General features: G+C 43.3%; 37 protein-coding genes, 3 tRNA genes, 2 pseudogenes and 1 other annotated feature. Of the genes and pseudogenes, 18 read left to right on the top strand and 24 right to left on the bottom strand.

The window, feature by feature from the left end; translation table 11 throughout:
• The 5 genes from A3CS_RS1000000112540 to A3CS_RS0109360 form a co-directional block, all read right to left on the bottom strand.
• A partial coding sequence (locus A3CS_RS1000000112540; RefSeq protein ID WP_211205775.1) for a VirB3 family type IV secretion system protein occupies nucleotides 1-71 on the bottom strand: 71 nt, incomplete at its 3' end.
• Between the two features lie 72 nt (nucleotides 72-143).
• Nucleotides 144-446, bottom strand: coding sequence for a TrbC/VirB2 family protein (locus tag A3CS_RS0109375; protein WP_005558885.1), 303 nt, complete (start codon nucleotides 444-446; stop codon nucleotides 144-146).
• Between the two features lie 14 nt (nucleotides 447-460).
• Entirely contained in the window at nucleotides 461-1162 is a 702-nt protein-coding gene (locus A3CS_RS0109370; RefSeq protein ID WP_005568303.1) for a lytic transglycosylase domain-containing protein, read from the bottom strand.
• Nucleotides 1163-1768: 606 nt separating this feature from the next.
• Nucleotides 1769-1842 (bottom strand) — tRNA-Cys (locus A3CS_RS0109365).
• Between the two features lie 8 nt (nucleotides 1843-1850).
• Nucleotides 1851-1926, bottom strand: a tRNA-Gly gene (locus A3CS_RS0109360).
• Between the two features lie 236 nt (nucleotides 1927-2162).
• Between A3CS_RS0109360 and A3CS_RS0109355 the strand changes: the two genes are divergently transcribed.
• From A3CS_RS0109355 to trxA, 3 genes are all read left to right on the top strand, one after another.
• Nucleotides 2163-3272: a methionine biosynthesis PLP-dependent protein gene (locus A3CS_RS0109355; RefSeq protein WP_005568301.1), complete on the top strand. Its 1110-nt coding sequence runs from the start codon at nucleotides 2163-2165 to the stop codon at nucleotides 3270-3272.
• Between the two features lie 23 nt (nucleotides 3273-3295).
• Nucleotides 3296-4291, top strand: coding sequence for a 2-hydroxyacid dehydrogenase (locus A3CS_RS0109350; protein WP_005545502.1), 996 nt, complete (start codon nucleotides 3296-3298; stop codon nucleotides 4289-4291).
• A 99-nt stretch (nucleotides 4292-4390) separates the two neighbouring features.
• Complete coding sequence (gene trxA, locus A3CS_RS0109345; protein WP_005550389.1) at nucleotides 4391-4714, top strand: thioredoxin; 324 nt, start codon at nucleotides 4391-4393, stop codon at nucleotides 4712-4714.
• A 198-nt stretch (nucleotides 4715-4912) separates the two neighbouring features.
• Here trxA and rluC read toward each other — a convergent pair whose 3' ends face one another.
• The gene (gene rluC / locus A3CS_RS0109340) at nucleotides 4913-5872 is read right to left on the bottom strand and encodes a 23S rRNA pseudouridine(955/2504/2580) synthase RluC (RefSeq protein ID WP_005568299.1); all 960 of its coding nucleotides are present in this window, start codon (nucleotides 5870-5872) and stop codon (nucleotides 4913-4915) included.
• 465 nt (nucleotides 5873-6337) lie between these two features.
• On the opposite strand from rluC, the gene rne reads away from it, so the two are divergent.
• Both rne and A3CS_RS0109330 read left to right on the top strand, forming a co-directional pair.
• Nucleotides 6338-9229: a ribonuclease E gene (gene rne / locus A3CS_RS0109335; RefSeq protein ID WP_005588348.1), complete on the top strand. Its 2892-nt coding sequence runs from the start codon at nucleotides 6338-6340 to the stop codon at nucleotides 9227-9229.
• Nucleotides 9230-9280: 51 nt separating this feature from the next.
• Nucleotides 9281-9370 (top strand) — tRNA-Ser (locus A3CS_RS0109330).
• 256 nt (nucleotides 9371-9626) lie between these two features.
• Here A3CS_RS0109330 and A3CS_RS0109325 read toward each other — a convergent pair.
• Nucleotides 9627-10016, bottom strand: a complete 390-nt coding sequence (locus A3CS_RS0109325; protein WP_005539808.1) for a DoxX family protein — start codon at nucleotides 10014-10016, stop codon at nucleotides 9627-9629.
• A gap of 79 nt (nucleotides 10017-10095) precedes the next feature.
• Entirely contained in the window at nucleotides 10096-11865 is a 1770-nt protein-coding gene (locus A3CS_RS0109315; protein ID WP_173540813.1) for a protein-disulfide reductase DsbD, read from the bottom strand.
• Nucleotides 11866-12028: 163 nt separating this feature from the next.
• On the opposite strand from A3CS_RS0109315, the gene A3CS_RS0109310 reads away from it, so the two are divergent.
• From A3CS_RS0109310 to arcA, 4 genes and pseudogenes are all read left to right on the top strand, one after another.
• Nucleotides 12029-12598: an LOG family protein gene (locus A3CS_RS0109310; protein ID WP_005539814.1), complete on the top strand. Its 570-nt coding sequence runs from the start codon at nucleotides 12029-12031 to the stop codon at nucleotides 12596-12598.
• Between the two features lie 211 nt (nucleotides 12599-12809).
• The gene (locus A3CS_RS0109305; RefSeq protein WP_005539816.1) at nucleotides 12810-13076 is read left to right on the top strand and encodes a type B 50S ribosomal protein L31; all 267 of its coding nucleotides are present in this window, start codon (nucleotides 12810-12812) and stop codon (nucleotides 13074-13076) included.
• A gap of 9 nt (nucleotides 13077-13085) precedes the next feature.
• Nucleotides 13086-13225, top strand: a pseudogene (ykgO, locus tag A3CS_RS01000000111105) (type B 50S ribosomal protein L36).
• Between the two features lie 261 nt (nucleotides 13226-13486).
• Nucleotides 13487-14194, top strand: a complete 708-nt coding sequence (gene arcA / locus A3CS_RS0109295; protein WP_005539822.1) for a two-component system response regulator ArcA — start codon at nucleotides 13487-13489, stop codon at nucleotides 14192-14194.
• 106 nt (nucleotides 14195-14300) lie between these two features.
• Here arcA and oppF read toward each other — a convergent pair whose 3' ends face one another.
• The 5 genes and pseudogenes from oppF to A3CS_RS01000000111100 all read right to left on the bottom strand — a co-directional run bounded on the left by oppF (nucleotide 14301) and on the right by A3CS_RS01000000111100 (nucleotide 19881).
• A complete protein-coding gene (gene oppF, locus A3CS_RS0109290) occupies nucleotides 14301-15299 on the bottom strand; it encodes a murein tripeptide/oligopeptide ABC transporter ATP binding protein OppF (protein WP_019518435.1) in 999 nt (332 codons plus the stop codon).
• Nucleotides 15296-16279, bottom strand: a complete 984-nt coding sequence (gene oppD, locus A3CS_RS0109285; protein WP_019518434.1) for an ABC transporter ATP-binding protein — start codon at nucleotides 16277-16279, stop codon at nucleotides 15296-15298. The genes oppF and oppD overlap by 4 nt, the downstream gene beginning before the upstream one ends.
• Nucleotides 16280-16288: 9 nt before the next feature.
• A complete protein-coding gene (gene oppC, locus A3CS_RS0109280) occupies nucleotides 16289-17227 on the bottom strand; it encodes an oligopeptide ABC transporter permease OppC (protein WP_019518433.1) in 939 nt (312 codons plus the stop codon).
• Nucleotides 17228-17236: 9 nt separating this feature from the next.
• Nucleotides 17237-18157, bottom strand: coding sequence for an oligopeptide ABC transporter permease OppB (gene oppB, locus A3CS_RS0109275; RefSeq protein ID WP_005539833.1), 921 nt, complete (start codon nucleotides 18155-18157; stop codon nucleotides 17237-17239).
• 100 nt (nucleotides 18158-18257) lie between these two features.
• Nucleotides 18258-19881, bottom strand: a pseudogene (locus A3CS_RS01000000111100) (ABC transporter substrate-binding protein).
• Nucleotides 19882-20248: 367 nt separating this feature from the next.
• Here A3CS_RS01000000111100 and smpB point away from each other — a divergent pair.
• Nucleotides 20249-20731 carry an SsrA-binding protein SmpB gene (gene smpB / locus A3CS_RS0109265; RefSeq protein WP_019518432.1) on the top strand — a complete coding sequence of 161 codons (483 nt, stop codon included), beginning with the start codon at nucleotides 20249-20251 and terminating at the stop codon, nucleotides 20729-20731.
• A gap of 67 nt (nucleotides 20732-20798) precedes the next feature.
• On the opposite strand, the gene cgtA is transcribed toward smpB, so the two are convergent.
• The 5 genes from cgtA to rplU all read right to left on the bottom strand — a co-directional run bounded on the left by cgtA (nucleotide 20799) and on the right by rplU (nucleotide 24599).
• Nucleotides 20799-21974: an Obg family GTPase CgtA gene (gene cgtA, locus A3CS_RS0109260; RefSeq protein ID WP_005539847.1), complete on the bottom strand. Its 1176-nt coding sequence runs from the start codon at nucleotides 21972-21974 to the stop codon at nucleotides 20799-20801.
• Between the two features lie 36 nt (nucleotides 21975-22010).
• Complete coding sequence (locus tag A3CS_RS0109255) at nucleotides 22011-22928, bottom strand: DMT family transporter (protein WP_005539848.1); 918 nt, start codon at nucleotides 22926-22928, stop codon at nucleotides 22011-22013.
• Nucleotides 22929-23005: 77 nt separating this feature from the next.
• On the bottom strand, nucleotides 23006-23938 hold the full coding sequence (locus tag A3CS_RS0109250; protein WP_005574535.1) for a DMT family transporter: 933 nt from the start codon (nucleotides 23936-23938) through the stop codon (nucleotides 23006-23008).
• A 71-nt stretch (nucleotides 23939-24009) separates the two neighbouring features.
• Nucleotides 24010-24267: a 50S ribosomal protein L27 gene (rpmA, locus tag A3CS_RS0109245; RefSeq protein WP_005539872.1), complete on the bottom strand. Its 258-nt coding sequence runs from the start codon at nucleotides 24265-24267 to the stop codon at nucleotides 24010-24012.
• 20 nt (nucleotides 24268-24287) lie between these two features.
• On the bottom strand, nucleotides 24288-24599 hold the full coding sequence (gene rplU / locus A3CS_RS0109240; protein WP_005539876.1) for a 50S ribosomal protein L21: 312 nt from the start codon (nucleotides 24597-24599) through the stop codon (nucleotides 24288-24290).
• Nucleotides 24600-24864: 265 nt separating this feature from the next.
• Between rplU and ispB the strand changes: the two genes are divergently transcribed.
• The 3 genes from ispB to yecR all read left to right on the top strand — a co-directional run bounded on the left by ispB (nucleotide 24865) and on the right by yecR (nucleotide 27066).
• On the top strand, nucleotides 24865-25836 hold the full coding sequence (gene ispB / locus A3CS_RS0109235) for an octaprenyl diphosphate synthase (RefSeq protein WP_026161195.1): 972 nt from the start codon (nucleotides 24865-24867) through the stop codon (nucleotides 25834-25836).
• Between the two features lies 1 nt (nucleotide 25837).
• Nucleotides 25838-26569 carry an epoxyqueuosine reductase QueH gene (locus tag A3CS_RS0109230; protein ID WP_019518430.1) on the top strand — a complete coding sequence of 244 codons (732 nt, stop codon included), beginning with the start codon at nucleotides 25838-25840 and terminating at the stop codon, nucleotides 26567-26569.
• A gap of 188 nt (nucleotides 26570-26757) precedes the next feature.
• Nucleotides 26758-27066 carry a YecR family lipoprotein gene (yecR, locus tag A3CS_RS0109225; protein ID WP_019518429.1) on the top strand — a complete coding sequence of 103 codons (309 nt, stop codon included), beginning with the start codon at nucleotides 26758-26760 and terminating at the stop codon, nucleotides 27064-27066.
• Between the two features lie 216 nt (nucleotides 27067-27282).
• On the opposite strand, the gene A3CS_RS1000000111710 is transcribed toward yecR, so the two are convergent.
• Nucleotides 27283-27414: a 2-octaprenyl-3-methyl-6-methoxy-1,4-benzoquinol hydroxylase gene (locus A3CS_RS1000000111710; RefSeq protein ID WP_005545534.1), complete on the bottom strand. Its 132-nt coding sequence runs from the start codon at nucleotides 27412-27414 to the stop codon at nucleotides 27283-27285.
• Nucleotides 27415-27769: 355 nt separating this feature from the next.
• Here A3CS_RS1000000111710 and miaB point away from each other — a divergent pair, with 355 nt between their 5' ends.
• On the top strand, nucleotides 27770-29194 hold the full coding sequence (miaB, locus tag A3CS_RS0109215) for a tRNA (N6-isopentenyl adenosine(37)-C2)-methylthiotransferase MiaB (protein WP_005564463.1): 1425 nt from the start codon (nucleotides 27770-27772) through the stop codon (nucleotides 29192-29194).
• Between the two features lie 56 nt (nucleotides 29195-29250).
• Here miaB and priC read toward each other — a convergent pair whose 3' ends face one another.
• From priC to A3CS_RS0109190, 5 genes are all read right to left on the bottom strand, one after another.
• Complete coding sequence (gene priC, locus A3CS_RS0109210) at nucleotides 29251-29817, bottom strand: primosomal replication protein PriC (protein ID WP_005539886.1); 567 nt, start codon at nucleotides 29815-29817, stop codon at nucleotides 29251-29253.
• Between the two features lie 63 nt (nucleotides 29818-29880).
• Complete coding sequence (locus A3CS_RS0109205; protein WP_005539888.1) at nucleotides 29881-31233, bottom strand: Na+/H+ antiporter family protein; 1353 nt, start codon at nucleotides 31231-31233, stop codon at nucleotides 29881-29883.
• A gap of 97 nt (nucleotides 31234-31330) precedes the next feature.
• Nucleotides 31331-31460, bottom strand: a sequence feature (His leader region).
• A gap of 124 nt (nucleotides 31461-31584) precedes the next feature.
• Entirely contained in the window at nucleotides 31585-32238 is a 654-nt protein-coding gene (gene rnt / locus A3CS_RS0109200; protein ID WP_005539889.1) for a ribonuclease T, read from the bottom strand.
• 86 nt (nucleotides 32239-32324) lie between these two features.
• Nucleotides 32325-32732, bottom strand: a complete 408-nt coding sequence (gene gloA / locus A3CS_RS0109195) for a lactoylglutathione lyase (protein WP_005588340.1) — start codon at nucleotides 32730-32732, stop codon at nucleotides 32325-32327.
• A 158-nt stretch (nucleotides 32733-32890) separates the two neighbouring features.
• Nucleotides 32891-34843 (bottom strand): TonB-dependent receptor domain-containing protein, encoded by a 1953-nt coding sequence (locus A3CS_RS0109190; protein WP_005545539.1) that lies wholly within the window; start codon nucleotides 34841-34843, stop codon nucleotides 32891-32893.
• Between the two features lie 400 nt (nucleotides 34844-35243).
• Here A3CS_RS0109190 and pgtP point away from each other — a divergent pair, with 400 nt between their 5' ends.
• The 4 genes from pgtP to A3CS_RS0109170 all read left to right on the top strand — a co-directional run bounded on the left by pgtP (nucleotide 35244) and on the right by A3CS_RS0109170 (nucleotide 40262).
• The gene (pgtP, locus tag A3CS_RS0109185) at nucleotides 35244-36575 is read left to right on the top strand and encodes a phosphoglycerate transporter protein PgtP (protein ID WP_005539895.1); all 1332 of its coding nucleotides are present in this window, start codon (nucleotides 35244-35246) and stop codon (nucleotides 36573-36575) included.
• Between the two features lie 142 nt (nucleotides 36576-36717).
• Nucleotides 36718-39285, top strand: a complete 2568-nt coding sequence (locus A3CS_RS0109180; protein WP_019518427.1) for a GDYXXLXY domain-containing protein — start codon at nucleotides 36718-36720, stop codon at nucleotides 39283-39285.
• 130 nt (nucleotides 39286-39415) lie between these two features.
• A complete protein-coding gene (locus A3CS_RS01000000111095; protein WP_019518426.1) occupies nucleotides 39416-39745 on the top strand; it encodes a hypothetical protein in 330 nt (109 codons plus the stop codon).
• A 184-nt stretch (nucleotides 39746-39929) separates the two neighbouring features.
• The gene (locus tag A3CS_RS0109170; protein WP_005541790.1) at nucleotides 39930-40262 is read left to right on the top strand and encodes a helix-turn-helix domain-containing protein; all 333 of its coding nucleotides are present in this window, start codon (nucleotides 39930-39932) and stop codon (nucleotides 40260-40262) included.
• Nucleotides 40263-40372: the final 110 nt, after the last annotated feature.

The raw sequence follows: 40372 nt of genomic DNA, 5'->3' as shown, positions 1-40372 counted from the left end.
AAAGGGGTAAGCGGAACGCCTAAGAACATAGCGGGACGAGTGAGCGCTTTGAATAATGGGTCTCTATTCATTTTAAAATCTATGCAAGTGGTTAAAGGTGCAGATACGCTGCACCATTCGTGGTAGTGGGTATAATGAATGTGTTAGCCAACTAATAATTTTGCAATTTCCGCTGCAGCCCCAATAATGATACCACCCACAAGGATAGGCGCAACTTCGCGGAAAGTTTGCCCCTGAAAGAGAACTTTATAACCGGCAACAATTACCGCAATTGTAACAACCCCAATCTGAATATAAGTTAGTGAATTTAAAATGTTATCAACAAGGGTATTTACCTTCTGCAACCCCGCTGCTTGAGATGAATTTGTAGCGGCTAACACCATAGCACCAACTACCGCCGTTTTTCCGGCATTTAACTTGCCTTTTACTTTTGATAAAAAGTTCATTAGATTTTCTCCAATTAGAATTTAAAAGTTTTTGAAACGCTTTCACGTATTACTTGTTGAGATTCATTACTTACAGTTTCGGGTTTAGGTCTGTTTTTAATCAATCTTCCTGATTGATTAAAAATAGTATTTGTTGAAAATACCGTTACAGGTTGCCGCTGCTTATCAGCCTTTTTCTTTTGCGCTTTGAATTTTGGTTCCCGTACCTTGGCAAGTGCTTGGGGTATTTCGGATTTAATGCTTGGCACGATGATTTCTTCCTTGTCTTTGACGTTTCCTATTACCCTTTCAACGTAAGAGGTAGCCAGACCGTTTTTACCCTCCCGTACAAAGCCATAAGAGAAATTCCCTGCGTAATAACAACTCAACGCCTCTGCAACCGATTTATTTGGTGATTTGGCATAGCATGCAGACAGAATTTTTTCACTCACTTTGATATTAGTGCAACTATCTAATAGTTGTTTACCTGTTACACCATATTTTGCAAAATTCCCTTTGTTCACTTGTCCCAATCCAACCGAATAATTTATTTTTTTAGCTTCAAGTTCATCTATGACTAATTCTGCTTCTTGGAGTGTTTTAGGCTGTTGAGCAAGAGGAATATCATTTACTACTGCGATAGCATAAGGATTATATGAGCTTTCTGTTTGAATTAATGCGTGAAGTGTTTCAATGTGAACTATTGTTGAGCAAGCTAATAAAATTTCAGGGACCATTAAATGGCAACCTTTTGTTATTACAAGTTAGGACGGTATTTAGAGATAATGCCATCAATAAGGCAATATAAAGATCAATTATCTAACAGGACGATCTTTTGTTTTAATGCTAACAATCATATTAGAATACTGACCGGGATCTTTTAAAACCGGTTTAAGGATACTGCGTTTAAACTCTCTAAACTAAAATCAGAATATGAAGAACTTTCTCCATCATTATTAAGTAAACTTTTTCAATTTGAATAAATAGGGTTGAACATATTCAATAAATACTAAGTCTAACGATTGATCCATATTAGTTTAAATTAGATTTCTCGCTACATTATTTAAATTTGTCTAAGCAAGGAGTTCAAGAATTTCTATAAACCTAGTATAACCCTTATATATGAAATTTTCACTGTTTTATATTCTATAGCCATTCCATTTTTAAAGTTTAAGAAGATTTAAACAAGCAAAACTATATAAATTAACTTTGTTTATTACTCCGTCAGTTTATGGCGATTGACTGTGAGTTCATTTGCTTTATAAACATTAAATCTTTTCAATTCCTTATACCCACGACTCCACCACTCGAGCTGAGTGACTGGCTAGCTGCGTAGGGAGTTATGGAGGCGTGTCCCGGAGTCGAACCGAGCTACATGGATTTGCAATCCAGTGCATAACCGCTTTGCTAACACGCCGTTAGTTTTGGAGCGGGAAACGAGGCTCGAACTCGCGACCCCAACCTTGGCAAGGTTGTGCTCTACCAACTGAGCTATTCCCGCGTTTGTCTTTAGTGCGGTGCATTTTACTGACTTATCTAAAACTGTCAACAAACAATTAAAAAAACGATGAGTTTGTCGAAAAAATACAAAAGGTTAAAAAATTCCGAGGTTAAATTTTAGCTTGTGTAATCAATTCGTTATAAAATTTCCTTTTATCAAGGGGGAGTTTATGCCAGAATGAAGCACATTTTTTATAAAAAGTGCGGTATAAAAATATGTTGTTTCGCGGAGGATTTATGACACAAAAATATGCGATTGATACCCTATTAGCCCAAGCCGGCAATCGCACCGACGAGCGCACCGGCGCCGTTTCCACCCCAATTTTCCTTTCTACCGCTTACGGGCACCATGGCATTGGTGAAAGTACCGGTTTTGATTATACCCGAACCAAAAATCCTACTCGCGCTGTGTTAGAAGAGACTATCGCCCAATTAGAAAAGGGCGAGCGCGGTTTTGCCTGCTCTTCCGGCATGGCGGCAATTCAATTATTGATGTCATTATTTACGTCACCCGATGAGTGGATTGTATCCAGTGATGTTTATGGTGGAACTTATCGTTTATTGGATTTTTGTTACAAAAACACCAACGGCGTCAAACCGGTTTATGTGAATACCGCTTCTGTTCAGGCGATTGAAGGGGCGATTACGTCGAACACCAAAGCAGTTTTTATTGAAACTCCCTCCAATCCGTTAATGGAAGAATGCGATGTGGATGCCATTGCCAAGGTGGCGAAAAAGCACAATTTATTACTTATTGTCGATAATACGTTCCTCACGCCGGTGTTATTCCGCCCGATGGAACATGGGGCTGATATTGTGATTCATAGCGGGACCAAATATATTGCCGGGCATAATGACGTTTTAGTCGGTTTGATTGTTGCTAAAGGGCAAGAACTGTGTGATCGCCTGTTTTACATCCAAAACGGTGCGGGCCCGGTGTTATCGCCGTTTGACTCCTGGTTAACCATTCGCGGTATGAAAACTTTGGCATTGCGTATGCAGCGTCATGAAGAAAATGCCAAAGCCATCGCCGAATTTTTGCGTCAACAACCGCAAGTGAAAGATGTGTTGTATCCTAATAAAGGCGGTATGTTATCTTTCCGCCTGCAGGATGAAAGTTGGGTTAATACGTTCTTGAAGGCGATTAAATTGATTACGTTCGCCGAAAGCCTTGGCGGTACCGAAAGTTTCATTACTTACCCGGCAACTCAAACCCACATGGATATTCCGGAAGCAGAGCGCATTGCGCGCGGTATCACCAATAATCTGCTGCGTTTCTCTGTCGGTTTGGAAAATGTGGAAGACATCAAAGCGGATCTGGTACAGGCGTTTGCACAGCTTAAATAAATTTAATATATTTGGAGGGTAAAATGAAAGTTGCAGTATATAGCACCAAAAGTTATGACCGAAAATATTTAGAGTTAATTGATGCTAAATACGGCTTGGATTTGGAATTTTACGATTTCATGCTCAGTGAGCGCACGGCAAAAATGGCGGAACATTGTGAAGCCGTATGTATTTTCGTGAATGATGACGGAAGCAGAAAAGTGTTGGAAAAACTCGCCGCACTTGGAGTAAAAATTATTGCCTTGCGTTGCGCCGGTTTTAATAATGTAGATTTAAAAGCCGCCCAAGAACTCGGTTTGACGGTCGTTCGTGTGCCGGCATATTCACCGGAAGCGGTGGCAGAACATACGGTCGGCTTAATGATGACGTTAAACCGTCGTATTCATCGCGCTTACCAACGCACCCGTGAAGCTAACTTCTCCTTAGAAGGGCTGATCGGTTTCAATATGTATGGTCGCACCGTCGGTGTTATCGGCACAGGTAAAATAGGTGTTGCGGTCATGCGTATTCTAAAAGGCTTCGGTATGCACATTTTAGCCTTTGACCCATTCAAAAATCCGACAGCGGAAGAGTTAGGCGCAGAATATGTCAGCCTGGATGAGATTTATCGACGTTCTCATGTTATTACCTTGCATTGCCCGGCAACACCGGAAAACTATCATTTGCTGAATCGCGAAGCCTTTGCCAAAATGAAAGACGGCGTGATGATCATCAACACCAGTCGTGGTACGCTGATTGATACTAAAGCGGCAATTGATGCGTTGAAACAGCGTAAAATCGGTGCTTTAGGTATGGATGTATATGAAAACGAAAGGGATTTATTCTTTGAGGATAAATCCAATGAAGTGATTCTGGATGACGTATTCCGTCGTTTATCTTCCTGTCACAATGTGTTATTAACAGGCCATCAGGCATTTCTAACAGAAGAGGCGCTAACCAGCATTGCCGATGTTACCCTGTCTAATATTTATGCTATTGGGAAAGGCAAACCTTGCGATAATGTAGTTTTGTCTTCTTAGCTTTTAACAATTAAAATAATTTGTGTTATTCGCATAGCGCTATGCTATTATGCGCAGGAAATTAAACACTAGTACACAAAAGTAACAAAAGGAAAAAAAATGAGCGAAGTATTACATTCCAGCGATGCAACATTCGTTGCAGACGTTTTAAATTCAGAGGTCCCTGTATTATTAGACTTTTGGGCTACATGGTGCGGACCGTGCAAAATGATTGCCCCGATCCTTGATGATTTGGCGGTGGAATTTGATGGTAAAGTGAAAATTGTGAAAATCAATATTGACGATAACCAGGCCACCCCTGCACAGTTCGGCGTGCGTAGTGTCCCGACACTATTATTATTTAAAGATGGCAAACCGGTAGCAACCCAAGTCGGCGCCTTACCGAAAAATCAATTGGCCGCATTTATCAACCAAAATATCTGATTTTAGTCAGAATAAAAACGCCGAGTATATTGTGCTCGGCGTTTTTTGTTCCACCGCATTAAAAGTGCGGTTAGTTTTTCCGGCGTTTTTAAAACGCTTGGGCAGTTATTCATAAATCACAGAAGTGATTGATTCACTCTTCGGCATCATTGTCAGAACCTATGTTCAAAAAACATTGTTTTTTGTGACCGCACTTTTTTACTTCATCTCACGCAAACGCTTCAGAATGCCTTTCATTTTTTCCTCTAATGGCGCGGTTAAACGTAACGTTTCGCCACTGTGCGGATGTTCAAAACGAATGGTGTAGGCGTGTAAAAATAAGCGATTTAATCCTAATTCCACCATGTGTTGATCAAATTCTTTATCACCGTATTTGCTATCGAATGCGATAGGGTGACCGGCATATTGGGTATGCACCCGAATTTGGTGAGTGCGTCCGGTGACAGGTGAGGCTTTGATTAGCGTGGCATTGGTATAGCGTTCTTCCACAGAAAAACGGGTTTCTGAGGGTTTGCCTTGTTCACTCACTTTCACAATCCGCTCACCACCGGCAAGTTCATTTTTCAGCAATGGCGCTTGTACCACTTTGCAGTGCGATTGCCACTGTCCGCGCACGAGTGCCAAATAATCTTTTTGCACGGTTTTTTCGCGCAGCTGTTCGTGCAGATTGCGTAAAGCAGAACGTTTTTTTGCTACCAATAAAATGCCCGACGTATCGCGATCTAAACGATGAACCAGTTCTAAAAAACGAGCTGCCGGACGCAGTGCACGCAAAGCTTCAATGACGCCGAAATCTAACCCGCTGCCGCCATGTACGGCAATTCCGGACGGCTTGTTGAGCACCAATAAATAATTGTCTTCAAAGATGATGTGTTGTTCCAGTTGGGCAACTTTGGTGAGCTTATTGGAAATCGTATCCTGTGCTTTTTCTGCTACGCGAACGGGCGGAATGCGCACCACATCATCCGCCAGTAGCTTATATTCCGGTTTGCTTCTGGCTTTATTTACCCGTACTTCGCCCTTGCGCACAATACGATAAATCAGGCTTTTCGGCACACCTTTTAAACGTGCCAGTAAGAAATTATCCAGTCGTTGACCGGCTTCATCGTCGCTAACAGTTAAAAATTGTACACTTGGGTTGATGGTTTTTTCACTCATATTTGTCTATTTATTGCCACGGTTACAAAATTCGGCACGCATCATAGCATATCGCGCCATGGGTTTGAATGTGGCGGAGAATATTCGTCGAATTATGATAACCACCTTGCTAAAAATCCCTATTCGGGCGATAATAACGAGCATTTTTAAGTTGCAAAAAACGCTTAAAAATAAATACGTTATCATTGACGGGATATAATGCAGCATTCGGCATAAGACATTGATAGGTCAATGATTTTTTAGCGTCAAAATGAACGTCGGCTTGCAGGCCATTTTTTCTAACAGGTTTTGTTTTATTAAAATTTCGACATTCGATTGATTTTAATAGGTAGTCAATGCACCCAGCAGATGACGGTCGGGAAGACGGACATTCTGCGACAGACACGAGGTCGATTACTAAGCAAAGTGCGGTCCATTTTGATGGAGTTTTTTAGGGTTCGCCCTTTTTTATAAAAGAGAAAACGAATGAAAAGAATGTTAATCAATGCGACTCAAAAAGAAGAGTTGCGCGTTGCGTTAGTCGATGGGCAACGCTTATTCGACCTGGACATTGAGAGTCTGGGGCATGAACAGAAAAAAGCCAATATTTACAAGGGAAAAATTACTCGGGTTGAGCCGAGTTTGGAAGCCGCTTTTGTGGATTACGGTGCAGAACGTCACGGTTTTTTACCGTTGAAAGAAATTGCACGTGAATATTTTCCGTCGGGTTATGTATATCAAGGCCGCCCGAATATTCGCGATATTATCTCGGAAGGGCAGGAAGTCATTGTTCAGGTCAACAAAGAAGAGCGCGGTAATAAAGGTGCGGCGCTGACCACCTTTGTTTCTTTAGCAGGAAGTTATTTGGTAATTATGCCGAATAACCCGCGTGCCGGCGGGATTTCACGTCGTATTGAAGGCGATGAGCGTTTGGAGTTAAAAGATGCGTTGAGTTCTTTGGATGTGCCTGAAGGCGTGGGCTTAATCGTACGCACCGCGGGCGTGGGAAAATCCCCGGAAGAATTGCAATGGGACTTGAAAGTGCTGTTGCATCATTGGGAAGCCATTAAACAAGCGTCTCAAAGCCGCCCGGCGCCTTTTTTAATTCATCAGGAAAGTGATGTTATCGTGCGTGCCATTCGCGATTATTTGCGTCGCGATATTGGTGAAATCCTGATTGATAGCCTGCAAGTTTATGAAAAAGCCAAGGCGCACATTAAATTGGTTCGTCCGGATTTCATTAATCGAGTGAAATTATACCAAGGTGAAGTGCCGTTATTCAGCCATTATCAAATTGAGTCGCAAATCGAATCGGCATTCCAACGTGAAGTGCGGTTGCCTTCCGGCGGTTCTATTGTTATTGATGTGACCGAAGCCTTAACAGCCATTGATATTAACTCCGCCCGTTCCACCCGTGGTGGCGACATTGAAGAAACCGCGTTAAACACCAACCTTGAAGCTGCCGATGAAATCGCCCGTCAATTGCGTTTGCGCGACTTGGGCGGTTTAATCGTGATTGACTTTATTGATATGACGCCAGTTCGTCATCAGCGTGAAGTGGAAAATCGGGTTCGTGATGCGGTGCGCCAGGATCGGGCGCGTATTCAAATTAGCCGAATTTCCCGTTTCGGGTTGTTGGAAATGTCCCGTCAGCGTTTGAGTCCGTCATTAGGCGAATCCTCTCACCACGTTTGCCCGCGCTGCCAAGGCACCGGCAAAATCCGTGATAACGAGTCACTTTCCCTTTCCATTCTGCGTTTATTGGAAGAAGAAGCGTTAAAAGAAAATACCAAACAGGTTCACACCATCGTTCCGGTACAAATCGCGTCTTACTTACTCAATGAAAAACGGAAAGCCATTCATAGCATCGAAAAACGCCACACTGTGGATATTCTCGTGGTGCCGAATGAAGCTATGGAAACACCGCACTTTAGTGTGTTCCGTGTGCGTGATGGGGAAGAGGTTAATGAATTAAGTTATAACTTAGCCAGATTACATCAGGGGCAAGATGAGATCTTTGTGGCTGAAGAATCCCTGATTTCCCGTAACATTGACACCACACCTGCGGAAACGCCGGTGGTGGAAAGTGCGGCGGTTTCTTTATCCATTCCAATGCCGGCACCGGAACCTGTTGAGCGTAAAGAACAAAGCGGTCCGTCTTTGTTGAGCCGTTTATTGGCGGCGTTAAAAGGCTTATTTGCTTCCGAACCGAAACAGGAAGAGCAAAATAAGAAAACGCGTAATAACAATAGAAACAGTAACAATAATCGCAATCGTCGTAACCAGGAACGTCGTAATAGTCGCCGTAACCGTAATGACAATGCGGAAAATGTGGTTGAAGAGCAAACTGCAGAAAAGGCTGAGAGAGTTGAAAGCAGAAATCGCAATCAAGAGCGTAATGCCAAACGTAATCGCAAACCTGAAGTAATTGAAGAGGTGATTAACTCTGAGGCTTCCACACCGGTTAGCGAAGAAAGGGTAGAACCGACACAACGTCGTCAACGTCGTGATTTGCGCAAAAAAGTGCGTCTTAATGAAGAGGAAATGAATGAGGTTCCGCCTTCTAAATCGACAGTAGCACAATTTGCAGAAAACACCGTTGTTGAGCCAAAAGCGGAAGAAGAGATTGTAGTAACGGACGTGATTGATCTTGATGATAATGCTGAAGCCGATAAAGGGCGCGATAATTCACGTCAACGTCGTTTGCCACGTCATTTGCGCGTCAATAATCAGCGCCGTCGTCGCAATACGCAAGAAAAATCGCCGATGCCATTATTTGCGGCAGTGGCTTCACCGGAATTAGCGAGCGGTAAAGTGTGGATCGACATGGGGCAGTCCGTTCAATCAAAAGAAAATAGCTTCTTATCTGTTGATGAACTTCTTGAGCAACAAAATCAATCTGATGCAGGCGAACCGGAGCAAAGTATCACTGTCACTATGCCGGCGTTGGATATGATTGTTGAAAAAAGTAAAAATGATGTTCAGCCATTAACGGAATTTATTATCCAACCGGCAAATGATTCCGTTAAGAAAAAAGTACAAGCATCGTTACAACGCTTAAATAACAATGTGGTATCCGCTCCAATGGAAGCGACAGCTGAAGTGATTGTAACGATGGATGTCTCTGATAATGTGAAATTCATGGATGAAACTGACCGCACTTATGTTTTTAACGGGCGTCTAGGGACATTCTCGGCAGTAACCCACACTAAAGCAGAAGCGACTTTGGCGAAGCCTTCCGATACACCGATTACGACTTATCCGGTGCAAGAATGGCAGGAATCCCGTTATTATTTCTACGGTAAAGGCGCGGCAGGGCACCACACCGCAATCAGCCATATTTATACCGAACCGACTAAAGCGGAAGCGGTGAAATAATCGCTTGACTTGGTGTAGCAAAGTTCGTATTATTCACCTCGCTCAAACCTCGGAGGAATGGTCGAGCGGTTGAAGGCACCGGTCTTGAAAACCGGCGAGGGTTTACACCCTCCCTGGGTTCGAATCCCAGTTCCTCCGCCATATTCATAAAAGGCGCTAAGTGAATAACTTAGCGTCTTTTGCTTTTATCATTTCCTTCTTTTTCTAGCGCGGTATGCCATTTAATTTATGCATGTAAATCACGTGTTGGCGAGTCTGCGTTTATCCGATTCTTGTATCCCTTGTATCATTTTTAAAACAACTTGAATATCTACCGCACTTTATTTTATTTAGCTGAGTTCCGGCAATAAAAAAGGATTAGGGGTTGCCTAATCCTTTCGCCGAAATATTGTAGAGGTTATTTTTTACCGATTTTATTATCTAATGCAAATGCACCGGCGCCTGTGAAAACAAAGTATAAGAAAATGAAGCAGTATAAAAATGCCGGTTCACCGTCTTTCAAGAGTGGGTATGGGGAAGCATGGAACATGAAATAAGCTATCGCCATTTGACCGCTGAGTAAGAACGCAGATACGCGGGTAAACAAACCTAAAATCAGTAGGATACCGAAAACCAGTTCAATCACACCACCAACACCCATTAAGGATGCCAGTTGAACGGAACCGTTGCCGCCGGTCACGGAAATTGGGAATTCCCAAAATTTTGCTGTAGCATGTAATACGAATGCATAACCTGAAGTAATGCGTAATAAGCCTAAAAAGTAATTGCTGTATTTGTTTAAAAACATTTTTTCTTCCTTAAATAAAATAATGAAAATTGAAGGCGCGTATGCTAACAGTAAATTTAAAAGAAAAAAACAATATTGGTTAATTATTTAACGCTTTTGCTGCTTGTAATGTTTGTAAAAATGCTTCTCCTTCCATAAAACCGGTAATGCGGTGCGATGAAATTTCTTTTCCCTGCGGGTTAAAAAGCATCAACGTCGGCAAGCCGGTTATTGACAATTGCTTCATTAAAGTGCGGTTGTTTTCGCTGTTGTTTGTCATGTCGATTCTTAACAGCAAAACGTCTTTTAAAGCGTCTTGCACTTGTGGTTCCGCAAAGGTTTTATGTTCAAATTCTTTACAAGCGACGCACCAATCCGCGTAAAGATCCAATAGCGCCAGTGGTTTCGGGTTCTTCGTTAATACCAGTTGTAACTCCTCGTAGCTTTGCACGGATTGAAATTCAAGGGAATTCTTGACCGCACTATGGGTTCTTGCATGGTCGGTATTATTTTGCCACAGCCAATTTTGGAGCGGCTGGGCTAGTGTGATGGCGGCAATCAGAAAAAGAATACGGAACAGTAAGCCAATACCGTTGGTGTGCATTTGAGTGGCGAGCCAAATAAAGAAGCTGACGCCAAGCAGCGCCCATAAACGCGGTTCCCAGTCCAACGGAAGAACGCGGGAAAGTAGAAAGACCGGTAAGGCAAGCATCACAAAGCCGAAGGCAGTTTTTACATTCTCCATCCAGGCACCGGATTTCGGCAGAATTTTGTTACCGAAGACAGTAATCAGAATTAATGGTAAGCCCATGCCAAGTGCCAATAAATAAAGGGTTAATGCGCCGATAACAAGGTCTCCTGATTGCGCTACATAAAGCAGTGCGCCGGAAAGTGGTGCGGATGTGCAGGGGGAAGCGACCAAACCTGCGATGGCGCCCATGGCAAATACACCGAAAAACGCGCCACGTTTTTGTTGTTGGCTTAATTGAGTGAGCTTGGTTTGTAAAGATGGAGGCAACTGCAAAGTAAACACACCGAACATAGAAAGTGCCAGCAAGGTAAACACTACCGATAAGCCGATTAACACATAGGGGCTTTGCAACGCCACTTGGAACGGTAAACCGATAAGCACGACCAATAAGCCCAGGAGCGTATAGGTTAGCGCCATGCCTTGCACATACATGAAACTCAGCGTAAAGGCGCGCCAGGTATGGCTATGTTCCGTTCTGTTGCCGATGACAATCGCCGATAACAGCGGCAGCATCGGCAACACACAAGGAGTGAATGCTAAACCGATGCCCAGTACAAAAAACCACAACATGGCATATTTGCTTTGGAATAAACTATCGGCAAGCTGATTTTGTTGAGATGAAAAAACACTTGGATTTCTGACCGCACTTTTAGTTTCTTCTTGAGCTACTAGTGAAGTTTCTACAGCATTGTGTGGCAGTTCGCCAAGCATAAATTGTTTAGTTTTCGGCGGATAACAAAAGCCGGGAGTACAACCTTGATAAGTGACTTCCAGAATATCTTGCGGTTTGCTATTTGGCAATGACAGGCGTAAAGGAAGTTGGTGCTTGAAGATTTGTACCGTGCCAAAATACGGATCTTCGTATTGTTCTGCCCGGCTTAAAAATTGCGGTTGGCTTTCAATCGGCTGTCCATTGAGGGCAAATTCCAGTTTGTCCTGATAGAGATAATAATTTTCGACGATTTGCCAATTAAGTGAAATGTCGTTGCCATATTGTTCTGCCTGAAGTTGAAACGCTTGATCGACCGGTAAAAATTTTGGCTTTTGGTTAAACAGATCCACGGCTTGCACATTGAATGTCACGAAAAAGCAGAGGATAATGAGGAGAAATCTTTTCATAAAACGGTTGTTATCTTCCATAAAATGTTGCTCATTCTAGCATTAGCAAAAATAAATTGCTGCAAAATATCATGCTTTGGAGGTTGTTATACCTATTGTTGCGATTTATTCCATATGGAATTCGGCGTAAAATTTATCAATGCAAAATAACTGAGGCAATCAAATGAACATTGTGGTTTATTGTGGCGCGGCACTCGGCAATTTGCCGAGCTATCGCCAAGTGACTATTCAATTAGGCGAATGGATTACGCAACATCGACATACGTTAGTTTATGGCGGCGGAAAGGCGGGATTGATGGGCGTGTTGGCGGATACGGTACTTTCCAACGGCGGTACCGTTATCGGTGTGATCCCTGAATTTTTACAGGCGCGGGAATTGGTACACCAAGGTTGTACCGAAATTATCATTGTGGATTCCATGTCGGAGCGAAAAGCCAAAATGCTGGCATTAGCCGATGCTTGTATTGCTTTGCCGGGTGGGCCGGGCACGCTGGAAGAAATCAGCGAAGTCTATTCTTGGGCGCGAATCGGTAAAAATCCTCATCCTTGTATTCTATTTAACCAAGATGGTTTTTATGAACCGCTGAGAAGTCAATATCAAAGCATGGTCACTGCCGGTTTCTTGACGCAAAGTCATTTTGATAAGTTATTATTTAGTACAAATATTTTTGAAATAGAACGTTTTATTCTTGATTATCAAGTGCCTGAGATTCGTACTTATGAAGATGTGTAAAAAGTGCGGTCAAAAATAAAGTTGTTTTTCTATGAGAACTAACTCGGTGGATTTTTCGTACATTACATGATTTTTCTTATTACCCCAATCTAAGTTGTTACTTTTTTCGGCATCTTATTTTTTATTTTAAAATAAGTTTGCTTCTATGGATTTTTTTGTGTAAGATGGCGCGCATTATTATTTTTCACTAAAAAATAAGGATTGCAGAAAAATGAAAAAAGGTATTCATCCGGAAAATTATCGCACCGTTCTTTTTTATGACTCCAATGCCAAACAAGGCTTTTTGATTCGTTCCTGCGCCAGAACCACCAACACTATGAAATGGGAAGATGGAAAAGAATATCCGGTCTTTATGTGTGATACATCTTCAGCTTCACATCCGTTTTACACCGGTAAAACCAGACAGGTTGTCAACGAAGGGCGCGCCAGTGATTTCGCCAACCGTTACGGCAAATTCAGTGCATTTAAATCAAAATAAGGAATCCTCATGCAAGTATTATCTTCATTAAAAAGTGCCAAGACCCGCCATCCGGGTTGTAAAGTCGTGCGTCGTCATGGTGTGTTTATGTGATTTGTAAAGAAAATCCACGTTTTAAAGCGCGTCAGGGTGGCAAGAAAAAACGTTAAAAGAGAGTTTCTGTTTTTGTGTGTAACTTTGAGCCTTGCGCTCAATTATCCTCCGATGATGCATTGCATCGGAGGATTTTTTATTTTGGCAACAAGAGATTGAAGTATGAAATTTTATGACTTAGATCATAAAATTAAATTCTAATATGCCGAATTATGTATTTTTTTATTGTTACAATAATGTTGCAACTATAAAATAGAGCTTGTTTAAAATATAACAGCCTCATGGAAAAACTATAACGACAAAATAAGGATTTGCCAATGCAAACACCACGAATTTTAATCGTTGAAGATGAAACGATCACCAGAAACACGCTAAAAAGTATTTTTGAGGCGGAAGGATATGAAGTATTTGAAGCGTCGGACGGTACGCAAATGCACCAAGTGCTGGATACCGAAGATATTCATTTAGTGATTATGGATATTAATTTGCCGGGCAAAAACGGCTTAATGCTTGCCCGTGAATTGCGTGAAAATGCGGACATTGCACTGATGTTTTTAACCGGTCGAGATAACGAAGTGGATAAAATTCTAGGCTTGGAAATTGGTGCCGATGATTACATCACCAAACCTTTCAACCCGCGTGAATTAACGATTCGCGCCAGAAACCTGTTGCAGCGTACCATGCAGGAGAATCAACGCACGCACCATGTGGAACAATATAAATTTAACGGCTGGACACTGGATTTAAACAGTCGCACGTTGGTTACGCCGGAAGGCGAGGAGCGCAAATTGCCGCGTAGTGAGTTCCGCGCCATGTTACATTTCTGCGAGAATCCGGGCAAAATTCAAACCCGTGAAGAATTATTGAAGAAAATGACCGGACGCGAGCTCAAACCGCAGGATCGTACGGTGGATGTGACCATTCGTCGAATTCGTAAACATTTTGAAGATCATCACGAGACACCGGAAATCATCGCCACCATTCACGGCGAAGGTTATCGCTTCTGTGGTGACTTGGAATCCTAAAGAAAAATAAAAGAGAAATCAGCGCATTATGCGCTGATTTTTTATCCGGAAAGCAGAAAAGTGCGGTCATAAAACACAATGTTTTTTATGACCGCACTTTTTGTTGTTAAGAAACCTTTAAGCAGGCGACAAAATGGCTGTTGTTGTCGCTGTTGAACACCGGTTTCTGTTGTGCGCAACTGTCATCGGCAAGCAGGCAACGGGTGCGGAAAACACAGCCGGAAGGTGGATTAATCGGTGACGGCAGATAGCCTTCCAACAGCTGGATAGATTTATTACGCTCCAGTTTCGGATCAGGAATCGGCACGGCGGACATCAGGGCTTTGGTGTAAGGGTGTTTTGTGTGTTTGTACACTTCATCATCGGTGCCAAGCTCCATGGCATTTCCCAGATACATAACCAATACGCGATCGGAAATGTGTTTCACCACCGCCAGATCGTGCGCAATAAAAATGAGAGACAAGTCCATTTCTTTTTGCAGCGATTTTAGCAAATTCACCACTTGCGCCTGAATGGAAACGTCCAAGGCGGAAACCGGTTCATCGCAAATAATCATTTTCGGTTCGATAATTAATGCACGGGCAATACCGATACGTTGACATTGTCCGCCGGAAAATTCATGCGGATAACGGTTAATCAGGTTCGGTAGCAAACCCACTTTTAACATCATCGCTTGCACTTTTTCTTTGACTTGTGCTTTACTCAAGTGCGGTTGATAAATTTTCAACGGTTCGGCAATAATTTCACCGATATTCATGCGAGGATTGAGAGATGCCAGCGGATCCTGAAAAATCATTTGAATATCTTTGCGGGTATCGTGCCCTTGTTTTGCCGATTGTTTGCGCAAATCTTTGCCAAGCCATAGAATTTGCCCCTCAGAAGCTTCCACCAAGCCGATAATGGCGCGTGCCAGCGTGGATTTACCACAACCGGATTCGCCCACCACGCCGAGGGTTTCACCGGCGTAGAGTTTAAAGGACACGTCTTTTACTGCTTTCAAGGTTTGCGGTTTGGCAAAGAACAGGGATTTGTCGTTCTTAATTTTGAAGCTCACGCCGAGGTGGTTCACTTCCAGTAATAATTTTCTTTCTACTTGTTCATTCATAGGGCAAATTCCTCCGCAGGTAGCCAACAGTTTCTGATCCGTCCGTCATGAAGTGCGGTCAGTTTTGGCGGCGTTTTTTGGCATTGCTCGGAAGCGAATCGGCAACGCGGTGAAAACGGGCAACCTTGCGGTAAATGCAGCAGATTCGGCGGATTACCGGGAATGGTGACCAAATATTCTTCATCCATATCCAGGCGTGGGATAGCGTCCATTAAACCGATAGAATAAGGATGAGTCGGATGATAGAAAATCTGTTCCGCATTGCCGTATTCCATGGTGCGACCGGCATACATCACCAGCACATGATCACAAATGCCCGCCACCACGCCGAGATCGTGGGTGATCATAATAATCGCCGTATTGAACTCGTGTTTCAGCTCGTTTAACAAAGTCATGATTTGCGCTTGCACGGTCACGTCCAGCGCGGTGGTCGGTTCGTCGGCAATTAACAGCTTCGGACGACATAACAGTGCCATAGCGATCATCACCCGTTGGCGCATACCGCCGGAGAATTCGTGTGGATACATCCCCATGCGTTTCTTGGCTTCCGGCATTTTTACCGCATCCAACATTTTCACCGATTCGTTAAATGCCGTCTGTTTGTCGTAGCCTTTGTGCAATATTAACACTTCCATGAGTTGCTCGCCGATTTTCATATAAGGATTCAGCGACGTCATGGGATCCTGGAAAATCATAGAAATTTGTTCCGCGCGGATTTTGTTCAGTTTCTCTATTGGCAGATTGACCAATTGGACTTCATCAAATAATGCCGATCCCGAAACTTCGCCGTTGGGTGCGAGCAACCCCATGAGGGCAAAAGCGGTTTGCGATTTGCCGGAACCGGATTCGCCCACGATGCCAAGAGTGTGTCCGGCATCTAAAGTGAAATTTAAATCGTTGACAGCGGTCACAATGCCGTCCGGGGTTTTAAAACCGACATGCAAATTTTGCACATCCAATAAGTGCGTTGAGTTTGTCATTATCAGCTCCTAGCGGTCTTTCGGATCGAGTGCATCGCGCAACCCGTCACCGATAAAGTTAAAGCAAAAAAGGGTTAAACAGAGGAAGAACGCCGGGAAAGTCAGCAACCAAGGGGACACTTCCATTTGTGCGGCGCCGTCGCTTAATAATGCGCCCCAGCTGCTCATGGGTTCTTGCGTACCCAAGCCTAAAAAGCTCAGAAAGGATTCAAACAAAATGAAGCTCGGTACTTCAAGAGAGGCATAAACTGCCACTAACCCCAACACATTCGGAATGATGTGTTTAAAAATGATTTGACGACGAGGCACGCCGCACACAATCGCCGCTTCTACAAATTCTTTGTTTTTCAGGCTGAGGGTCTGTCCGCGCACGATACGCGCCAAGCCGAGCCAGGCAATGGCACCGATAGCTACAAAAATCAGGAAAATATTTTGTCCGAATAAGGTCACCAATAAGATGACGAAAAACATGAACGGAAAAGAGCTTAAAATTTCCAGAAGGCGCATCATCACCATGTCGATTTTGCCGCCGAAATAACCGGAAATGGCGCCGTAAATCGTGCCGATTAACACGGAAATCAGCGCGCCTGCAATGCCCACCATTAAGGAAATTCGCCCGCCGATGGCGGTACGCACCAAAAGATCGCGGCCGGAGGAATCCGTACCGAAGAAATGGTAGCCTTCCAGCGTCGGCGCCACGCCCATCATGTTCCAGTCGGTGTCTTCATAAGTAAAAGGGAAAGCGAGGGACGCAAAAGTAATGAAAAGCACGATAACACCCAACATGATTAAACTGACCACCGCCGCTTTATTGCGGAAGAAACGCCGTTTGGCGTCTTGCCACAGGCTGCGCCCTTCCAGTTGCATTTCATCCATGCGTTCCGCAAGTTGTTCAACAAATTCGGTATTTTTTTGATTTATTGGTTTTACACCATCATTTTTCGTCATGTTACTTCCTTAATAACGAATTTTCGGATCAATCACGGCGTATAAAATATCCACTACGGCGTTAAAAACGATAGTCAGTGTGCCGACCAAAATCGTGAGGCTCAATACAAGGGAATAATCGCGGTTAAGCGCGCCGTTAACGAAAAGTTTGCCCATGCCCGGTAAGCCGAATACGGTTTCGATCACCATGGAACCGGTAATAATGCCCACAAATGCCGGCCCTAAATAGGTAATCACCGGCAACAGGGCGGGGCGCAGCGCGTGCTTTAAGATAATGCGAGAGGTGGACAAGCCTTTTGCCTTGGCGGTACGAATAAAATTGGAGTGCAACACTTCAATCATAGAACCGCGCATAATCCGCGCAATGCCCGCCACATATCCGATGGTTAAGGATGCCACCGGCAACAGAATGTAACTCAAAGCCCCCTCATTCCAACCGCCTGCCGGCAGCCAGCCCAGAGTTATCGCAAACAACAGCACCAGTAAAGGTGCAAAAACAAAACTCGGCATGATCACGCCCACCATGGAACAGCTCATCAGAATGTAATCCCATCTGCTGTTTTGGTTCAGGGCGGCGAGCGTGCCGGCGGCAACACCCAGGGTTACAGCAAAGAAAAAGGCAATGGTGCCGAGTTTCAGAGAAACGGGCAAGGCGGAAGCAATCAGATTATTTACGGACTGATCTTTATATTTAAAAGACGGACCAAAATCCCCCTTGACCAAGTTCTTTAAATATAAAAAATACTGTGTATGCAGCGGTTCGTTTAGGTGATATTTGGCTTCAATGTTCGCCATCACTTCAGGCGGATAAGCGCGTTCCGAGGTAAACGGGCTGCCCGGCGCCAAGCGCATAAGGAAAAAAGAAAACGTAATCAGAACAAATAATGTAGGTATCGCTTCCAACACGCGTTTTAAGATGAACTTAAACATGAAATTGTCCCCAACGTATTTATAAAATACGGACCTAAAAGCAAAAATAAGAATAAAGTGCGGTCAAAAAATCCATCGAATTTTCCGACCGCACTTTTGATTAATGTTTAATAATATAAAGGTTGCGTAACAAAACGTTATCTTGCGGATCTTTGCCGCTGTAGCCTTTCACATAAGGTTTCACCAAACGCGGATTCACATAGTTATATACCGGAATCACGGCGAAATCATTTGCCAGAATTTCTTCGGCTTTGGCATAGGCTTGCGCACGACCTTTCTCATCGGTAGCAAGATAAGAATCGGCAATGGCTTTGTCGTATTCTACATTCTTGTACTTGGCGGTGTTGTTACTGGAATTGGATAAGAAATAGTTCCCGAACGTGCTGGCCTGGTTGTAGTCTGCATTCCAGCCGGCGCGCGCGACGTCATAACGCTGTCCGCGACGGTTGTCGATATAGGTTTTCCATTCTTGATTTTCCAGCTTGACATCCACCAAACCTTTTGTATTGGCTTTCCACATGGAGGCGGCGGCGATCGCCACTTTTTTGTGGTTCTCATTGGTGTTGTAAAGAATCGTGAATTTCAGCGGATTCGCTTTGCTGAATCCGGCTTCTTCCAACAGTTTAATGGCTTCCTCATTGCGTTGAGCCATCGGTTCTTTGCTGTAAGCCGGTTGTTGAATCAGCTCGCCTTCATTAATGTACGGCGGGGTAAACACATAGGTTGGTGTTTGACCTTGTCCCAGCACTTTATCGGTAATCACATTACGATCTAAGGCTAAATTTAATGCTTTTCTCACGCGAATGTCGTTAAATGGTGCCTTCGTATGATTGATTTCATATAAATAGGTTGAAAGGGTTCTGGCAGTAAATACTTCATCCGGAACATCTTTTTTCAGTTTGGCGAATTGCTCCGGCGGAAGGGCGTGTGGTGATGTCCAAATCTCCTGCACGATAACGTGCCACGTCGGTGCTGGAATTCTCAATGGCTAAGAAGGTGGCGTTGTTAATTTGCGTTTCTTTGTCATTCCAATATTGCGGGTTGCGCTCAAATTCAATTTTTTCGTTGATGACGTGATTTTTTAATTTATAGGCACCGTTACCGACGATATTGTCTTTTTTCACCCAATCGTCACCGAATTTTTCCACGATTTTTTGCGGCAACGGTAACAAGGATTGGTGGGTCGTCAAACCCACCGCATAAGGCACCGGGTTTGTGGTGTGAACGACAAAAGTGTAATTGTCTTTTGCTTCCACGCCAAGTTCTTCCGGTTTTTTCTTGCCGTCAATAATGTCTTGTGCGTTTTCAACTTGAAGATAATCCAGGAAACTGGCGTAAGGTGAGGCGGTTGCCGGTGTTACTAAACGACGCCAGGCGAAGACGAAATCATTTGCCGTAATAGGTTCACCGTTTGACCATTTGGCATCTTTGCGCAGGTGGAATGTCCAGGTTTTGTAATCGGGCGTGTTTTCCCAGCTTTCTGCCACACCCGTAATCAAATTGCCGTCGGAATCAGTAGTCACCAAACCCTCAAATAATTGATAAGCGACTTCTGCTTCTGGGATCCCGTCGGTTTTGTGCGGGTCAAAACTTTGTGGCTCGGAACCGTTGTTGATCACGATATTCTGTGTTTCTGCGAGCTGTGTTCCTTCAGGTACTTTGGCGGCATAAACGCTGCAAGATAAGGCAAGCGCAATGGTTGAGACAAGTAATTTTTGTTGCATTTGAATCTCCTTGTTATGAGCAATGAATTATCGTAAGAGTCAGAAAAATGATCTATCGCAAAATAGTTATTTTGTAAAGATCAATTCACAAAAAAGAACGATTTATTTACTCTTCTATAAAAAAGGAAAAAATAAAGGCGAAAAATTATGTTTTATTTAAAAATTTCGCCTCTAAATAAGGACCGATTTCCTGTGTAATGTGTTTGAGCTCCCTTGGCTTTCCAGTAATGCAAGAAAATTACGTATTTCATCATGTAACCCGTTTTACCAATAATCGGCGCTATGTTATAGCAATCCGGCGGGTTTTGCTATCTTTGTGCGGATTCGGTAGAATGAGCGCTAATTTATTTTTCATTTCCAACAGATTATGACCAAGAAAAAAGTAAAACCCGGTTCTAACACGATTGCGCTGAATAAACGCGCCAGACACGATTACTTTATTGAAGATGAAATTGAAGCCGGTCTTGAATTACAAGGCTGGGAAGTGAAATCCATGCGTGCCGGCAAAGTCAATTTGAGTGACAGCTATGTGATTTTTAAAAACGGTGAAGCTTTCTTATTCGGCGCAACCATTCAGCCTCTAAGCGTGGCATCAACGCACATTGTGTGCGACCCGCCCCGCACCCGCAAATTATTGCTTAAACAGCGTGAACTGGATTCCTTATTCGGCAAAGCCAACCGCGACGGATTTACCCTGATTGCCCTTTCCCTCTCTTGGAAAGGCGCGTGGGCGAAAGTCAAAATTGGCTTGGCAAAAGGGAAAAAACAACAGGACAAGCGGGAAGACATTAAAGAACGTGAATGGAAAGTGGTAAAAGAGCGTATTATGAAAAACGCGCGAAAAGGGTAACGGATAACAAAAAGTGCGGTTATTTTAAAAAACGTTTTTCAAAACGACCGCACTTTTTCACTTCAGATTAAGGCTTATAGATAATTTCCACGCCTTCTTCATCGTCTTCCGACCAGTCATCCCAGTCATTATCCTCTTCATCATCAACATCGGCATTTTCCAATTGCTCCTGATGATAATCTTCCCATTTGAATTTGACTTCTTCATTTTCTACCGGCGTTTTTTCTGTTTTGCGCGGGTGGGCTTCCAGGAAGTCCATAATATCGCGGCACAGTTGCGGGGCGTTTTTACCGGTGGCGGCGGAAATTAAATAATAACCTTCCTCCCGGCCCAGACGTTCGGTGATCTCTTTCGCTCGCGCATGGGCTTCTTCATCACTGAGCGTATCGATTTTGTTGAACACCAGCCAGCGCGGTTTTTCCGCCAAGGACTCGCTGTATTGGAACAATTCCGATTCGATAATCGCCACGTTATCCGCCGGGTTGGAATCATCAATTGGGTTGATATCCACCAAATGAATCAACACGCGGCAACGTTCCAAGTGTTTCAGGAAGCGGATACCCAAGCCTGCTCCTTCCGATGCGCCTTCAATTAAGCCAGGAATGTCGGCGATCACAAAACTGCGATTGTCATCTACTTTCACCACGCCTAAACTTGGTACCAAGGTGGTAAACGGATAATCGGCGACTTTCGGTTTGGCGGCGGAAACAGCGCGGATAAAGGTGGATTTGCCGGCATTCGGTAAACCGAGCATTCCCACATCGGCGAGGAGCATTAATTCTAACAAGAGATCACGTTTTTCCCCTGCCGTACCCATGGTTTTTTGGCGCGGTGCGCGGTTGACTGAAGATTTAAAACGGGTATTGCCCAAGCCGTGATAGCCGCCTTTCGCCACCAATAATTTCATACCATTTTTGGTTAAATCACCGATGACTTCCTGCGTATCGTTGTCGATGGCGCGGGTGCCCACCGGCACGTGTAAGGTAATATCTTTGCCGCGATGGCCGGTGCAGTTTGCACTGAGCCCGTTTTCCCCGCGTTCGGCGGCGAAACGTTTTTCAAAGCGGTAGTCAATGAGGGTGTTGAGGTTTTCATCGGCGATTAAATAAACATCACCGCCGTCACCGCCGTCACCGCCGTCGGGACCGCCTTTTGGGATATATTTTTCACGACGGAAACTGGCACAACCGTTGCCGCCGTCACCGGCTTCAACGTGAATCAAAGCTTCATCAATAAATTTCATTCAAGTTCTCCAAAACACTTAAAATAGGTACCGCACTTACCGGTTAGCAGGAAATAGCTTATGTCCTATGGCGGATAAAATTGCTCCGCATACTACAATAAACGTACCAATATAGCTAATGGTATTTAATTTCAGTGCGGAGAAATTCGTCGGGGAAATATAGTGCGCCATATGAGCAAATAGAATAGTAAACAAGGGAACCAACGTAATTACCACGCTGACTTTGGATACTTCCCAGCGGTTTAGGGCTTCCGCGTAAGCGCCGTAACCGAATAGAGTGTTTAAGCAGCAATAAATGAAGCAGCCTAGCGCCAGTGGGGTTAATCCCTGAACTTGTGAAAATTCGGCGAAGGGCGTAAAGACGATGGCGCAGCCGAAATAAATCATTAATAAAATTTGTTGGGCGCTGAATTTTCGTAACATTAATTTTTGCGCCATACCGTAGGCCACCCATACCAGCGCAGCACTCACGCTGATAAGCACGCCGGTAGTGTAGGTGTTTAATCCGTTGAAAACCTCTAATTTATCGTTGAAAAAGAGTCCCAAACCGATAAGCAATAAGACCAAGCCGATTTTTTGATGCAAGCCTAATTTTTCCTTAAAAATCACTACGCCGCAAATGAGCATGCCGAAGGAGGATAAATGAATAAAAATTTGTGCAACGGAGGGTTCAATATAATTTAATGAACTGTTAAATAAGAAGAAATTGCCAGCCAAGCCAAGTATGCCAATGATTGCCAGTAACCAGAAATAACCCAGTTTGGATAAATCGGGCAGCGTTTTTTTATAGCCGAGTAATAACAAAAGGGCGCAACCGGCAACAACGAAACGATACCATACGATGGTTTGCACGTTCATTGCCGTAACCACCTGTTTCAGCGCGATGGGTAAAGAGCCCCACGCCATCGCGGTAATGAGTGCAAAAAGAAAACCAAGTAGTGGTTGTTGTTTCATTTATCTTCCTTACATTTGTAGCGAGCTTAAAAGTGCGGTCATTTTTACCAATGTTTTTTGGCCTGTCAAAGAGAAACTTAACAATTTTTACGATGAAAAATCGCGGGAAGTTTGTGTCCCAACACGGAGAGCAATGAACCTGAAACGACGGCAATCGCACCAAGGTAGCTGATCCAATTGAGTTCCTGATCAACGAATAATTGTGGATAAACGGCAATTAAAATTTCTGTGAAAATAATCGTGAAAATTGGAATCTGCGTCATGATGGCGCTGACTTTTGAAACATCCCAGCGATTTAGCGCTTCGCCGTAAGTGCCGTAAGCAATAATGGTATTAAGGCAACAAAAAATCAAGCAGCCCAGCTGAAAGGAATTTAACGCGCTCACCTGCTGAATATTGGCAAAGGGCGTAAAAATGATCGTGCAGCCGACATAAATTATGAGCAAAATTTGTTGCGAACTGAAACGGCTCAACATCAGCTTTTGCGCCATGCCATAGGCAACCCAGCAGGAGCTGGCGCATAGGGCAATAACAATGCCTTTAAAATAATCATTGAGCTGTAAGAAATCACTAAAGCGTTGGTTGAAAAATAAGACCAAGCCGAGAATTAAAATAACCAAACCGATTTTTTGATGGAGCCCGATGTGTTCTTTAAACACAAACACACCGACAAATAGCATGATAAACGAGGATAACGGACTGAGCACTTGGCTGCTGGTCAGTGGAATATAGTTCAGCGCCAGATTAAATAAGAAGAAATTTGCCGATAGCCCAAGAATGCCCAGCATAATCAAAAGGAGATAACGCTGACGAAGTGCGGTGGGTTTTGGCAGCGTTTTACGTAATCCCAATAAAATAAATAAACCGATCGCCGATGTGATAAAGCGATACCACACAATGGTTTGGGCATCCATGACTGCGACGATCTGTTGCAAGGCGATAGGCAACGCACCCCACATACAGACGGCGGTTAACGCGAGTAAAAAACCGGCTAAAGGTTGTTGTTGCATGATTCCACCTAAATTTCACCTATAAAAAAGCCCTGCATGAAAGCAGGGCATTTTATTCTGTTTTGGTAAAATTACTCAGTAACGATACTTACGTATTTACGGCTTTTTTCGCCTTTTACTTCAAATTTTACTTTACCATCGGCTGTCGCGAATAAGGTGTGGTCACGTCCCATTCCAACGTTGTTGCCCGCGTGGAACTTAGTACCACGTTGGCGAACGATGATACTACCTGCTAATACAGACTCACCACCGAAACGTTTAACACCAAGACGTTTAGCTTCAGAATCACGACCGTTACGAGTTGAACCACCAGCTTTTTTAGTTGCCATCTACTTGATCTCCTCTGAAATTATGCTTGAATCCCAGTGATTTTCACTTCTGTGAACCACTGACGATGACCTTGTTGTTTACGGCTGTGTTTGCGACGACGGAACTTAACGATTTTAATTTTCTCGCCACGACCTTGTGCAACTACTTCAGCCACTACTTTCGCGCCGGCAACGACCGGTGCACCGATTTTAACATCTTCACCATTAGCAACCATCAACACCGAATCAAACTCAACTGTTGCGCCGGCTGCAAGTTCAAGTTTTTCCAAACGAACCACTTGACCTTCGCTTACTCGGTGTTGTTTACCGCCACTTTGGAAAACTGCGTACATAAATACTCCGCTATAATTGTGCTCTAATGTTGTTTCATTTCGCACATAAAATTCATATAAATAGGGCGTGAATTCTACGGAAAAATTTAGGGGATAGCAAGAATTTATTTACGAGAAAATAAAAAATTTCGCAATTTCGGCAGTTTGATTTCAGAAAGCCTGAAAAATCAGGTAAAATCCACCGCACTTTAGTTTTTAGTTTCCTCCGAACCTGATTTAATCAGTTTTAATCAGTCGAATTGACAGAATGAATACAACAAATTTAATGGATATGAAGGCAATCCAGGCGTTAAGCCATGGGGATATGCAAAAAGTAAACGAATCAATTTTAGCCCAACTGAACTCCGATGTGGCGTTAATTAATCAGTTGGGTTTCTACATTGTGCAAGGTGGCGGCAAGCGTATTCGTCCGCTTATCGCTGTGTTGGCGGCTCGTGCATTGGGTTTCGATGGGCAGCAAGCCATCACCTGTGCGACTTTTGTCGAGTTTATTCATACCGCGTCTTTATTACACGACGATGTCGTCGATGAATCGGATATGCGTCGCGGGCGTGCCACGGCGAATGCGGAATTCGGTAATGCGGCAAGCGTGTTGGTGGGTGATTTCATTTATACCCGCGCGTTCCAATTGGTTGCGCAGCTGGAGTCTTTGAAAATTTTACGCATTATGGCGGATGCCACTAATGTGTTGGCGGAAGGAGAAGTGCAACAATTAATGAACGTAAATGATCCGCAAACCAGCGAAGAAAATTATATGCGGGTGATTTACAGTAAAACCGCTCGTTTATTTGAGGTGGCGGCGCAGGCAGCGGCAATTATTGCCGGCGCGGATGACACGCAGGAAAAAGCATTACAGAATTACGGTCGTTATCTCGGCACCGCATTTCAATTGGTGGATGACGTTCTGGATTACAGCGCCAACGCAAACGCCTTAGGGAAAAATGTTGGTGATGATTTAGCCGAAGGAAAACCAACCCTTCCTTTGTTACACGCCATGCACCACGGCAATGCGCAGCAAGCCGCCTTAATCCGCAAAGCCATTGAGCAAGGAGGAAGACGTGATGCCATTGATGACGTATTAGCCATTATGGCGGAACACAACTCTTTAGATTACGCCATGAACTGCGCCAAACAAGAAGCGCAAAAAGCCGTTGATGCCATTCAATGTTTGCCGGAAAGCGAATATAAACTGGCGTTGATTTCCTTGGCATATTTATCCGTAGATAGAACCTATTAGGATGACAGAACAACATAACCCCAAAAGTGCGGTTAATTTTCAAAACAAAATTCGCAAGCAAAAACCGCGCAAAGATCCCAATGCCCCTTTTATTCGTGAAAAGCTGGAATTACCTGATGGGCATAATAAACTGCTGTTGCATTCCTGCTGTGCGCCTTGCTCGGGCGAGGTGATGGAAGCGATTTTGGCGTCCGGTATCGAATTTACCATTTATTTTTACAATCCGAATATCCACCCGTTAAAAGAATATTTAATTCGTAAAGAAGAGAATATTCGTTTTGCGCAGAAATTCGGCATTCCGTTTATTGACGCGGATTATGATCGTCAGGAATGGTTTGATCGCGCCAAAGGCATGGAATGGGAGCCGGAGCGCGGCATTCGTTGCACCATGTGTTTTGGTATGCGCTTTGAAAAAGCCGCCGAATATGCGCATGAACATGGTTTTCCGGTTTTTACCAGCTGCCTTGGTATTTCCCGCTGGAAAGATATGGATCAAATTAACGGCTGCGGGCATCGCGCAGCGGAAAAATATGATGACGTGATTTATTGGGATTACAACTGGCGCAAAGAAGGCGGCTCGCAACGCATGATCGAAATCAGCAAACGCGAGCGTTTTTATCAGCAGGAATATTGCGGTTGCGTCTATTCTTTACGCGACAGCAATAAATGGCGTGAACAAACCGGTCGCCAAAAAATCGAAATCGGCAAGCTTTACTATTCGCCGAATCAATAGGACTAAATAATGGAGCAAGGTTACTGAAAATACCGTGCTACGTAATTGGGGTCTAACTAGTGTGCATTTTCTAGTCTTACTAACTGCAAATCCCGAATTAATTTTCGGGATTTGTGATCTGTCTCAATTATTCTTTAACTTTTTTTGAATATAATCCGCTCGCCAATTTTATTATGGAGATTAATTATATGAAAAAATTATTATTTGTTGGGCTTGTTAGTTTTATATTAACCGGATGCACTATTCATAAAGAACTGGTTGCCACTGGTGGTAGTAAGGCAGATGGTACTATCGAGTTATCTTATACTTATGGCGGAATGCAGGTACCAGTAATTAATGAAGAACAAGGATTGCAATTAGCAAAAAAACGTTGTGAGTCTTGGGGATATAAAAACGCAGAGAAATTCGGCGGACATAAACAAGTTTGTTCTATGTATGGTGGTCTCGGATGTACCGAGTTTACAGTTACAATTCAGTATCAGTGTTTAGATAAATAATCTTGAATTTCATTGATATCCTATATAGTGCTTTTTTAAAACCTAAAGGCTACTAGTTAAGTAAAATGAAACGATAAATGACCGCACTTTGAGCTTCAGAGTGCGGTTCTTTATTGGAATGATTAGTTTATATCGTATATAACTTAAACATTGAGCATGTAAATTAAAAGATTTTATATTGGCAATAATCGAATATTTAGATTTATCAACGGCAGATTATAATCCCAAGGCGTAACGCAAGGCTTGTTTTTTCAACAACGGGGTTTTATCTGCCGCTACTAATGCGATATTTCGTAGCATTTTCAATGGCAAAATCTTTTCCTTAAACGCCTTATAAAACAGATCCATGCCCGATTGCATGAGTAAATTATCGGTTTTTCGTTTTTGTTGATAACGCTACAACACCCGATCATCGGCAATATTTTCCTACTGCCGAAGTACAGAGCGTATGATCTCAATTAAGACTTTCACATCTTTAAAACCGAAGGCGAGGCCGCACCAATCACGCCTCCGCTGACAACAATAATATCTTTTAAAATTCCCGTCACTTTTTCATTTCTCTGACGATATTGAGTGGTATTTATTTTATCTTCCAATAGGTAAAATTCTGAAGAAAATCTGCTTTTTAACTAGCCAGAAAAAGTGCAAGTCTGTAGAATAGCCAGTCAATTTTTATGAACCATTAGAGTAAATTTTAGCCAATATGACGCAAAAACTACATATTAAAACCTGGGGCTGCCAGATGAATGAATACGATTCATCAAAAATGGCGGATTTATTACACAGTACGCATGGTTTGGAACTCACCGAAGTGCCGGAAGAAGCGGATGTTTTGCTATTGAATACCTGTTCCATTCGCGAAAAAGCACAGGAAAAAGTGTTCCATCAATTAGGTCGCTGGAAAGAATTAAAAAAGAGCAATCCGAATTTATTGATTGGCGTGGGCGGTTGTGTAGCATCGCAGGAAGGTGAACATATTCGCACCCGTGCCCCTTATGTGGATATTATTTTCGGGCCGCAAACCCTGCACCGTTTACCGGAAATGATTAACCAAATTCGCGGTGGCAAAAGTGCTGTGGTGGATATTAGTTTCCCGGAAATCGAAAAATTCGACCGGTTGCCGGAACCGCGCGCAGAAGGCCCGACTGCCTTTGTTTCTATCATGGAAGGCTGTAATAAATACTGTACTTACTGCGTGGTGCCTTATACCCGTGGCGAGGAAGTTAGCCGTCCGGTGGATGATATTTTATTTGAAATTGCCCAGTTGGCGGAGCAAGGCGTGCGCGAAGTGAATTTGCTCGGCCAGAACGTGAACGCCTATCGTGGTCCGACATTTGATGGCGATATTTGCACCTTCGCCGAATTGTTGCGTTTGGTAGCGGCCATTGACGGTATCGATCGTTTGCGTTTTACCACCAGCCATCCTATTGAATTCACCGATGATATTATCGATGTGTATCGTGATACGCCAGAATTGGTGAGTTTCCTGCATTTGCCGGTGCAATCCGGTTCCGATCATGTGTTGAACATGATGAAACGCGGACATACAGCGATTGAATATAAGTCTATTATTCGTAAGCTCAAAGCGGTGCGCCCGCATATTCAAGTCAGTTCTGACTTTATCGTGGGCTTCCCGGGCGAAACCAACGAAGATTTCGAGCAAACCATGAATTTGATTGCGCAAGTGAATTTCGATATGAGCTTCAGCTTCATTTATTCCGCACGTCCCGGCACGCCGGCGGCGGATTATCCTGACGATGTCAGCGAAGAAGAGAAAAAACAACGCCTTTATTTGTTGCAACAACGCATTAATAACCAAGCGGCGCAGTTCAGCCGCGCCATGTTGGGATCCGAGCAACGCGTGTTGGTGGAAGGTCCGTCGAAAAAAGACATTATGGAATTGACGGGACGTACGGAAACCAACCGCATCGTGAATTTCCAAGGCACACCGGATATGATCGGCAAGTTCGTAGATATTAAAATCACTGACGTGTTTACCAACTCCCTACGTGGTGAAGTGGTGCGCACCGAAGATCAAATGGGCTTGCGTGTGTTGCAATCGCCGCAAATGGTGATTAACCGCACCCGTAAGGAAGATGAACTTGGCGTAGGGCGCTATGTTGGTTAAGTCGCTTTCATCAGAAGCAAAAAACCTCGCTATTTTCGCGAGGTTTTTTATTACGCCTATTTTTGCTTTTCGACAAAAACCAAATATTCTTCCAGCACGTCAATCGCTTCCAAACAACGGGCACGGCGCTGTTCTAATTGCTCCAGCATTTGTTTATTAACAAGTCGACCTTCACGCTGTGCTTTTTCCAACGTATCCTGTTCAACCTGAATTTTTTCATTGAACGATGCCAGATAGTCATAATATTTCGCTAACCGTTCACGGGGCGGCAAACTGTGTACGGGATGACGGCGTTTACCGGTGGGTTTAGGTTCTTCCTTGGTTTTGCGCGGAAAGGGTTGGTCGTTTTGCTGTTGTCGGGTTAAGGCATCGGAAAGTGCGGTGCATTGCGCCGACAGTTTTTGCGTGTAAAACTGCAACGCTTCAAGATTGCTGGGATCCGCCTGCTCAAGACGCGCAAAGGTTTGTTCGATTTGCTGAAAATAAAATGCTACTTTTTGCCGGTTTTCCGTAAATAAATTTGCCGAAAATTTGGCATACACCGTTCCTTCCTTTTGCGCGTCATAACGCGCGAAGAAATGCTGAAGGCTTTGTTTAAGGCGTTGGATGGAAATACTGTTCATAGGCATGTTAATGGTAAAGGTGTGGTCGAAAATTTAACTGTTTTTCCCACCGCACTTTTTAGCTTACAGATACACCGCGGCAATCCAGCCGAAGATAATTAACGGAATGTTGTAGTGAATAAAGGTCGGCACCACGGAATCCCAAATGTGGTCGTGTTTGCCGTCCATATTCAAACCGGAAGTCGGCCCCAACGTCGAGTCGGATGCCGGTGAACCTGAATCGCCCAGCGCAGCCGCTACGCCGACAATAGACACGGTGGCAAGCGGCGAGAAGCCGAAAGATAAACACAACGGCACATAAATGGAAGTAATAATCGGTACGGTAGAGAAAGAAGAACCGATACCCATGGTGATGAGCAAACCCACGAGCAACATCAGGAATGCGGCGGCGCCTTTGCTTTGAATCACACTGGTGCTTAACACGTCTATTAGCTCTTTCACGCCGGTTGTGGTGTTAATGACGTTGGCGAAACCGGAGGCGGCGATCATCACAAAGCCGATCATCGCCATTAAACGCAAGCCTTGTTGGAAAATATCGTTGCTTTCTTTGAGTTTAAAAATGCCAAATACGGCGAAGATAATTAAACCGACCAAGCCGCCGATGATGGTGGAACTGGTGACTAATTGCACTGTGAAGGTGGCGACGATGGCGATTAAACTTGCCACAATTTGTTTCGGTTTGATGTTGGCAATGTGTTGTTCAATGTCTTGGGTTGTCGGCTCGGTGCTCATCACCACGTATTCGCGCGGTTTGCGATAAGTGATAAACACGGCGGTTAACAACCCCAAAACCATGCCGATCACGGGAATGGTCATTGCCAGTGACACTTCGCCCACGCTGGTTTGTAAGCCTAATGAATTGCCTACGGTGTTGATATTTTTCACCAGAATGCTTTCGATAAAGATTTTTCCGAAACCCACCGGCAATAACATATAGGTGGCGGTTAAACCGAAGGTCAGCACACAAGCCACCGCACGGCGGTCAATTTTCAATTTGTTGAAAATGGCGAGCATCGGCGGAATGACGATAGGAATAAAGGCAATGTGTACCGGCAGCAGGTTTTGGGAAGAAATAGCGAACAGCGTTAGGATACCGAGCATGGCATATTTGAACATGGCAAGGCTGTTTGCGGTTGGCACTTTATTCATGCGGGTGATGATTTTGTAGGCAAGTAAATCGGTAATGCCGGATTTGGAGATGGCAATAGCAAAAGCGCCGAGCATCGCATAGTTCATAGCAACTTCCGCACCGCCGCCAAGTCCGCCGGTAAAGGCTTCGATGGTTTTAGTCAAGCCTAAATCACCGACTAAACCGGCAGTTAAGGCGGAAATCACCAATGCGATGACCACGTTAATGCGGAGCAAACTAAGTGCCAGCAATACGATGATCGAAATGACAACAGGGTTGGTTAACATTTGTTTATCCTTATGAGTTAAGTTGTTGATAATTTACTAGAAAAATAAAATTTGTCTAATGAAATCACGATTTTGGGTTTTCGGTTCATTGGGCTGAAAAGAAAACCCCTCGAAAGTTAACTTCCGAGGGGTTGTGATAAACCATGAATTATTCGCACCTTGCTCGGAAGTGATCTTCCAAGCACACCACATACCTGAAAGATTATTCAGTTACATGATGGTGATGATGGTTGCGAATAACGTTCATTTTGTTTCTCCTGTGTGAGTTGCTTTTTAAACTACTGGAAAAGTTTTTTCATCGCAAGTGGTTTTTTAAAAAATGTGAAAGTGCGGTCTAAATTTTCGATGTTCTTAATCATTCGCTACAAGATGCGGAAACCCACCCAATTGCTTCAAATGATTCACCATATAACAAAACAATTCGGCAGTGCGTTCCGTGTCATATAACGCTGAATGTGCCTGCTGGCTGTCAAAAGGGATTTTTGCTGCTTGGCAGGCTTTCACCAACACGGTTTGCCCGAACATAAAACCGCTCAAGGTTGCCGTGTCAAAGGTGGAAAAGGGGTGGAATGGGTTGCGTTTAGCATTCATACGTTGTGCCGCCGCCATGAGAAACCCCTGATCGAACGCCGCATTATGCGCCACGATAATGGATCGCTGGCAATCCGCATCTTTTTGCGCTTTACGTACCATCTTGAACATTTCGCTGATGGCGATATTTTCGCTCACCGCACCACGCAACGGGTTATCAATATCAATGCCGTTAAATTTAAGGGATTCGGGATCGATATTCGCCCCTTCAAAAGCTTGAATGTGAAAATGGCATTTTTGATCCGGCAGCAAATTGCCGTTTTCATCCATTTTGAGGGTAATTGCTGCCAACTCCAACAACGCATCGGTTTTGGCGTTTAACCCGGCGGTTTCCACGTCGATTACCACCGGCAAATAACCTCGGAATCGATGTTTTAATATATTGTAATTAATGGTTTCTTGGGTTTCTGACATAGTTCATCCTAAAAATAAAACGTGGATAATCGTTCATAATCCACGTTAAAAAACGTTTGAATTTTCTACCGCACTTTTGGTGCGAACTAGTTGCCTAATCCGGCTTGTGCGTTTTTGTTTTCGATAAATTCGATTTTATAACCGTCCGGATCTTCCACAAAGGCAATCACTGTTTTGCCGCCTTTTACCGGGCCGGGCTCACGGGTGACATTGCCACCGGCTTTGCGCACCGCTTCGCAGGTGGCGTAAATATCGTCCGTGCCGATGGCGATATGCCCGTAAGCGGTGCCGAGTTCGTATTTATCCACGCCCCAGTTGTAAGTCAGTTCCAACACGGAGGTTTTCTCTTCATCGTCGTAACCTAAAAATGCCAGAGAATATTTGTATTCGGGATTTTCGCCGGTGCGCAATAAACGCATACCCAACACATCTTGATAAAATCGAATGGAACGTTGTAAATCGCCGACGCGTAACATGGTGTGTAAAATTCGCATGGTATTCTCCCTCACATAACTAAAAACTGCGCCAATTATGCCACAGAATGAGGGCATTTGTTTGGAGAAAATAAAAAGGACTAAGCAGCTTAGGCTTAATCCTTTTTGAATATGACGCATCATAGAAACACGGTGAAAACCCACCGCACTTTTATGGCTTAGAAGGTGTAATTGACATTTAAGCGAACATCGCGACCCGGTTCGGGTAGGGTGGAAACACCTGCACGTTGGCTGTGGCTGCGATAATATTTATTAAACGCATTATTTAATGCCAAGTTAACGTTGATGTTTTCAACCGGTTTCCATGTGACGTAGAAATCGTTCACACCATAGCCAGGGCGTTTAGTGGTGGTTGAACCGCCACCACGGTTATTCGTGCTGGTATCATAACTCGTATGCTGTACGAAACGTCCTCTCCAGCCAATTTCCACATCAGGTTGTTCAAAGCGGTAAGATACGCCGGTGGTCCAAGTACGACCAATTGGAATGGCAGTAACCGTACTGTCGACGGTTCTGCCATCTAATTCAGGCTTGCTATAGGCTACACCAGCACGTAAAGTTAAACCTTCATATTTATATGCCGCACCTAATTCGTAACCGCTATTTCTCAACTTACCTGCATTTTGAATTTCAAAATAACCCGGTCTAATTTGAGTGAACGCGTGAGTATCCTGAATCGTTTGCCAGAAATAGCTACCGTTTAATGAAAGGCTATCGGCTAATTTATAGTTGAAGCCGACTTCCGTATTGCGTGACTTTTCAGGTTTAATATTGCCGGCAATGGAATAGACTGCGGGGTTTCCTCTGGTAGTTCCTGACGACAATAGAATTTCCCGGAAACGAGGACTACGGGTTGCGTAGTTTAAGCTGGCACTAAAACTTAAATCCTTCGTTACTTCATAGATTAAACCAAAACTTGGGTTTAAATTACCTTTGTTTGATTTTCTGCCATCCATAGCTCGGAATGAGAAGTGATCGTAACGTAAACCTGTGGTTAAGGTGAATGCACCGAGACCCCAGATACCTTCTGCATAAACGCCCACATCACGTTTCTTTTGATTTCTTATTTGTACCCCGTTTTGTACCGTGAGAGAATTTGGTCTGCCTTCTTGATCACGGTAATTGACACCATATTTGATTAAGTGAGACTCACCGATTTGAGAATCTAAGTTAAGGTTTGCACCATTGGCAACCAAATGGATTTTGGAACGTTCGGTAGGTTCTTCTCGGCTAATAACTGTACGCCAAACATTGGCTTTTGCGGTACTGATAAAGCCAATGTTTTTGCCGGTCCACTCAATCTTGCCGGTATCATTAGTGGTGACGCGATAGCGTGGAGCATTAACTGATTCTCTTCCGTCCTGAGCAAAGTCAAACTCCTCACGTAATGCGCGGACACCATAATGGCGTTCTTGGCGGCGGCTTAATTCAATACGATGATCTTCGTTTAGATCTACACCGATTTTAGCCAATAAACCACGCTGACCCAGTGCACTATTTTTGATCTTATAGCCATTACCCGCTTTGTAATCACGTTCTTTTACCCAGTTACCGGAAATTAAAGCATCGAATGCACCGACTTTGGAATAAATGGTGGCGCCTTTGCTCCAACCGCTATTCGAACTTACGCCGGCATTAACTTTAAAACCAAAGTCTTGTTCCTCTTTCAGCAAATCTTTTGCGCTGACAGTTTCCGCCACAATTGTACCACTGGTGGCGCCAATGCCTGCGCTGGCGGAGCCTGTACCTTTTTGTACACTAACTTTTTTAAACAAAGACGGATCAAAAACGAAGCGACCTTGATGGTGGAACAGTTGAGCATCAGTGTAGGCATCATCGATTTTAACATCCACCTGATCCTGTCCCATACCACGAATGGTAAACCATTGAGAGGTTCCGCGCCCTCCCCCGAAGTTAAGTGCGGGCTCTTCCTTGAGTAAACCTTTTAACTCGGTTTCAGTACTGCGATTAACTGATTCTGTAGTAATTACATTGGTTTTGCCTTTGGCACCGGTATTTTCGGACACCACATTGATGATATCTAATTCCTCAGCCTGAACTGCGGTGGCAACTAATATTGCCAGAGGAAGCAATGAAAAATGTTTACGCATAAATGCTCCTGTAAGGGTTAATAAAAGTATGAAATTTATCGCGGGGCAATTTAGCTTATTTGGATTCTGTTTGCAAATGATAATTGTTGCTAATTTTAACGTCGTTTGTTAACCGACTGTTATTAAAGCGGAAAAACAACGTGAACTTTTGGTCAAAAAGTTCCCTAACTAACTGGTCTGATGTGATTTTGATAGTATGCTATGAACTATTTTTAAAGATTATTTTATTTTATTTCAAATGGTTATGCTCTTTATTTTTTTATTCAATATGAAGTGATGGATTTTTTAGTTAGAAAAATATTTGGTATTTTAAAAAAGCGTAGACGGAAATGACTTTTCCGGTCCTAATTTTCATTTCTACGCAATATTAAAAATTACATGTAAATCAAGGAGATTTAAGATGTTTTCATTTCTTAAGGCCTCTCCGCCGGCACCTCGAATTGAGTCTTCCCGAGTTGATGCGGAGTATAAGAAATTACGTTGGCAGGTATTTGCCGGTGTATTTATAGGCTATGCGGCGTATTATTTGATCCGCAAAAACTTTTCCCTCGCTATCCCTTACCTAATTGATGAATATGGTTTTACTAAAGCGGATTTAGGCACTGTGGGTGTTGCGTTGTCCCTCGCTTATGGTTTTAGTAAGTTCATTATGGGGAATGTTTCCGACCGTAGTAATCCTAAGTATTTTATCACTATAGGTTTGCTGGGTTCGGCAATCGTGAGTTTAATTTTCGGCTTAGTGCCCGGCGTGTTGGCTTCCATTCCGATCATGATCGTGCTAGCCGCTTTTAACGGCTGGTTCCAAGGAATGGGTTACCCACCGGGTGCAAAAACCATGACCAACTGGTTCTCCGTATCCGAACGGGGTGTGTGGTGGAGCTGGTGGAATGTGTCCCATAACTTGGGCGGCGGTTTAATCGGCCCGTTAGCCATTTTAGGTTTGGCGATTTTTGGTACATGGCAATCACTTTTCTATTTACCGGCATTAATTGCTATCGTGTTAGCGTTTATTATGTTTTGGTTAATGCGCGATACACCGGAATCACAAGGTTTACCGCCGGTGGATGAGTGGAAGGGCGAAAAAGTCGTACAGCAGGTTGAATCAGCCCATACCCTTTCTTCAAAAGATATTTTTATGAAATATATCTTAAATAACAAGTTCTTATGGGCAATTGCTATTGCCAATGTGTTTGTATATTTCATTCGTTACGGCATTATCGACTGGGCACCGACCTACTTAAAAGAAGTGAAACATTTTTCCGTAGATAAACAAAGCTGGGCATATTTCCTGTATGAGTATGCAGGGATTTTCGGCATGCTGACCAGTGGTTATTTGAGCGATAAAGTGTTCAAAGGTCACCGCGCCCCGCCAATGCTATTGTTCCTGACAGGTGTGCTTGTTGCGATTTTTGTTTATTGGAAAAATCCGGCGGGTAATCCGTTAGTCGATAATATCTGTTTGGTCGCAATTGGTTTCCTGATTTACGGACCGGTGATGATGATCGGCTTACAGGCAGCAGATTTGGTACCTCGTGTGGCGACCGGTACAGCAACAGGCTTAACCGGTTTATTTGGTTACTTGTTGGGATCTGCCAGTGCCGGTTATGTGATGGGTAAACTGGTGGATGTATTCGGTTGGGACGGCGGATTTTATGCGCTCATCCTTTCTTGTTTCCTCGGTTTTGCTTTTATTGCCGTCACTTTATTCCATAAACCGAATACCAAGAAATAATCTTTATTCTTAAATAATACTAAAGTGCGGTTGAAATTCGCGGCGAAAATCCACCGCACTTTTTCTTTCATTTTTCTGTTGAAGTTGGCAGAATAGCCTCGATTTTTTACGCATAATTATAAATTATCAAGGAAAGCAAAAAATGATAAATCAATCTTCTCTGTTTAATTTATCTTGGCCACGTTATTTAAATTTATTGTTTTTAATCTTAAGTGCAGGATTTTTAGCCAGCGGTATCGTGACATTAATTGCCGCTAATTTAGATTATTTTTCCGATTTAGCCAAAATTTACGGCTTGCAACTGATTTTGGTCGTTTCGGTTTTATTAGGGAGTTATTTCTTTTTGCGTGAAAGCCAAAAAGTCGCAAAAGAGAAATTAAAACTGCTTTCCGCTACTTTTTTCTTTCTTACTGCCGTGCTTATAGGCGCGGTGTTTGCCCTAGTAGGGCAGACGTATCAAACGGGCGCGAATGCGTGGGAATTATTTGCACTGTGGTCGCTGTGCCAACTGCCGTTGTTATTGTTGCTGCCGAATATTGCTTCCGCTTTATTACTTATCGCCACGACCAATCTCACCTTGTATTTGTATTATGATGCTTGGTTTGATCATGGTGTGGTGAATTATGTTGTCCTGTTAAATTTTATTTTCTTGTTGTTAAGTGAAATTTTTATTCGCCAATTACACGATCAAAACTGGCGCATTCTGCCTAAAATTCTTACCTTTTTAGTGTTAAGTCATTTATTCGGCGTCCGTGTTATTACCGATAATTTACCTAACGATATTTACTCCGGTGTGTATTTTTTTCTTGTGTTTTTACAAGTGGTGATTCCATCGGGGATCGTGATTTATGTGTATAAAAAATACCGATTTGATTTTGTTAATTTAATTACTGCAACTATCTGTTCTATCGTTGCTTTTGGTATTTTCCTATTTTCCAATGTAAATTCCGGTGATTTTGCCGTATTGGCAGGCCTGTTGCTTTTTATTATTACGATCTTTGCCATTATGTTGTTGCATGGTTGGTATAAGCAGCATTATCCGCACCTTAAGAACATTTCTTGGGCACTGTCCATTTTATTAATTTTTGCCATTTTTATCGGTATTGTGACTGCATTAATTTGGCTTTTTTTAACGTTAAATGTGTCTGAACCGAAAACCGGTTTGCTGATTTTAAACGTTATTGTGTTGTTTATTGCGCTGGGGTTGCATTTTGGCAATCCCCACGCGGAAAGTCATATGTCGATTATCATCGGGATTTTCTTCTTTATGGGCTACAATCTGCTTGCCGGTTATTTCCTTGCCGATGTATTTGATTCTTACGGTGAGGGCGCCTTAACCTGTGATGTACCGTTATTGTTTACTGCGATAATTTCTATGCTTTATTTTTTACGCAAAGAGAACTGGCTGAGAACTCTAACTCTCGTGATTGTTTTGGGCGTGTGGCATATTTATTTAACCGATTGTTCCACAGGTGATCTTAGCCATGCCAATCGCATCGAATACAGTTATGTGCCTTTGTATTTTGTCACGATGTTGGGTTGCGTTATTGCTTTCTTTGTGCAAAATATATACGGAGAAAACAGTAAAGTCAGAGTGCGGATCACGCCTGTTGCTTGGGCGTTTTTACTGTTCAGCATAGGCGGCTGGGCGTTTTCCACTGATAATTTCTTGTCTTTGTTTGTAGTCTACGTTCCCGGCACTGTGGATGCGCTACCGGAAATTGATACTTTCAGCGGCTTCTTTACGATGATCACCGCCGGGTTTTATTCTCGCGCTGTGCTCGGATTAGGTTGGACAATTCCTTTCTTAGTTTGTTTTACGCCGTTGGTCACGTATTTCGCCATCAGCCGTTTTTTCAGTTTAAAAACCGATGAAAAAATGTGCATTGCCGCGATCCTGGCACTATTTACTTTCCTCTTTGTCGGTCAGCCTTCCGTATTATTTTTCGTTACGTTGTTGCTGATTACCTACTTTGTGCAAAGCCGCACGTTGTTTTTTATCGGTGTTTTATCTTTAGTCGGTAACTTGGCAATTTACTATTATTTGTTATTTATTCCACTGCTTTACAAGGCATTTTTACTGCTGTTCTTTGCTTTGCTATTCTCTGCGGTTGCTATTTATTTACACAGAAAACATCAACCGCAAACACAAAGCGCGGTTAGTTTTTACAACGTTTCTAAAGTGAAACCGATGGTTGCGCTCTGTACGGTGTTGCTTATTCTGATTCCGTTAAATTATAAAGTGTGGCAGTTTGAAAATGTGTTGATGACAGGTAAGCCGGTGGTGTTAAAAATTGCGCCCGTTGATCCGCGTTCCATCATACAAGGGGATTATATGTCTCTCAGTTATGCTATTTTGACGGATATTCGTGCACAATTAAATACTTCCGTAAATGATCAAGAAGCTGCCATTAGTGGACGAAAAACACGCCCCAAACGGGTTTACGCGTTAGTACACCAGGACGAACAGGGTGTCGCCACATTATGTCGTGTAGAGAATCGCATTCCGACGGATTTCTACGATTGTGTGCCTGATATGTATTTGCCGGTCAATAATGTCGGTTGGTTCCCGCAACTGCCAAGTCAGGAATATTTCTTTGCGGAAGGCAAAGGACAACATTATGCGCAGGCGGAATATGCCGAATATCGCTTTAAAGACGGCATCTTATTGCTTGCCCGTTTGCTGGATAAAGATTTGAAAGGCTTGTAGAAAAGGCGTTCAACAAAAAGTGCGGTGGATTTTTAAAATGTTCGGTATTATGTAGCAGTTGCACAAAGATTTAACCGATTAAAAACCTTAAAATCCCTATTGAAATTTTAACTCGATAGGGATTTTTATTATGACACAAAAGCTGCTGAAACACGAATTAGTAGAACGCCTATTAAAGCTAAAAGAAAAGCAAGATGAGCTGACGGTGCAAATGCAGTGTTTGTCATTAGAGATTAACGCATTAGCTCAACCTTATATGCCGAAAGAACCAAAACCGCAGCCCTTGATTACGATGCGATTAGTTGCTCAAGTTTTGCGTGAAAATCCAGATTGGATGTTTTGTGGGGAGATCGCTGAAAAGACTTTAGCATTGTTGGGAAAACCACAATTTGTTGATATGGGCGATAGCTGTGCCATCTTGATAGGCGAAAGCGTGCGGGCTTTGCTTGAGAGGAGGTAGTGTTGTGCCATAGTTGCGTTTTCTTTTTGTTATCTAAAGGTCTTGAAATTGTCTAAAAATTTGTTTACAGGATATTCTAGGGCATTCAATTTATGCTCAAACGTGATAAAATATCATTCAATCAACGCCAAATATACGCTCATTTGCGGTATTTGTCAATTCTAAATTGAAAAGGAACGCTCAAATGTGCATATCAGAAAGATTAAGACAAGTTTGTGAAGTTAAAAATTGGAAAATTAAAGATTTTGCAGAACAAACAGGAATCGCTTACCGCACACTACAAGGTTATGTCGGTGGTGAGCGTGAGCCAAACGCAGAAGGTATGACTGGCATTGCCAAAGCTGGCGTGAATTTGAATTGGCTCGTGAGTGGTGAAGGGGAAATGTTTCAGATTGAAACGCAAGAAATTGTGATGTCAGAGCAAGAAGAAAAATTACTCAACAACTATCGCACGATGCCTGAAAACTTAAAAGATGCTTTCTCAATTTCTTTTAAAGAAATTTCAGAGAAGCAGTAATTATTACTTGACACACCTATATAATAAGGAGCAAAAATGAGCCAACAGCCAACAGCCAACAGCCAACAGCCAACAGCCAACAGCCAACAGCCAACAGCCAACAGCCAACA

Source organism: Aggregatibacter actinomycetemcomitans DSM 8324, assembly GCF_000372365.1.
GTDB classification, from domain to species: domain Bacteria; phylum Pseudomonadota; class Gammaproteobacteria; order Enterobacterales; family Pasteurellaceae; genus Aggregatibacter; species Aggregatibacter actinomycetemcomitans.
This window is presented reverse-complemented; position numbering and strand designations above follow the sequence as displayed.

Bases quoted from the DNA above. Each gene is read 5' to 3' on its own strand.
- A3CS_RS0109325 (WP_005539808.1), bottom strand. From the start codon at position 10,016: ATGTTTTTAAACAAATACAGCAATTACTTTTTAGGCTTATTACGCATT.
- A3CS_RS0109205 (WP_005539888.1), bottom strand. From the start codon at position 31,233: ATGTTAACCAACCCTGTTGTCATTTCGATCATCGTATTGCTGGCACTT.
- A3CS_RS0109230 (WP_019518430.1), top strand. From the start codon at position 25,838: ATGACAGAACAACATAACCCCAAAAGTGCGGTTAATTTTCAAAACAAA.
- oppF (WP_019518435.1), bottom strand. From the start codon at position 15,299: ATGAATGAACAAGTAGAAAGAAAATTATTACTGGAAGTGAACCACCTC.
- ispB (WP_026161195.1), top strand. From the start codon at position 24,865: ATGGATATGAAGGCAATCCAGGCGTTAAGCCATGGGGATATGCAAAAA.
- gloA (WP_005588340.1), bottom strand. From the start codon at position 32,732: ATGCGAATTTTACACACCATGTTACGCGTCGGCGATTTACAACGTTCC.
- smpB (WP_019518432.1), top strand. From the start codon at position 20,249: ATGACCAAGAAAAAAGTAAAACCCGGTTCTAACACGATTGCGCTGAAT.
- oppD (WP_019518434.1), bottom strand. From the start codon at position 16,279: ATGACAAACTCAACGCACTTATTGGATGTGCAAAATTTGCATGTCGGT.
- A3CS_RS0109170 (WP_005541790.1), top strand. From the start codon at position 39,930: ATGTGCATATCAGAAAGATTAAGACAAGTTTGTGAAGTTAAAAATTGG.
- priC (WP_005539886.1), bottom strand. From the start codon at position 29,817: ATGAACAGTATTTCCATCCAACGCCTTAAACAAAGCCTTCAGCATTTC.
- A3CS_RS0109180 (WP_019518427.1), top strand. From the start codon at position 36,718: ATGATAAATCAATCTTCTCTGTTTAATTTATCTTGGCCACGTTATTTA.
- oppC (WP_019518433.1), bottom strand. From the start codon at position 17,227: ATGACGAAAAATGATGGTGTAAAACCAATAAATCAAAAAAATACCGAA.
- rluC (WP_005568299.1), bottom strand. From the start codon at position 5,872: ATGAGTGAAAAAACCATCAACCCAAGTGTACAATTTTTAACTGTTAGC.
- A3CS_RS0109375 (WP_005558885.1), bottom strand. From the start codon at position 446: ATGAACTTTTTATCAAAAGTAAAAGGCAAGTTAAATGCCGGAAAAACG.
- rne (WP_005588348.1), top strand. From the start codon at position 6,338: ATGAAAAGAATGTTAATCAATGCGACTCAAAAAGAAGAGTTGCGCGTT.
- rnt (WP_005539889.1), bottom strand. From the start codon at position 32,238: ATGTCAGAAACCCAAGAAACCATTAATTACAATATATTAAAACATCGA.
- A3CS_RS0109305 (WP_005539816.1), top strand. From the start codon at position 12,810: ATGAAAAAAGGTATTCATCCGGAAAATTATCGCACCGTTCTTTTTTAT.
- A3CS_RS0109370 (WP_005568303.1), bottom strand. From the start codon at position 1,162: ATGGTCCCTGAAATTTTATTAGCTTGCTCAACAATAGTTCACATTGAA.
- rpmA (WP_005539872.1), bottom strand. From the start codon at position 24,267: ATGGCAACTAAAAAAGCTGGTGGTTCAACTCGTAACGGTCGTGATTCT.
- pgtP (WP_005539895.1), top strand. From the start codon at position 35,244: ATGTTTTCATTTCTTAAGGCCTCTCCGCCGGCACCTCGAATTGAGTCT.
- miaB (WP_005564463.1), top strand. From the start codon at position 27,770: ATGACGCAAAAACTACATATTAAAACCTGGGGCTGCCAGATGAATGAA.
- yecR (WP_019518429.1), top strand. From the start codon at position 26,758: ATGAAAAAATTATTATTTGTTGGGCTTGTTAGTTTTATATTAACCGGA.
- A3CS_RS01000000111095 (WP_019518426.1), top strand. From the start codon at position 39,416: ATGACACAAAAGCTGCTGAAACACGAATTAGTAGAACGCCTATTAAAG.
- cgtA (WP_005539847.1), bottom strand. From the start codon at position 21,974: ATGAAATTTATTGATGAAGCTTTGATTCACGTTGAAGCCGGTGACGGC.
- A3CS_RS0109315 (WP_173540813.1), bottom strand. From the start codon at position 11,865: ATGAAAAGATTTCTCCTCATTATCCTCTGCTTTTTCGTGACATTCAAT.
- trxA (WP_005550389.1), top strand. From the start codon at position 4,391: ATGAGCGAAGTATTACATTCCAGCGATGCAACATTCGTTGCAGACGTT.
- A3CS_RS0109190 (WP_005545539.1), bottom strand. From the start codon at position 34,843: ATGCGTAAACATTTTTCATTGCTTCCTCTGGCAATATTAGTTGCCACC.
- A3CS_RS1000000111710 (WP_005545534.1), bottom strand. From the start codon at position 27,414: ATGGATCTGTTTTATAAGGCGTTTAAGGAAAAGATTTTGCCATTGAAA.
- oppB (WP_005539833.1), bottom strand. From the start codon at position 18,157: ATGTTTAAGTTCATCTTAAAACGCGTGTTGGAAGCGATACCTACATTA.
- A3CS_RS0109350 (WP_005545502.1), top strand. From the start codon at position 3,296: ATGAAAGTTGCAGTATATAGCACCAAAAGTTATGACCGAAAATATTTA.
- rplU (WP_005539876.1), bottom strand. From the start codon at position 24,599: ATGTACGCAGTTTTCCAAAGTGGCGGTAAACAACACCGAGTAAGCGAA.
- A3CS_RS0109355 (WP_005568301.1), top strand. From the start codon at position 2,163: ATGACACAAAAATATGCGATTGATACCCTATTAGCCCAAGCCGGCAAT.
- A3CS_RS0109310 (WP_005539814.1), top strand. From the start codon at position 12,029: ATGAACATTGTGGTTTATTGTGGCGCGGCACTCGGCAATTTGCCGAGC.
- A3CS_RS0109255 (WP_005539848.1), bottom strand. From the start codon at position 22,928: ATGAAACAACAACCACTACTTGGTTTTCTTTTTGCACTCATTACCGCG.
- A3CS_RS0109250 (WP_005574535.1), bottom strand. From the start codon at position 23,938: ATGCAACAACAACCTTTAGCCGGTTTTTTACTCGCGTTAACCGCCGTC.
- arcA (WP_005539822.1), top strand. From the start codon at position 13,487: ATGCAAACACCACGAATTTTAATCGTTGAAGATGAAACGATCACCAGA.